The organism is Waltera acetigignens, from assembly GCF_025567015.1.
GTDB lineage: Bacteria > Bacillota > Clostridia > Lachnospirales > Lachnospiraceae > Acetatifactor > Acetatifactor acetigignens.
Window position 1 is genome coordinate 51,211 of record NZ_JAOQJO010000007.1, and the last position, 57,671, is coordinate 108,881.

The 57,671-nt window shown below is 48.2% G+C and carries 54 protein-coding genes and 3 pseudogenes (1 of these 57 running past the window's edge); 10 read left to right on the forward strand and 47 right to left on the reverse strand.

The window, feature by feature from the left end:
* The 6 genes from OCV96_RS08215 to pheA all read right to left on the reverse strand — a co-directional run.
* A partial coding sequence (locus OCV96_RS08215) for an HAD family hydrolase (RefSeq protein WP_262594177.1) occupies nucleotides 1–532 on the reverse strand: 532 nt, incomplete at its 3' end.
* 9 nt (nucleotides 533–541) lie between these two features.
* Nucleotides 542–1,168, reverse strand: a complete 627-nt coding sequence (locus tag OCV96_RS08220) for a Maf family protein (RefSeq protein ID WP_262594178.1) — start codon at nucleotides 1,166–1,168, stop codon at nucleotides 542–544.
* Nucleotides 1,161–3,287, reverse strand: coding sequence for an RNA degradosome polyphosphate kinase (locus OCV96_RS08225; protein ID WP_262594179.1), 2,127 nt, complete (start codon nucleotides 3,285–3,287; stop codon nucleotides 1,161–1,163). Before OCV96_RS08225 ends, OCV96_RS08220 begins: the two co-directional genes overlap by 8 nt.
* Before the next feature lie 18 nt (nucleotides 3,288–3,305).
* Nucleotides 3,306–4,856: a Ppx/GppA phosphatase family protein gene (locus OCV96_RS08230; protein WP_262594180.1), complete on the reverse strand. Its 1,551-nt coding sequence runs from the start codon at nucleotides 4,854–4,856 to the stop codon at nucleotides 3,306–3,308.
* Nucleotides 4,857–4,864: 8 nt separating this feature from the next.
* Nucleotides 4,865–6,151, reverse strand: coding sequence for an ATP-binding protein (locus tag OCV96_RS08235; protein WP_262594182.1), 1,287 nt, complete (start codon nucleotides 6,149–6,151; stop codon nucleotides 4,865–4,867).
* Between the two features lie 145 nt (nucleotides 6,152–6,296).
* Entirely contained in the window at nucleotides 6,297–7,421 is a 1,125-nt protein-coding gene (gene pheA / locus OCV96_RS08240; protein ID WP_117568924.1) for a prephenate dehydratase, read from the reverse strand.
* A gap of 215 nt (nucleotides 7,422–7,636) precedes the next feature.
* Here pheA and OCV96_RS08245 point away from each other — a divergent pair, with 215 nt between their 5' ends.
* A complete protein-coding gene (locus tag OCV96_RS08245; RefSeq protein WP_227733737.1) occupies nucleotides 7,637–8,662 on the forward strand; it encodes a DUF5050 domain-containing protein in 1,026 nt (341 codons plus the stop codon).
* Between the two features lie 228 nt (nucleotides 8,663–8,890).
* On the opposite strand, the gene OCV96_RS08250 is transcribed toward OCV96_RS08245, so the two are convergent.
* Nucleotides 8,891–9,241 (reverse strand): ArsR/SmtB family transcription factor, encoded by a 351-nt coding sequence (locus OCV96_RS08250; protein ID WP_022154707.1) that lies wholly within the window; start codon nucleotides 9,239–9,241, stop codon nucleotides 8,891–8,893.
* 91 nt (nucleotides 9,242–9,332) lie between these two features.
* Nucleotides 9,333–10,423 (reverse strand): annotated as a pseudogene (locus OCV96_RS19495) (FAD:protein FMN transferase).
* Nucleotides 10,424–10,468: 45 nt separating this feature from the next.
* Between OCV96_RS19495 and OCV96_RS08265 the strand changes: the two are divergent.
* Entirely contained in the window at nucleotides 10,469–10,897 is a 429-nt protein-coding gene (locus OCV96_RS08265) for a NusG domain II-containing protein (protein ID WP_262594195.1), read from the forward strand.
* Nucleotides 10,898–11,059: 162 nt separating this feature from the next.
* Entirely contained in the window at nucleotides 11,060–11,557 is a 498-nt protein-coding gene (locus tag OCV96_RS08270; RefSeq protein ID WP_227062458.1) for a Gx transporter family protein, read from the forward strand.
* Here OCV96_RS08270 and folK read toward each other — a convergent pair.
* The 5 genes from folK to OCV96_RS08295 form a co-directional block, all read right to left on the reverse strand.
* Nucleotides 11,535–12,392 carry a 2-amino-4-hydroxy-6-hydroxymethyldihydropteridine diphosphokinase gene (folK, locus tag OCV96_RS08275; protein ID WP_262594197.1) on the reverse strand — a complete coding sequence of 286 codons (858 nt, stop codon included), beginning with the start codon at nucleotides 12,390–12,392 and terminating at the stop codon, nucleotides 11,535–11,537. The two genes, OCV96_RS08270 and folK, sit on opposite strands and share 23 nt — an antisense overlap.
* 39 nt (nucleotides 12,393–12,431) lie before the next feature.
* Nucleotides 12,432–13,244, reverse strand: coding sequence for a dihydropteroate synthase (gene folP / locus OCV96_RS08280; protein ID WP_227733740.1), 813 nt, complete (start codon nucleotides 13,242–13,244; stop codon nucleotides 12,432–12,434).
* A gap of 93 nt (nucleotides 13,245–13,337) precedes the next feature.
* Nucleotides 13,338–13,820: an HD domain-containing protein gene (locus OCV96_RS08285; protein WP_262594198.1), complete on the reverse strand. Its 483-nt coding sequence runs from the start codon at nucleotides 13,818–13,820 to the stop codon at nucleotides 13,338–13,340.
* Between the two features lie 57 nt (nucleotides 13,821–13,877).
* Nucleotides 13,878–14,435, reverse strand: a complete 558-nt coding sequence (gene folE, locus OCV96_RS08290) for a GTP cyclohydrolase I FolE (protein ID WP_117465830.1) — start codon at nucleotides 14,433–14,435, stop codon at nucleotides 13,878–13,880.
* Between the two features lie 2 nt (nucleotides 14,436–14,437).
* Entirely contained in the window at nucleotides 14,438–15,754 is a 1,317-nt protein-coding gene (locus OCV96_RS08295; RefSeq protein ID WP_262594200.1) for a bifunctional folylpolyglutamate synthase/dihydrofolate synthase, read from the reverse strand.
* 47 nt (nucleotides 15,755–15,801) lie between these two features.
* Here OCV96_RS08295 and OCV96_RS08300 point away from each other — a divergent pair, with 47 nt between their 5' ends.
* Nucleotides 15,802–16,224 carry a putative ABC transporter permease gene (locus OCV96_RS08300; protein ID WP_243026420.1) on the forward strand — a complete coding sequence of 141 codons (423 nt, stop codon included), beginning with the start codon at nucleotides 15,802–15,804 and terminating at the stop codon, nucleotides 16,222–16,224.
* 14 nt (nucleotides 16,225–16,238) lie between these two features.
* On the opposite strand, the gene OCV96_RS08305 is transcribed toward OCV96_RS08300, so the two are convergent.
* Both OCV96_RS08305 and OCV96_RS08310 read right to left on the reverse strand, forming a co-directional pair.
* Nucleotides 16,239–17,612: an MATE family efflux transporter gene (locus OCV96_RS08305; RefSeq protein ID WP_262594201.1), complete on the reverse strand. Its 1,374-nt coding sequence runs from the start codon at nucleotides 17,610–17,612 to the stop codon at nucleotides 16,239–16,241.
* Nucleotides 17,613–17,740: 128 nt separating this feature from the next.
* The gene (locus OCV96_RS08310) at nucleotides 17,741–18,121 is read right to left on the reverse strand and encodes a PH domain-containing protein (protein WP_262594203.1); all 381 of its coding nucleotides are present in this window, start codon (nucleotides 18,119–18,121) and stop codon (nucleotides 17,741–17,743) included.
* A gap of 250 nt (nucleotides 18,122–18,371) precedes the next feature.
* Between OCV96_RS08310 and OCV96_RS08315 the strand changes: the two genes are divergently transcribed.
* The 3 genes from OCV96_RS08315 (at nucleotide 18,372) to OCV96_RS08325 (ending at nucleotide 20,546) form a co-directional block, all read left to right on the forward strand.
* Nucleotides 18,372–18,911, forward strand: coding sequence for a nitroreductase family protein (locus tag OCV96_RS08315; protein WP_022154718.1), 540 nt, complete (start codon nucleotides 18,372–18,374; stop codon nucleotides 18,909–18,911).
* Nucleotides 18,912–19,114: 203 nt separating this feature from the next.
* Nucleotides 19,115–20,026, forward strand: a complete 912-nt coding sequence (pyrB, locus tag OCV96_RS08320) for an aspartate carbamoyltransferase (protein ID WP_262594205.1) — start codon at nucleotides 19,115–19,117, stop codon at nucleotides 20,024–20,026.
* Between the two features lie 91 nt (nucleotides 20,027–20,117).
* Nucleotides 20,118–20,546 (forward strand): aspartate carbamoyltransferase regulatory subunit, encoded by a 429-nt coding sequence (locus OCV96_RS08325; RefSeq protein WP_118731399.1) that lies wholly within the window; start codon nucleotides 20,118–20,120, stop codon nucleotides 20,544–20,546.
* A 55-nt stretch (nucleotides 20,547–20,601) separates the two neighbouring features.
* On the opposite strand, the gene OCV96_RS08330 is transcribed toward OCV96_RS08325, so the two are convergent.
* The 11 genes from OCV96_RS08330 to kduI all read right to left on the reverse strand — a co-directional run bounded on the left by OCV96_RS08330 (nucleotide 20,602) and on the right by kduI (nucleotide 30,299).
* Complete coding sequence (locus OCV96_RS08330) at nucleotides 20,602–21,402, reverse strand: helix-turn-helix domain-containing protein (RefSeq protein ID WP_262594207.1); 801 nt, start codon at nucleotides 21,400–21,402, stop codon at nucleotides 20,602–20,604.
* A 155-nt stretch (nucleotides 21,403–21,557) separates the two neighbouring features.
* Nucleotides 21,558–21,686, reverse strand: a complete 129-nt coding sequence (locus OCV96_RS08335) for a hypothetical protein (RefSeq protein ID WP_262594208.1) — start codon at nucleotides 21,684–21,686, stop codon at nucleotides 21,558–21,560.
* A gap of 58 nt (nucleotides 21,687–21,744) precedes the next feature.
* Nucleotides 21,745–22,017 carry a hypothetical protein gene (locus OCV96_RS08340; RefSeq protein ID WP_262594210.1) on the reverse strand — a complete coding sequence of 91 codons (273 nt, stop codon included), beginning with the start codon at nucleotides 22,015–22,017 and terminating at the stop codon, nucleotides 21,745–21,747.
* Between the two features lie 48 nt (nucleotides 22,018–22,065).
* Nucleotides 22,066–22,977: a helix-turn-helix domain-containing protein gene (locus tag OCV96_RS08345; RefSeq protein ID WP_227733091.1), complete on the reverse strand. Its 912-nt coding sequence runs from the start codon at nucleotides 22,975–22,977 to the stop codon at nucleotides 22,066–22,068.
* 187 nt (nucleotides 22,978–23,164) lie between these two features.
* Nucleotides 23,165–24,052: a nucleotidyl transferase AbiEii/AbiGii toxin family protein gene (locus OCV96_RS08350; protein WP_262594212.1), complete on the reverse strand. Its 888-nt coding sequence runs from the start codon at nucleotides 24,050–24,052 to the stop codon at nucleotides 23,165–23,167.
* Nucleotides 24,053–24,140: 88 nt separating this feature from the next.
* Complete coding sequence (locus OCV96_RS08355) at nucleotides 24,141–24,908, reverse strand: type IV toxin-antitoxin system AbiEi family antitoxin domain-containing protein (protein WP_262594213.1); 768 nt, start codon at nucleotides 24,906–24,908, stop codon at nucleotides 24,141–24,143.
* 431 nt (nucleotides 24,909–25,339) lie between these two features.
* On the reverse strand, nucleotides 25,340–26,371 hold the full coding sequence (locus tag OCV96_RS08360) for a sugar kinase (protein ID WP_022154725.1): 1,032 nt from the start codon (nucleotides 26,369–26,371) through the stop codon (nucleotides 25,340–25,342).
* A 258-nt stretch (nucleotides 26,372–26,629) separates the two neighbouring features.
* Nucleotides 26,630–27,595, reverse strand: a complete 966-nt coding sequence (locus OCV96_RS08365; RefSeq protein WP_118504599.1) for a bifunctional 4-hydroxy-2-oxoglutarate aldolase/2-dehydro-3-deoxy-phosphogluconate aldolase — start codon at nucleotides 27,593–27,595, stop codon at nucleotides 26,630–26,632.
* A gap of 96 nt (nucleotides 27,596–27,691) precedes the next feature.
* Nucleotides 27,692–28,330: an RpiB/LacA/LacB family sugar-phosphate isomerase gene (locus tag OCV96_RS08370; RefSeq protein ID WP_022154727.1), complete on the reverse strand. Its 639-nt coding sequence runs from the start codon at nucleotides 28,328–28,330 to the stop codon at nucleotides 27,692–27,694.
* Between the two features lie 246 nt (nucleotides 28,331–28,576).
* Nucleotides 28,577–29,380 carry a gluconate 5-dehydrogenase gene (locus OCV96_RS08375; RefSeq protein WP_022154728.1) on the reverse strand — a complete coding sequence of 268 codons (804 nt, stop codon included), beginning with the start codon at nucleotides 29,378–29,380 and terminating at the stop codon, nucleotides 28,577–28,579.
* A gap of 58 nt (nucleotides 29,381–29,438) precedes the next feature.
* On the reverse strand, nucleotides 29,439–30,299 hold the full coding sequence (gene kduI / locus OCV96_RS08380; protein WP_117465822.1) for a 5-dehydro-4-deoxy-D-glucuronate isomerase: 861 nt from the start codon (nucleotides 30,297–30,299) through the stop codon (nucleotides 29,439–29,441).
* 276 nt (nucleotides 30,300–30,575) lie between these two features.
* Between kduI and OCV96_RS08385 the strand changes: the two genes are divergently transcribed.
* The gene (locus OCV96_RS08385) at nucleotides 30,576–31,469 is read left to right on the forward strand and encodes an AraC family transcriptional regulator (protein ID WP_022312048.1); all 894 of its coding nucleotides are present in this window, start codon (nucleotides 30,576–30,578) and stop codon (nucleotides 31,467–31,469) included.
* A gap of 34 nt (nucleotides 31,470–31,503) precedes the next feature.
* Here the strand turns inward: OCV96_RS08385 and OCV96_RS08390 are convergent, their stop codons facing one another.
* The 10 genes from OCV96_RS08390 to OCV96_RS08435 form a co-directional block, all read right to left on the reverse strand.
* Nucleotides 31,504–32,367, reverse strand: a complete 864-nt coding sequence (locus OCV96_RS08390; RefSeq protein ID WP_022312047.1) for a YitT family protein — start codon at nucleotides 32,365–32,367, stop codon at nucleotides 31,504–31,506.
* A 13-nt stretch (nucleotides 32,368–32,380) separates the two neighbouring features.
* Entirely contained in the window at nucleotides 32,381–35,032 is a 2,652-nt protein-coding gene (locus OCV96_RS08395; RefSeq protein ID WP_262594221.1) for a YfhO family protein, read from the reverse strand.
* 27 nt (nucleotides 35,033–35,059) lie between these two features.
* A complete protein-coding gene (locus tag OCV96_RS08400) occupies nucleotides 35,060–36,922 on the reverse strand; it encodes an LTA synthase family protein (RefSeq protein WP_262594224.1) in 1,863 nt (620 codons plus the stop codon).
* A 130-nt stretch (nucleotides 36,923–37,052) separates the two neighbouring features.
* On the reverse strand, nucleotides 37,053–37,469 hold the full coding sequence (atpC, locus tag OCV96_RS08405; RefSeq protein ID WP_022312044.1) for an ATP synthase F1 subunit epsilon: 417 nt from the start codon (nucleotides 37,467–37,469) through the stop codon (nucleotides 37,053–37,055).
* 17 nt (nucleotides 37,470–37,486) lie between these two features.
* A complete protein-coding gene (gene atpD / locus OCV96_RS08410) occupies nucleotides 37,487–38,899 on the reverse strand; it encodes a F0F1 ATP synthase subunit beta (RefSeq protein WP_022312043.1) in 1,413 nt (470 codons plus the stop codon).
* Nucleotides 38,896–39,825 (reverse strand): ATP synthase F1 subunit gamma, encoded by a 930-nt coding sequence (gene atpG / locus OCV96_RS08415; RefSeq protein WP_022312042.1) that lies wholly within the window; start codon nucleotides 39,823–39,825, stop codon nucleotides 38,896–38,898. The genes atpD and atpG overlap by 4 nt, the downstream gene beginning before the upstream one ends.
* Nucleotides 39,826–39,936: 111 nt before the next feature.
* A complete protein-coding gene (gene atpA, locus OCV96_RS08420) occupies nucleotides 39,937–41,952 on the reverse strand; it encodes a F0F1 ATP synthase subunit alpha (RefSeq protein ID WP_117465846.1) in 2,016 nt (671 codons plus the stop codon).
* Nucleotides 41,945–42,433: a F0F1 ATP synthase subunit B gene (locus tag OCV96_RS08425; protein ID WP_022312934.1), complete on the reverse strand. Its 489-nt coding sequence runs from the start codon at nucleotides 42,431–42,433 to the stop codon at nucleotides 41,945–41,947. The genes atpA and OCV96_RS08425 overlap by 8 nt, the downstream gene beginning before the upstream one ends.
* Before the next feature lie 186 nt (nucleotides 42,434–42,619).
* Nucleotides 42,620–42,835 carry an ATP synthase F0 subunit C gene (gene atpE / locus OCV96_RS08430; RefSeq protein WP_022154739.1) on the reverse strand — a complete coding sequence of 72 codons (216 nt, stop codon included), beginning with the start codon at nucleotides 42,833–42,835 and terminating at the stop codon, nucleotides 42,620–42,622.
* An 86-nt stretch (nucleotides 42,836–42,921) separates the two neighbouring features.
* Nucleotides 42,922–43,632 carry a F0F1 ATP synthase subunit A gene (locus OCV96_RS08435; RefSeq protein ID WP_227062404.1) on the reverse strand — a complete coding sequence of 237 codons (711 nt, stop codon included), beginning with the start codon at nucleotides 43,630–43,632 and terminating at the stop codon, nucleotides 42,922–42,924.
* Nucleotides 43,633–43,807: 175 nt separating this feature from the next.
* On the opposite strand from OCV96_RS08435, the gene OCV96_RS08440 reads away from it, so the two are divergent.
* Nucleotides 43,808–44,431, forward strand: coding sequence for a gamma-glutamyl-gamma-aminobutyrate hydrolase family protein (locus OCV96_RS08440; RefSeq protein WP_117465815.1), 624 nt, complete (start codon nucleotides 43,808–43,810; stop codon nucleotides 44,429–44,431).
* Nucleotides 44,432–44,645: 214 nt separating this feature from the next.
* On the opposite strand, the pseudogene OCV96_RS08445 reads toward OCV96_RS08440, so the two are convergent.
* Nucleotides 44,646–45,551 (reverse strand): annotated as a pseudogene (locus OCV96_RS08445) (DUF2974 domain-containing protein); the annotation flags it as partial.
* A gap of 86 nt (nucleotides 45,552–45,637) precedes the next feature.
* Nucleotides 45,638–45,863: pseudogene (locus OCV96_RS19610) on the reverse strand (hypothetical protein).
* Nucleotides 45,864–46,086: 223 nt separating this feature from the next.
* On the opposite strand from OCV96_RS19610, the gene OCV96_RS08455 reads away from it, so the two are divergent.
* A complete protein-coding gene (locus OCV96_RS08455) occupies nucleotides 46,087–46,608 on the forward strand; it encodes a TetR/AcrR family transcriptional regulator (RefSeq protein ID WP_022312929.1) in 522 nt (173 codons plus the stop codon).
* A gap of 74 nt (nucleotides 46,609–46,682) precedes the next feature.
* Here OCV96_RS08455 and OCV96_RS08460 read toward each other — a convergent pair whose 3' ends face one another.
* The 9 genes from OCV96_RS08460 to cbiD form a co-directional block, all read right to left on the reverse strand.
* Nucleotides 46,683–48,029: a citrate/2-methylcitrate synthase gene (locus OCV96_RS08460; protein ID WP_022312928.1), complete on the reverse strand. Its 1,347-nt coding sequence runs from the start codon at nucleotides 48,027–48,029 to the stop codon at nucleotides 46,683–46,685.
* Nucleotides 48,030–48,147: 118 nt separating this feature from the next.
* A complete protein-coding gene (locus OCV96_RS08465; protein ID WP_022312927.1) occupies nucleotides 48,148–49,536 on the reverse strand; it encodes a glycosyltransferase in 1,389 nt (462 codons plus the stop codon).
* Between the two features lie 19 nt (nucleotides 49,537–49,555).
* Nucleotides 49,556–50,686, reverse strand: a complete 1,131-nt coding sequence (locus OCV96_RS08470; protein ID WP_227062399.1) for a DUF362 domain-containing protein — start codon at nucleotides 50,684–50,686, stop codon at nucleotides 49,556–49,558.
* A 231-nt stretch (nucleotides 50,687–50,917) separates the two neighbouring features.
* On the reverse strand, nucleotides 50,918–52,369 hold the full coding sequence (locus OCV96_RS08475) for a cobyrinic acid a,c-diamide synthase CobB (RefSeq protein WP_262594226.1): 1,452 nt from the start codon (nucleotides 52,367–52,369) through the stop codon (nucleotides 50,918–50,920).
* The gene (gene cobK / locus OCV96_RS08480; RefSeq protein ID WP_262594227.1) at nucleotides 52,366–54,615 is read right to left on the reverse strand and encodes a precorrin-6A reductase; all 2,250 of its coding nucleotides are present in this window, start codon (nucleotides 54,613–54,615) and stop codon (nucleotides 52,366–52,368) included. Before cobK ends, OCV96_RS08475 begins: the two co-directional genes overlap by 4 nt.
* Nucleotides 54,612–55,364: a precorrin-3B C(17)-methyltransferase gene (gene cobJ / locus OCV96_RS08485; protein WP_262594228.1), complete on the reverse strand. Its 753-nt coding sequence runs from the start codon at nucleotides 55,362–55,364 to the stop codon at nucleotides 54,612–54,614. Before cobJ ends, cobK begins: the two co-directional genes overlap by 4 nt.
* A gap of 140 nt (nucleotides 55,365–55,504) precedes the next feature.
* On the reverse strand, nucleotides 55,505–56,659 hold the full coding sequence (locus OCV96_RS08490) for a cobalt-precorrin 5A hydrolase (protein ID WP_022312922.1): 1,155 nt from the start codon (nucleotides 56,657–56,659) through the stop codon (nucleotides 55,505–55,507).
* Nucleotides 56,649–57,452, reverse strand: coding sequence for a precorrin-4 C(11)-methyltransferase (cobM, locus tag OCV96_RS08495; RefSeq protein ID WP_118504637.1), 804 nt, complete (start codon nucleotides 57,450–57,452; stop codon nucleotides 56,649–56,651). The genes OCV96_RS08490 and cobM overlap by 11 nt, the downstream gene beginning before the upstream one ends.
* Nucleotides 57,410–57,671: the final stretch of a cobalt-precorrin-5B (C(1))-methyltransferase CbiD gene (gene cbiD / locus OCV96_RS08500; protein WP_262594230.1), read on the reverse strand. It continues 914 nt past the right edge of the window; 262 of the gene's 1,176 nt are visible here — the last part of the coding sequence; its start codon lies off the right edge, out of view — the gene reads right to left on this strand; its stop codon occupies nucleotides 57,410–57,412. The genes cobM and cbiD overlap by 43 nt, the downstream gene beginning before the upstream one ends.

Consider the following 57,671-nt stretch of genomic DNA (forward strand, 5'->3'; position numbering starts at 1 on the left):
TGCCGGTCTTCATGTCTGTAGCGGTATCTCCCATGTAGAGTACTTCGTCTGCGGTGAAACCGAACTTGTCTAAGATGCGGAAGACTCCGGCGGGATCAGGCTTGATGGGCACGCCGTCCACCTGTCCCTGCACTACATCAAAATAGCCCTTACCAAATAAACTCTCAATGACATCCACGGTGGCATGGTGGGGCTTATTGGATAATACGGCGATCTTCATTCCACGTTTCTTCAACTCTTCCAGCAGTTCCGTAATTCCCTCATAGGGCTTCACCTGATACATGCAGTTCGCCTGAAAGATCTCTTTGTATCTGGCATAGGCTGCCTCAAAATGGGTCAGTCCGGTATCTCCGCTCTTGATCAGTGCCCGCTTTACCAGATTGGCGGCACCGTCTCCCACAAAATATTTATAATCCTGTACCGAGAAAGGTCCATAGCCGAATTCCGCCATGGTCTTGTCTCCGCTGTATTTCATGCTCATAATAGAATCAGATAAGGTTCCGTCCAGGTCAAAAATTGCTGCTTTCTTCATTCTGTTCTCCTACACTAATCTCAATCCATGCAGTTCCTGATAGACTCTTCCCACGGGAAGGCCTACCACATTGTTGTAATCGCCCTCGATACCGCGGATATATCTGGCGCAAAATCCCTGAATGCCATAGGCTCCCGCCTTGTCCATCGGATCCCCGGTAGCCACATATTCCCGGATCTGTGCATCGGTCATAGGATAAAAATGCACTGTGGTCTTCTCATGGAAAGTCAGCATCTTCCTCTCACCGTTTTCCTCATAGAGGATCGTCACGCCTGTGTATACCTCATGTCCTCTGCCCTGCAGCATAGTAAGCATGGCTGCCGCAGCTTCCGTATCCGCAGGCTTACCCAGAATCTTACCGTCGCAGGCGACCACAGTATCGGCTCCCAGCACAAGGGTGTCTGTCATAGTAGTTTCTCCACTTTTCTGTTCCGGATCACAGACACCACTTTCCGCAAGTTTCTCCCACACCGCTTCCGCCTTCTGCGCTGACAGTTCTTCCACCACTTTCGCCGGCTCTGTGGAGTTGATCTTCTCCTCGGTCTCGCTGACCACAACATCGAAATCCAGTCCGATCTGTGTCAGAAGCTCCCGTCTCCTGGGGGAGGCGGATGCCAGTATAATCTTCTTATTCATGATGTGTCTCCGGGATAAAAGTTCTGCTTTCGATGGCAGACTCTCCCGCAGCCTCCTTTGCTTTTTGAATGGCCTCCAGGCAGAAAGCATCCTGAGAGTTAAACAGCTGCTTTCCTCTCTTGTCCTGCTTCTCATAGCTGCCATCCGGCTGTAAAATTGAAGCCTTCACATTATCCTTCAGTTGACTGTTCAGGATATGTAGCAATTCCTCCTTCAGCTCCGGGCGATCTACCGGGAAGAGGATCTCCACACGACGCTCCAGATTACGGGGCATCCAGTCGGCACTTCCACAATAGATCTCATAATGGTCATCATTTGCAAAATAAAAAATACGGCTATGCTCCAGGAAATTGCCGACGATGGAGCGGACACTGATATTCTCGCTGACACCGGGGATTCCCACCTTCAGGCAGCAGATACCTCTGACGATCAGTTCGATCTTCACGCCGGCCGCACTTGCTTCATACAGGGCACGGATAATATCCTTGTCGCAGAGGGAGTTCATCTTCGCAATGATATGAGCATTCTTTCCCTCCAGCGCATAATTTTTCTCACGCTCGATCAGGTGCAGGAACTTATCCTTCAGCCATAACGGTGCCAATGCCAGCTTGTTCCAGAACAGTGGCTCAGAATAACCGGACAGCATGTTGAATACTGCCGTGGCATCCTCGCCGATGCGCTCCGCGCAGGTCAGCATACCCACATCCGTGTACAGCTTCGCCGTAGCATCGTTATAGTTACCGGTACCCAGATGGACATATCTGCGGATGCCATCCTCTTCTCTGCGGACCACCAGTGTGATCTTGGAATGAGTCTTTAATCCCACCAGTCCATAGATAACATGACAGCCTGCCTTTTCCAGCATTCTCGCCCAGACGATATTATTTTCCTCATCGAAACGGGCTTTCAGTTCCACCAGTACTGTGACCTGCTTGCCGTTCTCGGCGGCCTGAGCCAATGCCGCAATAATGGGAGAATTGCCGCTGACACGATACAAGGTCTGTTTGATAGCCAGTACTTCCGGATCTCTCGCCGCCTGACGGATGAAATCCACCACTGGCGTAAAGCTCTGGAACGGATGATGTAAGAGGATATCTCCCTTACGGATCTCCTCGAAAATATTGCAGCCTGCGGGAAGCTCCGGTGACTGCTGGGGCTCATACTTGGGAGTCTTTAAATGGTCAAAGCCCTCCAGCCCGTAGATCTTCATCAATACAGTCAGATCCAACGGTCCGTCGATTTCATAAATATTCTCGGGCTCGATGTTCAATTCCTTCTTAATGATCTTCAGTAGCCGCTTATCCATGCCGCTTTCCACTTCCAGGCGGATGGCTTCGCCCCACTGACGCTTCTTTAACTGCTTTTCGATCTCCTTTAACAGGTCTGCCGCCTCATCCTCATCAATGCTCAGATCCGCATTTCGCATGATACGGAAAGGATGGGCACAGACAATATCATAATTCAGAAACAGCTTATCCATGTTCCGCTCAATGATCTCTTCTAACAGAATGATCTTGCAGGCCTTGCCCTTAGACGGGATCCGTACCACACGGCTCAGGACACTGGGCACCTGTACGGTGGCGAATTCCAGTTCCTCGTCACTGTTTTTCTTCCGCACCATAGCTCCGATGTTCAGAGATTTGTTGCGAATCAGAGGGAACGGTCTGGAAGAGTCCACGGCCATGGGGGTCAGCACAGGATACACATTTTCCTGAAAATACTGATCCACATACGTTGCCTCCTCCGCCGTCAGCTGCTCATGCTCTCTGATGATATGCAGACCGTTTTTCTCCAGAAGAGGGAGTAAGGAACGGTTATAGGTGGAATATTGCAGATCCACCAGTTCATGGATTGCTACATGCAGCGCCTTTAACTGCTCTGTGGGCGTCATGCCGGCAATATCCTTTTTGGTATAACCCGCATTTTCCATATCCTTTAAAGATGCCACGCGGATCATGAAAAATTCATCCAGGTTCGATGCTGTGATGCTTAAAAATTTCAACCGTTCGAACAATGGGATGCTCTTGTCTCTGGCCTCGTTCAACACTCTATAGTCGAACAGTACCCAGCTCAGTTCCCGGTTGGTATAATATTTCGGATCTTTAAAATCGATTTCCATTTTTCCCTGCTGCCTCCCTTAAAATTTCTTTTTCTGCCGGATCACCGGGGTAATGCTGTATACTTCCTTGAAAAATTCCGTGCTGGTCTGGAAGAATCCCTTTTCCAGCGTAATATCTTCCTGGGTGTCCACCTTCAGAATCAGTTCATTCTCCTGTAAAACGGCCTTGACACCTTTCATTTTCTGTTTGTGGCTGCAGTCAAGGCTGTTGGCCAGACGTAAGATGGCAGTCAGTTTGGCAACCGTTAAGTAGCTCGCCTTATCCAGTCCCATAGGGCGCTCCTGTGCCTGCCCATAATAGACGAAATCGCTGTGGTTAAACCTTACCACGTTGGCCACGATCTCCCGCTCCATATGGGACAATCCGATCATTTCCGTTGCCATGATGATGTCATAGGAAGCCTCGCCGACATTGAGCAGGCTGATATATTTTCCACAGTCGTGCAAAATAGCGGCCAGCCGCAGATACAGGCGTTCTCTCTGCCCCATGCCATGCACTTTTTTCATACTGTCAAAAATCGTGGTCGTGATATGTTCCAGGGTATCCGCTCTCTTACTGCTGCCATTGTAGCGCTTGCTGATATTCAGTGCGCAAGCGATAATATCCTCCGCAAAATCATGCTCGCCACGGAACATTTTGTTCTGCTCCGCATACTCATAGGCGATACCGTCGCAGAGTGTTACGCCCGGTGCCCAGACCAGTTCCGCGCCCATGAGTTCTGCAATTCGTCTGGTCAGAATGGCACTGATGTACACCAGAGGCACTTTCTCCTCCGCAATATCCATCCGCTTCGCCAGCTCCGTGGTGCCTTTGGTACGAAGGGCTTCCATCAGCTGGGAAAATGCCTTGCGATCCACTACGGCATTGACTTCTCCCCGCTCGTGAGCCTTGCGCACCGCCCAGGGAGACAGGTAATCGTCCACGATGATGATATTTTTGATCTCGCGGTCCTTGAGATACAGCTTCTTGTAATCATCCAGCTGTGCCGTAGCCAGTTCGTCCACCAGACGCTCCATCTGAGTGCTGCCCGCGTTCAGATGATTCAGCAGTTCCTGCAGCCGCAGTACCCCCAGCCGCAGGTTCTGCGTGGAGACCAGTGTATCCTTGTCGAACAGGGAAATCTGGATACTACCCCCGCCGATGTCCAGGATCGCCGTCTTTTCTTCAATGATTCTGCGGAAAGTCTCTCCCTTGGAGGCAATGGACTTGTAATCCAGGAAACGCTGTTCGGAGTTGCTTAAGGTCTCCACCCAGATGCCGGTACGCTGTTCAATCTGATCCTGTAGGATCAGGGTATTTTCCGTCTCCCGGATGGCACTGGTACCGTAGGCTTTGTAAGCTGTCACCTTGTAGGATTCCATGATCTGTGCAAATTCTTTCAAAGTATGACACAGGTCATCTATTTTCTCATTGCTAATCTTCCCGTGGGCATAGGTGTCCGAGCCCAGGTCGATCCGCTGGCGGATACAGTCGATCTCCCGCATGGTATTTTTCCCGGAGAGATCAAATATTTTCATGGTGAGTTCAAAGCTGCCCACATCAATGGCTGCGAAGGTTTTTACACTCATAAGGTTCCTCACTTTCCTAACAGGTAATCAATGAACTGCTGGGCACTTCTTCCGGACAGTCCGCCGTGGGACAGTTCCCATTTGTTGGCTTCCAGTAAAAGTTCCTCTTCCGGCATCTCCACATGATAGCGCTCCGCTAGAGTCTTCACGATATTCTGGAATTCCTTTTTGTTGGGAGCACCGAAATAAATGGTCACGCCGAAACGGTATACCAGCGACAGCTTCTCCTGTACGGTATCGCTGGTGTGCATATCCTCTCTGGTCTCCTCCTTGTCACTGTAGTTCTCGCGGATGAGATGGCGACGGTTGGAAGTAGCATAGATCAGGACGTTCTCCGGCTTTTTCTCCAGACCACCCTCGATGACAGCCTTTAAGTATTTGTATTCGATCTCGAACTCTTCGAAGCTCAGGTCATCCATATAAATGATAAATTTGTAATTGCGGTTCTTAATCTGGCTGATGACCGTGTTCAGATCCTGGAACTGATGCTTGTAGACCTCGATAATACGCAGACCCCTGTCATAATATTCATTGGCAATGGCTTTGATGCTGGAAGATTTACCGGTTCCCGCATCACCGAACAGCAGGCAGTTGTTGGCCTTTTTACCGTTTACAAAAGCCTCGGTATTGTCTACCAGTTTTTTCTTGGGAAGCTCGTAACCTACCAGATCATCCAGTTTCACATGGGCAATGTTCAAAATCGGAACGATATGTACACCCTCCTCGTCATGGGTAATGCGGAAGGACTTGTGCAGGCCGAATTTGCCGACACCGTATTCCTTATAGAACTGGGTCAGTGTAGCCTTCATCTCCTCGGCCGTTCCGTCTGCGCAGAACTTTTCCGCCAGTTCACAGATGCGGGCACAAATTCTCTTATTGTACACCTTGCTCTCCTGCATGCTGCTGGCATAATTTTCAATGATGGAAAATTCCGGCACATGAAGCTGCTCCATCATGGGTGCAAAATCAAAGTCATAGAATTCCTTGAAAATGCGGATGTCATGCAGTGCCGCATCGTTGATGGAACCGACGATCTCTCCGCGGATCTCGCAGCCACAGCTGTAGCTGTTCTCGTTATTCACCAGGAGATTGGCCAGATAGCAGTGCCACAGATTCCCGTGGAAACCGTAATTGCCTGCCAGATCGATCAAATCATGAATGCACTCGTAAAACAGTGCCGCCATATCTTCCATGTTGTAATATTCGTCATCGTAATGGGACATGAGGAACGCCATGTCATACAGCAGTTCTCCGTCCTCGAAATCACGGTATACGATCAGTTCTTTTTCTCTCATATGTCTAACCTTCTTGTTTTATATGTTTTAACTATTCAGAGCCAATGGGCGAAGTAACCACATGAGCAAATAACATGCAGGCATGTTATTTAAGTAAGCCTCGCAGAGGCGGTTTTGCGAATGGGTTTCTGAATAGTTGTTATGCTTAATAATTGCCCAGTATCTTCATGCTGCGGGCTTCTTCTCTGAGTCCCCGCAGTGCGTTTTTCACCGCGCTGTCCGCAAGATTGCCTTCGAAATCAATAAAGAAGCGGTACTCCCAGTTCCTCTCGGGGATCGGGCGGCTCTCGATCTTGGTCATGTTCAGATTGTTGTAGATAAAATGGGACAGAATGTGGTACAGGGATCCGCTCTCATGGGGGATTTCCAGACACAGGCTGATCTTGTTGGCATTTTTGCGGAAGATCTTCTGGTTCGTCACAATGATGAAACGGGTGGAGTTGCTGTCGGAATCGTTGATCCCTTTTTCCAGAATCTCCAGTCCGTAGGTCTGGCCCGCATATTCACTGGCGATGGCCGCCTGGGTCTGATCCTTGTCCTTTGCCACCTTCAGTGCTGCGAAAGCGTTGTTCTGCATGCTGATCTGCTGCCAGTCATGCTCGGAGAGGTATCTGGTGCTCTGCATCAGGGACTGGGGATGGGAATAGACTCTTTTGATCTCTTCCATCTTCGTGCCGGGCAGTGCCAGCAGGCAGTGTTCGATGGGGATCACCTGCTCTCCCACGATGTAGTTTTCGAATTCCACCAGCAGATCGTAGATTTCATTGACAATGCCCGCCGTGGAATTTTCAATGGGAAGTACGGCAAAATCCGCACTGCCTTCATCAATGGCACTCATGGCATCCCGGAAGGATTCCACATGGAATGCATTGACATTCTCGCCAAAAAATTTCCGCATGGCTGCCTGGGAATAGGAACCTTCCGCACCCTGATAGACCACTCTGGCACACTCGGTCTCCAGTTCATCCACACCGATGAAGGGGAGTCTGCCTTCACTGCCATGGGCTGCCAGCAGCTGGTACTGGAGCTTTCTGCTCATGGACATGATCTGTTCAAACAGTTCCTCCACGCCGTGGCTGTTGAAATCATTATGGGTCAGTGCCTTGACTCCGGCGATCTTCTCCTGCTCTCTCTGTTTGTCAAATACTTTTTTGCCGGTCTCTATTTTATATTCCGCCACCTGTCTGCTGACATCCATGCGCTTCTCATAGAGATCCACGATCTGCCGGTCAATGGTGTCGATCTGTTGTCTCAACTGTGATAAATCCATGCTGTTCTCCTTAACTTAACTGATATCCACGAATTGCTCCGCTGCAAAGCAGCTCCCGCAATTCTCAAACATTCGGAATCCGCTGACTCCAAATGTAACTATTCAGAATAGTTACATTCTATCTCACTTTTTCCTTGTTAGCAAGCAAGAACCAAGGTATAATATTAGATATTACAAAAACTTTACATTTCATTTTACATAAAGAAGGATTGCTTATGAAAGATAAAAAAGCCTTATTGATTCTGATTCCTTTTCTTCTGTTCGTGATCATCATCGGTGCATTTGCCATCGTGGGAGACCGGATCCCTGACAATCCCCCGGAGACCGTGGGGAACACCGCCGGAAATCTGAACAATTCCGGCTACTTCTGCGAGTATGATGGAAAAGTGTATTTTGCCAATGTCTATGACAGCGACACCCTGTACTCCATGGATCCTTCGGAGCAGAATATCAAAAAACTTGGAAATGCCTCCGTACAAAATATCCTGGCTGGCGGTAAATTCCTCTACTATTATCAGACCGGAGCTTCCGGGGATGCCGGGATCGGTGCTCTGCGAACTGTGCGTTCCTTCAACCGCTGTAAGCTAAACGGCAGCGACGTCACAGGACTTACCAGAGATCCCATTTCCACCGCCCAGCTGGTGGGAAGCAACCTCTATATTATGACCGTGGATGATAACGGGCCTTTATTTTACCGTATGAAGATCGACAAGTCTGACAAGACGGAACTTGCCAACTTCGAGATCAATCCCGCCAGCGCCGTAAACGGCACCATTTATTACAACGGTACGCAGGACAACCACTATCTCTATGCCATGAATACCGCAACGGACGGAGTTTCCACCGTATGGGACGGCAATCTGTGGTATCCCATCGTACAGGGAGATTATGTCTACTATATGGATGTGGAAAATGATTACCGCCTGTGTCGTTACTCCCTGTCCCGGAATGAGATCGAAGTCCTGACCAACGAACGGATCGACTGCTTCAATGTGGGTTACGGTTATGTGTACTATCAGGTGAACGGCGAAGAAGCCTGCCTGAAATGCATGCGGGATGACGGAAGCGACTCCTGGGTCATTGCCGAAGGCAATTATACTGCCATCAATATGACATCCCAGTATGTCTATTTCCAGATGTTCGGAGATGACTCTTCCTGGTATCACTCTCCATTAGGCAGTCAGAGCTACAGCGGATTTGACGCAGCCAGACAGGCCGCGCTGGATGCTATGAAAAAATAATGTAACGATTCAGAGCCATGAAATATGAGCGGATGTTCGTCGAATGCTTGCATTTGTAAGAGCATCCGCTCATATTTCTTTGGCGAAGCAGCTTGTATGAGCAAAAAGAAAGCATCGAAGATGCGATTTTGCGAATACTGCTCTGAATAGTTACAGAATACTAACATAGCAAGAGCCGCAGACATTCCGCCTGCGGCTCTTATTTTTCGTTCCCGTTGCAAATTGATTTTAACCTTCCTCGATATGGTTCAGGCCCTGATTCAGAATCGTGATGATATGGTCATCCGCCAGTGCATAAAAGATCGTCTTGCCGTCTCTGCGGTTCTTCACCAGATCCATCTGCTTCAATACCCGTAACTGATGGGAAATGGCAGACTGTGACATACCAAGCAGAGTGGCTATGTCATACACACACATTTCGGAGCACAGCAGCACCGACAAGATCTTCAGTCTTGTAGCATCTCCAAATACTTTAAAAAATTCTGCCAGATCCTGTAACTCCTCCTCCGGCGGCATCTTCTCATCAATCTGCCGGATGGTTTCCGGATCTGCGGAAAGATAACTGTTCTTCTCTTCCATTTTATTTCTCCATTATTTACTCTGTGATCCCTCTCTCAACAGAGGTTTTCTGCACTGACTGTTATCTACGGTTAACTATATTTACTATACACTATTTCTGCGAATTCGACAAATGAAAATATTGCCGCATGCCCTCTGTCATGGTGATCGTTCCCTCATGGTCGATGAACAATCCTTCCGCATCATACTTTTCCAGAAGTTGCTGGCCTTCCTCCTGTCCCAGTACAAAGCAGGCCGTAGACAGGGCATCACTTAAGAATCCGTCCTTCGTCACGATGGTGACCCCCGCCACATCACTGTGGGCCGGTGATCCGGTCCGTGGATCCAGTATGTGATGATATCTGACACCATCCACTTCCACATAGCGTTCATAATCTCCCGATGTGGATACACAGTGCCCTCCGTCCAGTGTCAGCACGCCCACACTTTCCGAAGGATCCAGCGGATCTGTCACTGCGATCTGCCCTCCGGCTTGCTTCCGTAAGTCAGGATGCTACCGCCCACGGAAATCACGGCACCACTTACCTCCGGATGCGCTTCCAGTATCTTAAGGATCTCATCCAGCGCCACACCTTTTCCCATAGCTCCCAGATCCAACTGCATTTCTGCGGGAATGCTCACCGAATCCCCGTCCGCCTGTTGTTCCAACTGAATTTTCTGCCAGCCTGTGGTGGCAAGAGCCTCCGCGATCTCTTCCTGCCTCGGCAGTTCATAATCCCCGGAATCTCCGGCAGCCGCCCAGGTATCAATGTCCCACAGACGGCTGAGCCGGCCGATACTGACATCAAAGGCCCCGGCACTCTCCTCTGAGATCTGCCGGCATCTTCCCAACCACTCAGCCATCGCTGGAGATACAGAGGTCTGCCCTTCTCCAGCGGTTGCATTGATCCGCGCCACTTCCGCACTTTCCAGCCTCCAGGAAAGTTCTTTTTGTTCCAGATCGTTTAGTTTTTGTAAAAGAACATCTGTTATTTTCTCATATATTTCACTATTTGTTGTGGTTGCGGAATTTCCGGTAACATAAACGGTCTGGGAGATCACGGTTCCCATGGCGGTATCTATGCTTTTTTCGCATTCCGTTTTCTGCCCGCATCCCGCCAGAAAAAACACCGGGAGCATTGCCAGTAACGTTGCCCGCCGCAACACCCGGGGCGTTTTCAAATACTTCTTCATTTTTTTCATTCCTTTTGCTATACTGTTCTCATCAGAAAGGAGTTCCTTATTCCTATGAATCTTTCCATGAATGATCGAAAAAAAGCAGTTCTCCTTACCACCGCTCTGCTTGTAATAGCTGTCCTTTGCGTAGTGCGGATCTATATAGTCTCGCACAGTTCCGTAGAAAACGGTCAGGCTCTCTATGCCGATCTCTATCAGAACGGCGAATTATTGCAGACCATCCGTCTGGATACGGTGACCGCCGAATATACCTTTGAGGTCTCCGGGAATGCCGGTGCCACGAATACCGTCTGTGTCCGTCCGGGCAGCATTGCCATCGTCTCTGCGTCCTGTCCGGATCAGATCTGCGTGCATCAGGGATTTATCAGCACCTCCCTGCTCCCCATCACCTGTCTGCCCAATCGGCTGGTGATCCGGGTCAGAGAAGAGGTTTCCGTTCCGGATGACACTGCACCGGTTCCGGACGGCGTGACCTATTGACAGAATACCATTTTTGCCTGCATGATTCTAACCACACGATGCCCTAATCCACAACTCGAAATCATCCGGTGCTAACCCCCTGATGCCAAACCTCCACGGTATTAAAGCCCACGGCCCTAAAACACCGCAGATCTTACGAATTACGAAAACACGGAGATTTTAATGAAACCACCTGTAACTACCCGAAAACTGACGACGCTTTCTCTGCTGGCGGCCATTGCACTGGCGCTGTATGCCGTGGAAAGTGCTCTGCCCCCCATTGTCCCGATCCCGGGCATCAAGCTGGGGCTTTCCAATATAATAACGCTTGTTGTTCTATGGAAATATTCCGCAAAAGACGCCTTTTTCGTGCTTCTGGTGCGGATCCTTTTAGCGACCATGTTCTTCGGGCAGGCCATGAGTCTCCTGTACAGCCTGTCTGGCGGTATACTCTGCCTGTTTGCCATGCTGCTTGTGAAGCGGCTGTTGCACGGGAATTACCTGTTCCTCGCAAGCATGACAGGTGCTGTTTTTCACAATCTGGGGCAGATTGGTGTTGCTTTTTTACTGACTTCCGTTCCCGCTGTGCTTGTCTATCTGCCGTTTTTGCTTCTCAGCGGTCTGGTGACCGGTCTGTTCATTGGTCTCTGTGCCCGCTTTACGCTTCGCTTCCTTCCGTGATATCCACGGGAAGCTCCGCCAGCATCTGTGCTACGGTCTTGTGAGTAATGGGATGACGGAAATTCGGTGCCAGCTCACTTAAGGGCTTCAGTACAAAATAACGATTCTCCATATCTATATGCGGGATCATCAGATCCTCGGAATCATACACCAGATCATCATAGAAGATAATATCCAGATCCAGTGTCCGGGGTCCCCAGTGAAGCTTACGTTCTCTTCCTTCCATCTGCTCAATACGGTGCAGCTCCTGTAATAATTCTTCCGGTGCAAGCAACGTTCGGATCCCAAACATTCCATTTACAAAATTATCCTGCTCTACGACGCCATAAGGCAGTGTCTCCAACAGCTCCGACACCTTTTCCACTCTGATGTCTTTGTTCTTCTGAAGCTGTCCCAAAGCCTGCGCGATATGCTCTCTGCTGTCTCCCATATTGGAACCCACGGCAATATAGGCTTCATGCCATTCCCTGTGAATCGCCACAGATACACTGCCAAAAGGTAATGGGATTGGAGCCTCGGGCTTGCGGATCTCCAGATCCAGTCCCTGTACCAGCGGAAAATACTGTAATACTTCGTAAGCAGTCCGCTCCGCCACCGTTTCGATCAGTTGAAAAGTATGCTGCTGCATGAACTCCGTGATAAACTGACAGACCTCTCCGTAATTGGTGGAGAGATTTAAGTCATCCGCCAGTCCTGCCGGACGGGTATTCGTATATAACGTGGCATTCACATAAAAATGCTGTCCTTTTTCATTTTCTTCCGGATATACGCCGTGATGCGCGTATACTTCCAATTCTTCGATACGGATCTGGTCCTCATAAGTGCCTTTTTTCATTTGCCGACTCCGCCTTTCCCAACGCTTCTTCGCAAAATATCAGTTACTGCTGTTTAAAATAGCTTCACACATTTTAATGGTGCGGACATTTTCTTTCACATCATGCACCCGGACAAACATACATCCCTTCTGGACGCCGAACATGGTAGTCACCAGCGTTCCCTCCACTCTCTCCGTCACCGGCAGATCCAGTGTCAGCCCGATGACCGACTTGCGGCTGCATCCCAACAGCAGGGGATAGCCGAACATATTCAGTTCTTCCAGACAGTTGATGATCTCCAGATTGTTCTCGTAGGTCTTGCCGAACCCCACGCCGGGATCCAGAATGATCTTCTCATCCGCAATGCCTGCCGCTTCCGCCAGATGGATCGTGTCTGCCAGATCTGCCGCCACATCCTGCATGAAATCCTGATAGTCCGCCTCTTTGCGGTTGTGCATCAGACAGCAGGGCAGGCCGCTCTTTGCAATGACTTCCGCCATGTGTCTGTCGTATTTCAATCCCCAGATATCGTTGATGAGATCCGCTCCCGCGCGGATCCCCGCCTCTGCCACACCGCTTTTGTAGGTGTCCAGGGAAATGGGAATGTCAAAATTTGCCTTCACCGCCTCGATCATGGGTACGACTCTGGCAATCTCCTCCTCGTCAGATAGCAGGGTATAACCCAGACGCGTGGACTCTCCGCCGATGTCCACAATATCCATCCCCTCAGCGATCATTTCTTCCACATGCTTCAATGCCCGGTCTCTGTCATTCCACTTTCCTCCGTCGGAAAAAGAATCCGGGGTCACATTCAGGATCCCCATTACATAAGTATGTCCTTTGGTCTGAAACTCTCTGTTGCCAATCTTCATTTGTTTTCTCCCTCATGTTTGTATTATTTTTTGTCCGGATATGTTCCCCTACCGGGTACAGCTTTGCGAATTTCTCGGTTCAGCCTGTTGCACTCAGTACCTGATCGTCAGGTTCTTCTTGCCGTCTTTCCAGTTGCAATCCTTCTCCGCATCGCAGGCGAAGCAGGCACGGCTTGCCTTGTCCGCCCGGTAAAGAACGCCGTTTAGGTTCTTCTCTTTCGCGGCCTCGGGATCTCTGTGCCGTGAGATTGCAGTTACAATAACATCCGTTTCTTTATCATCAAATCCACAGTCCTTAAGGATCTCCGGTGCGATCCGGGCACTGGCCTGCTCATGAGGCGTGCCGTTCTCGTACTGTTCATGCTTCCCGCAATCATGGAGCAATGCCGCCGCATAGATCCACTCCCGGTCCAGTTCCAGTCCTTCCTCCAGAGCTATGATCGTCCCGATCCGGGCCACATCCAGAAAATGTACCATACTATGACGGCAGAAGCGTCTGTCTGCTTCTGCCGCATTGTTCTTTCCTAAATGGTATAAAAATAAATCATGATTTAATATTTTATCAATTCTATCCATCAAAGTCTCACCATTCCGTCCCGGTCTCTTAACAGTTTTCTTCCGCATCCGCAATGTCTATCGGTTCACCAGCTGTAAGAATCTGTCCTGCAATTCCTTATTCTCCGCAAAGACTCCCCTTGTCACCATGGTAATGGTCTGGCTGCCGGGCTTTTTGATCCCGCGCATGGTCATGCACATATGCTCTGCTTCCAACATTACCATAACTCCCTGAGGTGCCAGATATTTCATGATATCATCGGCGATCTGCGCCGTCATCCGCTCCTGGATCTGTAATCTTCTGGCATATACCTCCACAGTCCTGGCAAGCTTACTCAGACCCACAACCTTGCCATCTGGGATATACGCAACATGAGCTTTGCCATAAAAAGGCATCAGATGATGCTCGCACATAGAATAGAAGGTAATATCCTTCTCCAGTACCATCTCGTTATTGTCTACGGAGAAGACCTTCGACAGATGCTCTCCCGCATCCTGATCCATACCGCCGCAGATCTCTTCATACATCCTGCCGATCCGCTCCGGTGTCTCCTTCAGTCCTTCTCTATCGGTATCTTCCCCGATTCCTTCCAGTAAAAGCTTTATTGCTTCCTGTACTTTCTTCTGATCTACCATTTTCACCGCCTCGCTTTCCGTTTATTCCCTGCTGTCTGTCTCTTCTCCATGATCTTCAGGATTCTTCCCAGATAAGAGAGAGAGCCGAAGCACAATATCACATCATCCCGTCCTGCCAGCAGGTGACTAAGCTCCACTGCCTCTTCCAGGCTGTCCACCGCCGTCACATTGGGGTGTACCTTTGCCACCTCCGTTGCCAGATCATAAGCATGCATGGCTCTGGGATTGTCCGGAGGTGTCACCGTGAGAATCTGATCCGCATACTTCTCCGTCAGCGCGATCACGCGGTCCACTTCCTTGTCCTTTAACATTCCCATTATATAGATAATTCTTTTGTTTGTAAAATAGAATTCTATGGAATCCGCAAGTTTTGCGGCTGCATCCTCGTTATGCGCGCCGTCCACTATAAATAACGGGTGTTCTTCCAGTATTTGCAGCCTTCCGTTCCAGACAGTCTCCTTCAGGCCTTTCCGAATGGCAGTCTCTTTGATCTCATAACCGCATTTTCCCAGAGCCTGCACCGCTTCTACCGCCAGCACAGCATTTGCTACCTGGAATTTCCCCGCAAGGGTGATCTCCAGCTTTTTATAATTTCCATAATCGAAGGTCTGCTTTTTCAGTCCGTATTTCACATGCTTTGCATTTGCCACATCTGCGATGGTCAGCATGCAGCCAAGCTCTGCCGCTGTCTGCTCCACAACCTTTTGTGCCGCTTCCTTTTGCCGCATGGAGACCACCTGACATCCCGGCTTACAGATTCCTGTCTTGTGTGCTGCGATCTCCTCCAGACTGTTCCCTAAAAATTTCATATGATCCATACCGATGGAAGCCAGTACCGCCACCTGCGTTGTGGTGATCAGATTCGTGGCATCCTCTCTGCCGCCCATGCCAGTCTCCAGCACGACGATATTGCACTGTTTCTCCCGGAAATACCAAAAAGCCAGCGCCGTCTCGATCTCAAAAGGCGTCGGATGATGAAAGCCGTCACTTACCATAGCATCACAATGCTTTTTAATGATCTCCAGTCCTTCGCACAGATCCTTATGCGTGATCTTCTGCTTTCCGATCTGGATTTTTTCACAATAATCAATAATAACAGGTGATATATATTTTCCCACACGGTATCCGGCAGCCTGTAAGATATTGGAAATATAGGCAAGTGTGGAACCTTTTCCGTTGGTTCCCGCAATATGTACGAATTTCAGGTCGTTCTGCGGATCTCCCAGCCTTCTGCACAGCTCTCTGATGCTGTCCAGCCCCGGAACAATGCCGTAGGTTCCCACTTTTTCCATATATTTCATTGCTTCCTGATAGTTCATAGCAGTCTCTCCCGTATCATACACTGAAAATTTCATATACTATGTCCATGAAAATGACAAAATCCATCGCAAACTCTTTTAAAACCTTCGGCAGGAGCTTTCTCCTGTGCGGGCTGTGCGGCTGGTGCATGGAGATCCTGTTCACAGCGCTGCACTCCCTTCGGCGCAGGGATCTGCGTCTTACCGGTAATACTTCCCTGTGGATGTTCCCTATCTACGGCTCCGCCTGCCTGCTTGCACCCTTCAAACGGCTTTTTGAGCACCTGAATATCAGTCGTCCCGGGCGCGGGCTGTTCTATATGGCTATGATCTTCACCGTGGAATATCTCAGTGGGCGCCTATTGTGGAAGCATGGTCTCTGCCCCTGGGATTACGGTAAAAGCCGTTTCCACATCCACCGGATCATCCGGCTGGACTATGCTCCCTGGTGGTTCCTGGCAGGACTGTTTTTTGAAAAGATCCTGCCCTGAGCCGTTTTACTGCATTACTGCATTGCTTCTGCCAGCATCCGTTCCTCATGACCCTTTTTGTCCCTCACCATCTTCTTCATAAGGAAATGATAAGCGATCCAGAGAAAAATACCTGCGGTCAGCCAGGCTGAGGCATTGGCAAAGCACACACCCACATAACTCATCAGATGCGCTGCCGCAAAGGCCATGATACTACGGCTCAACAATTCCACCACACCGCCCATCATGGGCATGAAGCCGAAGCCACAGCCCTGCAGCGCATTTCGGAAGATAAATATCATTCCCAGCGGAATGAAGAACATGCCGCAGATTGTAATATACGTTCTGGCATAGCCGCATACCATCTCAACCTGTTCGGAAATAAACAGCGGTACAATATAAGGAAGTGCTATATATACCAGTCCGTAGACAAGCACTGCATAGACACCGGACATGATATTGGCAGCTTTCACACCCTTCCGGATACGGTCCAGATCATTGATACCGCGGTTCTGCGCAGAGTAAGTTGCCATAGTCACACCCATTGCGGAAAAGGGCTGTGTCACCAGCTGCTCCACCTTGCAGGACACAGAATAAGATGCCACCACGGTAGAACCCAGCAGATTCAGTGCCGCCTGTACCAGAATAGTGCCGATAGCAGTAATGGAAAACTGCAGTGCCATGGGAATTCCCACGGTCAGCTGATTTTTCACACACTGACTTTCCAGTCTGCAATGCTCCGGACGGATATGCAGTGTAGGTACGCTCTTAATAATATAAATCAGACACAGTACACCGGATAATCCCTGGGAAATGATAGTAGCATAAGCTGCACCGCCCACTCCCATATGGCCATAAACGATCAGTACATAGTCCAGGACAATATTCGTCACCGAAGCGATCACCAGCAATACTAACGGCACTACACTGTTGCCGATGGCACGCAGGATACTGGACAACAGGTTATACAATACATTGCAGGCAATTCCCGCACAGATGATCATAATGTATTCCTTCGTCATATCGAAAATATCTTCCGGGGTATTCATCACCCGGAGCAGACTGTCCATGCCGGCCATACTGACCACAGTCATCACGATCGTCACGATCACCGACAGGATGGCAGCGCTTCCGATACTTTTGCGCATGCCCTCCCGGTCCCCGGCTCCGAAACGCTGTGCCGTCAGCACGGTAAATCCAGTGGTCAGTCCCTGCGTAAATCCCAGGATCAGGAAGCTTACCGACCCGGTGGCTCCTACTGCCGCCAACGCATCCACACCTACGAACCGGCCCACGATAATGGTATCCACCATGCTGTATAACTGCTGGAAAATATTACCTATGATAATGGGAATGATAAATTTTGTAATCAGCTTAGAAGGGCTGCCCTTCGTCATATCAAGTTCCATAAATCTCTTCTCCCGAAAAAACAGGACCCCGGAAGGCCCCATATCTTATACTACATTTACTATATGATGCCGGGGCAAAAGCCCTGGCTTTGATGCCTGTAAATTGTTTCGTATTTTTGCTCATACGATTACTGTAAGTCGTCAATATCCTCAACCTCTCCGGAACCGATATCCAGCATGTTCACGGTTCTGCGCTTCAATCTGGCTTCTTCCGACTCCTTCAAAATAAACTCCTTGATCGCTTTGGAGTTGCGGATATGCTCGATCAACAGTTTGGGATGCGTAGTGTCACCGGTATAACAGACAATGGTACCAAGTCCTGCCATTCTCTCCCAGATACTTGCCGTATGCTCCACATCCTGTACCTTGTACATATAGCAGTCATTCTCTACCTTGGTGAACACACCCGTATCCACAGTGATCATATCCTCTTTGATCACATACTTGGTAAAAGTAAAAGGTAATCCTAAAAATAACCAGCGCTTCTTTTCCACAAATTCTATAGACATAGTGCCCTCCTTATATTGCTTGATCCGGTGTCCCACAGCTGTCTATAACGTACAGCGGAACCGGCTTTTACACGATCTGCTTCATCGGTATAATTCTCTTTGCCTCATTATATGATATCCATTCCAGGAATGCAAAACCTTTCTGTCATAGCCATACAAATTTTCTATATTTTTTCACTTTTTCCTGCTTGATTCTCCCCTTCAGAAATGCTATTATATTACAAATGCAAAAATACAGGAGGATAAACACATGACCGCAAAAGAATGTATTACAGGCCGCAGAAGTATCCGTCAGTATACGGATCAGCCGGTATCTCATGAGCTTCTGGCTCAGATCGTAGAGACAGCTTCTTATGCTCCCAGCTGGAAGCATACGCAAATCGTTCGTTATATCGCTGTGGAAGGCGAAAAGAAAGCGAAACTGGCAGCATGTACTTCCTCCTTCCCGGGTAATGGCAAGATCATGGAGAACGCTCCCATGGTCGTTGCAGTGACCGTGATCAAGGGCAGAAGCGGTTTCGAGAGAGATGGCTCTTTCACTACCGCCAGAGGCGATGCATGGCAGATGTTCGATGCCGGTGTTGCCAGCGAAGCATTTTGCCTGGCTGCTTACGAGCAGGGCCTTGGCACCGTGATCATGGGTATTTTCGATCAGCAGGAAGCTGCTGATCTCCTTGAGATTCCTGAAAATCAGGACCTGATCGCACTGATCCCCATCGGTTATCCCGCAGAAGCACCCGTTGCTCCCAAACGGAAACCCGTAACGGATCTGTTATCTTATCAACAGTAATTTTAAAGTCGAAGAGTTTTTCCTCTTCGACTTTTTTCTGGTCAGGGTATGAGTTGTCCGCTTCCTGCGGTCCCTGTTTCTACCCGCATCATAAGAAAAGCGCTGTATTCTTATGATGTCGCATACACAAGTGAACGCGGATTCTCCTATTCCGTACGGTCACTGTGTCGAAAATAGCAGCGCAGAAACGAGGAAATGAAAAAATGAGACACTTGATGAATCCACTTGACTTCTCTGTTGAGGAACTGGACAAGCTGTTCGCTCTGGCTGACGACATTGAAAAGGATCCCGCCAAATACGCCCACAAATGCGACGGCAAGATCCTCGCTACCTGCTTCTACGAGCCCAGCACCCGCACACGTTTAAGCTTTGAATCCGCCATGACACGTTTAGGCGGCAGAGTCATCGGCTTCTCCGATGCGGCTTCCTCTTCTGCTTCTAAGGGAGAAAGTGTATCCGATACCATCCGCATCATCTCCTGCTATGCGGACATCTGCGCTATGCGCCATCCCAAGGAAGGCGCTCCCATGGTAGCCGCAGAGAAATCCCTGATCCCCGTGATCAATGCCGGTGACGGCGGCCATCAGCATCCCACCCAGACCCTGACTGACCTGCAGACCATCCGCAGCTTCCACGGCGATCTGAATAATTTTACCATCGGTCTGTGCGGTGACCTGAAATTCGGCCGTACCGTACACTCCCTGATCAACGCACTGGTGCGCTACGAAGGCATCAAATTCATCTTCATCTCTCCCGAAGAGCTGAAGATCCCTGACTATGTCACCGACATGCTCCGGGAGAAAGGCATTCCTTTCCAGGAAGTTATCCGTCTGGAAGATGTAATGCCGGAACTGGATCTCTTATATATGACCCGTGTGCAGAAGGAACGTTTCTTCAACGAAGAGGATTATGTCCGCCTGAAAGATTTCTATGTACTGACCCCGGAAAAAATGGAACTGGCGAAGCCCGACATGCTGGTGCTGCATCCCCTTCCCAGAGTCAATGAGATCTCCGTTGAGATCGATGACGATCCCAGAGCCGCCTATTTCAAACAGGCACAGTTCGGTGTCTATGTCCGTATGGCCCTGATCCTGACTTTGCTGGGTCTGGCATAATTTTCCGGCATCTGGCCGCAAAATTATCTTATGAATTCGTATATTAAAGTTAACATACGCAGCACTCTGTGCCTGCAGAATGGAGATTACTATGTTAAATGTAGGAAAAATCGAAGAGGGCTTCGTCCTCGATCATATCAAAGCCGGAAAAAGTCTCTCGATCTATGAGCACCTTCAGCTGGATAAGTTAGATTGCACCGTTGCTATCATCAAAAACGCCCGCAGCGGAAAAATGGGCAAAAAGGATATTCTGAAAGTAGAATGTGACATCAATATGCTGGATCTGGATGTACTGGCATTCATTGATCACAATATCACTGTTAACGTCATCAAAAACGGTGAGATCGTCGAGAAGAAGGAACTGGTACTTCCCAAACAGATCAAAAACGTCATCAAATGCCGCAACCCCAGATGCATCACTTCCATCGAGCAGGGACTGCCCCACGTATTTGTCCTCTCCGATGAGAAAAAAGAGATCTACCGCTGCAAATACTGCGAAGAGAAATACAGCGAAAGCTAAATCTTATACAACAAATGCCCTATCAGCAGCCGCTGGTGGGGCATATTTACAATACTTATTCCGCATCATCCTCTGTTTTCTTTTCACTATCTTCCTGCTTCTGCATATACATTATTTCTAACCTTACCTGAATTGGCAGTAATAGCAGAAAACCAATTAATCCATATAAAATTCCATTTAATGCAATTGAAATGGAAATACTTAATCCTGTAAAAAGAAGTGTTCCTTCCCCCATAGGTTGAATTGCCATAAAGCTGATACAGCTTTCGAGGAATCCCATTCCCAAAAATGTGATTTTCGCAAGCTTTATCGCTGATTTTGCCTGAAACAATTGTTTTATTGATACTGATTTCTTTTTTCCAAAAATAATCCGAAAGGAATCAAAAAAGGGTAGTCCCAAATTTGTCCCCAGCAAAAATAAAGCAGTAACTAAAAACATACTCAATAATGTAGGCATATCCACAAAAAGCATATTCATACTGATTCCCATATTGGTAATAACAGAATATAAAACAACGAATAAAAAAATTATCACAGTTATCCCAAAAGCCAATAATGAACTTCGGCTTTTCTTTTTGCTATTTTCTGTTTCCTGTAAAAGATTCATCATATTGACTTCAGCTTTTTCAGTGTAACCGTTTTCCAACAAATGTTCACCTGACAGGAACTCATTAATACTAATTTGCAGAATGTGGCATAACGGAACAATCAATGCCAGTTCCGGCATTCCTTTGCCACATTCCCATTTGGATATTGTTTTGTTACTGACACCAATCGCATCCGCCAATTGTTGTTGCGTCATTCCCTGCTCTTTTCTTAATGTAGAAATGAATGCCCCAATCTTTTCCTGATCCATTGCTGTTCCTCCCGTAAAACTATAAAATACGATTTTCATGACTGTATTTTACAATTTTATCGCTGTGAGGACAACTTTTCCTTCGTAGACCCCAGTCTATCTATCGTAGATTTTCATTGTATATAACTTCTTTCTGCGTATTTCAGCACTCTTATCTACACATTATCTGCGACATAAAATGTGGGAGTCGGCATATTTTCCCACTCTGTTAACGTAATATTTCCTTTTGTAATTTCCGCTGCTTCCAATAATCCCTGCATTGTTTCATCAAAAAAGTTACTCATAAGTTTTCCTCCGTAGTCTGTTGCGTTTTCTCTTTATTTTACTCAGTCTCATTATGTATCAAATCTCGTTCAATTCCTTTTCCATAATTGTTTTAATTGCTCTAATATCTGTAAAAGTCAACCTTACGCCGCGATTATACATAGCCAATACTTCATTCAAATTTTCTACTAGCAATTTATTAAGCTTTTTATGTATTGTCATCGGCTGATCCTGCACTGTATGAATATGATCAAAATATTTTTCAATAACAGGAAATGTATTCAGTATTAAAAAAACATTTTCCTTTCCTGCAAATTCAAGGTCAAAAAAGAGGTGAGAAAAATATTCCACACCCCTTTTTCAATATGCAAACAACATAAAACAAACGGTAAATCATAATTAATAACTTTGTTCTTTAATACAAACAATTGCTCCTGTCGCATTATTCTCTTCTACCCACTTCTTAATCATATCAGTGGAAAACCTGACATCCCCAAAAATCCGACTATCTGGTTTCAATATTATCTCTGTACCTGACGAATGTTCCATTTCACAAGAATTCACGTCATGTTGGGCAATTCCCCTTGCATAGTCCTGACTATAGCAGTTACTATCTCTATACACATTAATCCGCAAATTTTCGCATAATGAATTTATCACCTGCATGCCACCTTGGGCAAAATCACCCATCTGTGCATATTCTATACTCGATATAGGATGACCTGAAAGTATTTTATCCAGTACCTGCTGATTTGTCTTTTCATTTTGTGAAAGAGGAATTCCTCTTCCATTATCAGTTATCTTTACTCTTCCATCCTCATACAGTGTAATATTAATTTCCGTGCAAAATCCTGCATCGGCCTCTTCAAGCGACGTTTTAAGTACTTCATAAACAATCTGATGCATATTATCTATTAAGCTTTCCTTATCTGCTCCCATACGCATTCTCCTTCCTTCTATGTTTGGCACACAATATTCTGGCACCTTATACGAAGTAAGATATTTTTTCACCTTACTTGGCGTGGAACCAAACAATTGTGTAAATGAACGTGTAAATCCTTCGTGAGAATCAAATGCATACATAAGTGATACATCAAGAACTTTCCTACCCTCCAACAAAGAACCAAGCGCATATTGTAGCTTTCTGATTCTAATGTATCCGGTTATTGGCATACCCATAATTTCTGAAAATAATTTACTGAAATAGAATGGACTATAACCAGCCATTTCTGCCAATTCCAGCAAACTGATTTTTTCATAAATATGTTCATCTATATAAGCCAAAATCTCCTTTAAAATTTCTGTACTCATTCCCTTTCTCCTCACATACAGTATCATGGATGAAGCCCACCATACATTCTACAAGCAGGATGCTTCATATCCAACCTGTATATATAGCATACACGCTGGGAGTAGATATTTCTTGATTCCATATATGAAATAATATATTTTCTATCTCAAACTTTTCATAACCCTTTTTGCCCAAGCATCAGAATCATTACGCTCTCTTTTCATGAGCTTTATTCAAAGGCTTCTTATCTTCTTCTTTGTCCCTGCACTTCCATAATGCCATTGGATGCTTTGCTACATTTCTAAACTCATCACTATCCCCGAATACCCAGTCAGGATAATAATTTCCTTCTGAGAAAGCCTTCCAGAACAGCTTTTCCTCCTTTGTGGGCACCAGAACAGATGTAAGATAGTCTTTTACTTCCTTTTGTACAAATTCCAGGTCAAATCGTTCTCCTTTACGAAGCACTGAATTCAAATCACGCTTAATCTGCCGGAATGACACGTTCCCGATATTATCAAGCGCAAATTTTTCCGGTGGCTGCGCTGACCCGATTGCACTATAGAAGACGACACATTTACGAAGCATCGCTTCCTCACTTTCATCAAATAGCCCAAATTTTACCATGTTATGCATATCATATAAATCTCGTGGAGCTGTTCTTGTAAGTAATGCTACTGTTTTAGAAGCAAATATCTCCAATGGTGCTACGGAAAAAACGGTAAGCTTTTCCTCATTCCATGGCAGTCTTACTTCTCTCCGTGCCACAGGAAGCACATGACAGCGCAGCATGTAGTTAATCTCAATCTTAAGATTATCCTTTGTCCCTCCGCAATTTATATATTCATACACAAAGGAATCCAGTGCATGATAACTCTTTGATTTCGGACTCAGGACATATCCGTTTGCCATCATATACTTGCTGATTTTTTCTGTGATAATCCCCCTGTCTACAAGCATTTTTTCCCTTTCAATACTTCTGCAATAATCCAAATCAATATCCACCGAAAGTCTTGGCAAATCAAAAATAGTAAGATTAATGGCAGTTCCGCCTTTTAAAGCAATTCCTTCTGACAAAAGCTCATCCGATTCCATGAATCTCAACACATCCGCCAGACGGCATACCTTTTCCAACGTGTCCCTCGGAAAACCCAGTTCTTTTGCCATTCTGCCCAGAGTTAATCTATCCCATTGCATCATAAGCATTCACCCCCTTATCTATCAGTCCTTTCAACGAAACCGGTGCATAAAGCTTCCATCTTTTATGAAATACATTATCCTGCGATTCCTTCATCAGGTAGCGCTTTGCATCAGAGGAACCATTCTCACACGTTTCAAAAAACTGGGCTGAAAATTGGAATTCTTCCTGCATTTCTTCAAAAAAATATCCGCATTTCTGATACAGAAAACCATTGTTGTTTCTTGCCAGACATTCCAACACTTTCTGTTCATTCAGTCCCGGCACCAGCATCATGCACCGTATTACTTCCTCAATTCCTGCTATCTTTTCAAAATCACGTATACTGTCTACAACAGTCTGTTCCATGGATGTCACTCGTATTTTTCCCTGCTGTACTACTTCCATATCTGGTTTACGCTCTATGTGGCGGTACAACACTCCGTCATACTCAAAATCGTGAAATCGTTTATCCGTTGCAACATAACACTCATAAAACACCTGACTTCCATACCCAAATACCTCAAATGCACTGTGATGGGTGATACAAGCATCTGGGAACAGATTGGAACCTATCTGATAACGGGATAACACAGGCTGTTTCGTTTCCATGCTGATTACCACATAAAAATCTCTTTTCACTTTTTCTATCAGCCCTTTTTTCTGGTACTCATAAATTACCTGATTCGCTGCGGTTGCTGTTCCTACAATTTCTATCAGCTGTTCTCTCGAAAAAGAACCCTTTGCAAGTAGCTTTTCATAATGCTTCATCATGTATCATCTCCTAATGTTTTAAATTCAACGCAATGTATTATTTATTCTTAATACTCTATACTTTTTTAATAATCCATTTTAATTTTATTACATAGTATTAGAAATATCAAATACATTGTGCACTTTTTGAAATTACATTTTCCTCATCATCTCAAAACACAGCAGACAAAAGACAAACATTACTTAAAATGTTACTTCTTTCAACGTTTTTGCAGACCATATATACACGTAACTTTGATTATTTGGTATTTCTGCACGAATCTCTGCAAAATCGATAGACGACACCAGCCTACGCTGACAATAGATTTTTATAAGAAATGTTTATGGAAGAAGTATATCCTATATCTTCTGTTTTGGCAAGAAAAAACTCACCTGTATGTTACCACACAGGTGAGTTCGATTTATTTTTACACTATTCTGTTCACAAAAGCTTATCTCTGTACACGTCCGGAAGCATCGCCGCCAGCCAGGGTCTCAACTTCTTTTCTGGATACCAGGTTGAAGTCGCCGGGGATGGTGTGCTTCAGAGCGGATGCAGCTACGCCGTACTCAAGAGCATCCTTGAAGTTCTTGCCATCCAGCATACCGCAGATCACACCGCCTGCGAAGGAGTCACCGCCGCCTACACGGTCAACGATGGGATGGATGCTGTACTCTTTGGAGTGATAGAACTCCTTGGTATCTCTGGAGTAGATGCAAGCAGACCAGCCGTTATCGGAAGCGGAATGGCTTACACGCAGAGAGGATACGCAGTACTCGAAGTTGAACTTGTCAACCATCTGCTCGAAGATGGACTTGTAACCAGCCAGCTCCAGCTCACCGCTGGTAACATCGGTATCGCCGGGCTTGAAGCCAAGTACCAGCTCAGCATCTTCTTCGTTACCGATACATACATCAACGTACTTCATCAGGTTGGTCATAACCTTCTGAGCCTTCTCGGAGCTCCACAGCTTCTTACGGAAGTTCAGGTCTACGGATACCTTTACGCCGTGCTTCTTAGCAGCGATCAGAGCCTTCTCGGTCAGCTCTGCAGCAGCATCGGATACAGCGGGGGTAATACCTGTGAAGTGGAACCAGTCAGCACCTTCGAAGATCTCATCAAAGTTGAAATCAGCCTCGGTTGCGGTAGAGATAGAAGAATGTGCTCTATCGTATACAACCTTGGAAGGTCTCATGGAAGAACCGCTCTCCAGGTAGTAGATACCCAGTCTCTCACCGCATCTTGCGATGTGCTTGGTCTCTACGTTGTACTTTCTCAGAGCTGCTACTGCGCACTCACCGATCTCGTTGTCAGGAACTGCGGTAACGAACTCAGCATCATGACCGTAGTTAGCCAGAGATACTGCTACGTTAGCTTCACCGCCGCCGTAGTTTACATCGAACTCGTCTGCCTGGATAAATTTCTCGTTGTTGGGGGTGGACAGTCTCAGCATGATCTCACCCATGGTAATTACTTTTGCCATTTTGGTATATTCCTTTCTCAATCTATAACATTATTGATTATTACTTTGCGCTATACTATCGATCGTTTAGAATAGGCTTCTTTCAATACACAGGTTGCAGTGACTGCGTGTTTTAGTTGCAGACTCTAAACGACCGTCGGTACTTAGATGCCGTACTTTGGCATCTTATGTACCGCTACGGGAGAGCCGAAGCGGAAGCGCGTCTGCAACTGAAATATGCAGTTGCTGCAACCGTACGGCTTAAAATTTGCTTATGATTTATTTCTGTACCAGATGAATAGCGAAGCCGCCGATCTCCTCTTTCAGGTAGATAGCCTTCAGGTTGCCCTTGGCATCTCTCTTAGCGGACTCCTCGTTGAACTCAACGCCCAGAACGGTGCTCAGGTAGTTGACAGCTCTCTCGATGTAGTTGGTCTTAACAGCGATGTGACCGTTCTTGCCCAGGTAAGGAGTCTTCATAACTTCCAGAGCAGAGCCTGCGAATACGGAGCTGTTGCCAACCTTAGCAGGCATACCGAAGATAAATGCGAAACGGTTTGCAGCCTTAACAGCCTCTTCCTCGTTCTCTGCATTAACACCAACATGAGCCAGTTCGAAGCCCAGCATAGTCTGTACAGCTTCTCTGGTCAGCTGCTCGATCTTGTCCCACTCACCGGCGTTGATCAGGTCGCCGGGAACCATCCAGGAACCACCGCATGCGATGATCTTGGGGAAGTCAAGGTAAGAAGTCAGGTTCTTAGCGTTTACACCGCCGGTAGGCATGAACTTCATATTTACATAAGGAGCTGCCATAGCCTTGATCTTAGCCAGACCGCCGGACTGCTCAGCGGGGAAGAACTTAACTACATCCAGGCCAAGCTCGATAGCCTGCTCGATGTCGCTGGGGCTGGAAGTACCGGGAGTGATAGGAATGTTCTTCTCTACACAATACTTAACGGTTCTGGGATTTAAGCCGGGGCTTACGATGAACTTAGCGCCTGCTGCTACTGCTGCGTCAACCTGCTCTGCGTTCAGAACGGTACCTGCCCCAACACACATGCTGGGGAAGTTGTCGGTCATGATCTTGATAGCTTCCGCTGCTGCGCTGGTACGGAAGGTAACCTCTGCACAGGGAAGTCCGCCTGCGCAAAGTGCCTTTGCCAGAGGAAGTGCATCTGCTGCGTTGTCAATTTTTACAACCGGTACGATACCGATTTTGCTGATTTGCTCTAATACTGCGTTCATAAATAACACCTTTCTGTCTTATAGACTAATAGTTATGTGAAAAATCTTCGCAGGAGATCCTGTCGAAAATATTTCTGCAAAATTAAACCAATACTTTTATGCCAGTACTTCCTTCACTGCCTCAGCGATCTTGTCGCACTTGCAGTTTGCAAAGAAATACTCCTTAAACTTGGCACCGGATAAAGCACCCTTTACCAGTTCACGATCCAGATTCTTCAGGATGGTAACCATATCGGTATGAGTTACTTCTTTTACCTGATCCAGGATCTTCTTGTTGCGCTGCTCGGGAACAACTCTCTCAGGGGGATATCCACCGCCGCCGGGAGCACAGAACAGCTTTTCAAAAGTATACTGTAAGTTCAGTTCACCGCCCCAGCCGAAGTTCTCAGCAAAAGGAAGTGCTACACAGTTACCGTCGTTTACCTGAGAGAACAGGTAAGCATCCAGAGGGGACTCAATGTGTCCACACAGAACCTTGGGGAAGGAATTGCATGCAAGCATGGCACCTTCGCCGGTTCCGCATCCGGTGATAACGAAATCCGCTGCCCCGGAGTTCAAAAGAACTGCTGCCAGAATACCGTTCTGTACGTAGGTCAGGGAATTGGGATCCTCTGCGCCGCACATACCGTAGTTGAATACTTCATGACCCATGGGCTCTACTACTTTTTTAAGAGTAGCGCAGATCATTTCATTCTTGGCAGCCTGACTGTTTTCATTAATCAAAGCTATCTTCATGAGATACTCCTTTTCCAAACGCCACAACAGTCAGCCGCCGAAATTCTTCTGCGACTGACCTGATGTGAAGTGTTTATTCTATTTTTGATATCCTGCGTAAATGCACAAGCTCCATAGCTACTCACTCGCAAATTCGTGCTTCGCACTCTGCATCCGGCTCGTAAACTCACCGGATATTTACTCGTGAGCTGTGCAAGGAAAACAAATGTCTGCTACGCAGCCGCTTACTTTTCCCCTGCGCTGGTTCTACTGGGGCTGCTTGCCGATGTAAGCAAGGATACCACCATCTACATACAGGATGTGTCCGTTGACTGCATTGGATGCCTCAGAAGCAAGGAATACAGCGGGGCCGGTCAGCTCTTCGGGCTTTAACCATCTGTTAGCAGGGGTCTTAGCGCAGATGAACTGGTCGAAAGGATGTCTGCTGCCATCGGGCTGGATCTCACGAAGAGGTGCAGTCTGAGGAGTCTCGATATAACCGGGTCCAAGGCCGTTACACTGAATGTTGTACTGGCCGTACTCGGAGCAGATGTTCTTGGTCAGCATCTTTAAGCCGCCCTTAGCTGCTGCATATGCAGATACAGTCTCACGACCCAGCTCGGACATCATGGAACAGATGTTGATGATCTTACCATGACCCTTCTTGATCATTGCAGGGATCACTGCTTTCGATACGATGAAAGGTGCATTCAGGTCTACGTCGATTACCTGACGGAACTGATCTGCGGTCATCTCGGTCATGGGGATTCTCTTGATGATGCCTGCGTTGTTAACCAGGATATCGATGGTGCCTACTTCCTTCTCGATCTGAGCTACCATAGCATTAACTGCTTCTTCGTTGGTAACGTCGCATACATAGCCGTGAGCCTTGATACCTTTCTCAGCGTATGCTGCGATTCCCTTGTCTACCAGCTCCTGCTTGATATCGTTGAAGCAGATGGTAGCACCGCACTCAGCGTATGCGGAAGCGATAGCGAAACCAATACCGTAAGATGCGCCGGTAACCAGTGCAACCTTACCTTCCAGTGAGAAATTAGTGAATTCAGACATTGTTTTTTCTCCTTTTCTTTATAAAAACTGTTATTTTAGTTACATGTTCCAAAGGATCTTATTTCAGATCTCTGTTGTCGACACCGTCCATATCGTCGAAGTCCTGATTCTCTCCGACCATACCCCAGATAAAGGTATATGCTCTGGAACCGCATCCGGAATGGATGGACCAGCTGGGGGAGATCACTGCTTCTTCGTTACGCATTACGATGTGGCGGGTCTCATCGGGCTCACCCATATAGTGCATAACAAAGGCATCCTCAGGCATATCGAAATACAGATATACTTCCATACGTCTGTCATGTGTATGACAAGGCATGGTGTTCCATACACTGCCGGGCTCTAACTTCGTCATACCCATCTCCAGCTGACAGCTCTCTACCTGTCCGGGAAGGATATACTTGCAGATTACTCTGTGGTTGGCATCCTCCAGAGTACCCAGTTCTACTTTATTCTCATCCTTTACAATGACCACGCCCTCTTCGGGAGTACCTTCCGGCTTGATCAGCACGGTCGGATAAGTCTTATGTGCGGGAGCGGAATTCAGATAAAATTTAGCGGGCTGTTTCTCATCTTCACTTGCGAAAATGATCTCCTTGGAGCCCATTCCTATGTACATAGCTTCCTTGTAACCTACCTTGTACACTTTGCCATCAACGGTAATCATACCTGCTCCGCCGATATTGATCACACCCAGTTCTCTTCTCTGACAGAAATACTCTGCACGGAGTTCATCTCCGGCGGTCAGAGTGATAGGGCTTACAGGAACTGCTGCTCCTGTAATGATTCTGTCGATGTGGCTGTACACCAGCTTGATCTCGCCGGGTACGAACAGATTCTGGATCAGAAACTCTTCTCTCAGACGCTCTGTGGTGTAATGCTTCACATCTCTTGGTGATACTGCTGTTCTAAGTTCCACCTTACGCCTCTCTTTCCTCAACGGGCGGCCTGCGTGCCGCTATTGAATGTTACCTTTTTATGAAAGCACTTACATTATAACATATCATTGTAACCATTTCCAACACATTTTTACTATTTTTTATAAAAATTTTGGAAGGCTGTAACTGCTTTTCTCTTTTGTATGAGTTAAGTATACTAGAAAAGATTCTCAAAGTCTTTTCATATTTTAATCTAAACATTGCAAATTTTGAACTTTTGGTGTTTAATAAAAGAAAAAGCGAAAAGGATGAAAGAAATGGAAGAACTTACCTCCTGTAAAACAGCCATAGATAACTGTAAAACCTCCGGGACTTTTGCCATTGCCCACTTATATAAAGAAGAAAAAGCCATGGACATGCACATCCATGACTGCTACGAGATCTACTATTCCATCTGCGGCGGCAAACAGTTTCTGATCGACAACTGCTTCTACACCATCGCCCCAGGCGATCTCTTTATCATCAACCAGTACGAAAGTCACAAGCTGACCCAGATCGACAACTCCGTCCACGAACGTATCGTTCTGTCGGTGGCGCCGGATTTCATGAAGCTGATCTCCACCAAAGAGACGGATCTGAGCTTTTGCTTCACCCACCGCAGTGCCCCCTTTTCCCATAAGCTTTCGCTCAACAAGGAACAGCAGAAACGTTTCCTCTATTATATCAACAAAATCACTTCCGCGGAGGGCTTTGCCCATGACATCACGGAATACGCCGCTTTCATGGAGCTGATGGTCATGCTCAACACGCTGTTCATCCGCAGTGCAGAGCAGACGGCGGCCGGGGAAACCGTAACAGTTCCCGCCGAATACAAGGACAGTAGCTACCGCTACAACCATCAGGTGGACGATATTCTGGCTTACATCAACCAGAACATCTCCCAGCCTATTACAGTGGAACAGCTGGCCGGACAGTTCTACTTAAGCGAATCCTATATCTGTCGGATTTTCAAATCCGCCACAGGCACCACCATTAATAAATACATCACCGCCCGCCGCATCAGTATCGCCAAGGCGGTTCTGAACGAAAACGGCAATGTTATGGAAGCCTTCGAACGCAGCGGTTTCACGGACTACAGCAATTTCTTCAAAGCCTTCACCAAAGCCGTGGGTGTTTCCCCGAAAAAATACGCAAGCCTGAGTGTCAGCTAAACTGCTGACGCTCAGGCTCTTCTTTTTACATTTCTTAATCATTCGGTCTCTGGTAGAACCGGCCCGCCAGATTCTCCGTACGGATCATGTTGACAAAGGCCTGCGGGTCCGTCTCCCGCACCGTATTCACAACTTTGCTCACCTCGTCTCGTCCCACCACGGAATACAGCACGTCACATTCCTGTTTGGAATAACAGCCCTCACCCTTGATCAGGGTGGCATCGTGATGGGTGATCTCCGCAATAGCTTCGTAGACATCCTCCGGCCGTTTCGTCACGATGATCAGTGTCTGCTTCTGGTAGCGCTTGTACAGCACATGGAGTACCTGCGTGGAGGTATACTGAAAAATAATGGAATACAGCGCCTTGTCCCAGCCAAACAGTGCTCCGGCGATTCCAAGGATCACCACATTTCCCGCAAAAATATAATTCCAGGAATCAATGCTGTACTTTTCCGACAGGAAGATCGCGATAAAATCCGTACCGCCGCTGGTGGCATTGGCGAACAGACACAGGCTGATGGCCAGTGCATTGATCAGTCCACCGAAGATAGCAATCAGCAGAATATCCTCCGTTACCGGCCAGGCGGGCACCATATCCGTCAAAATACCGCTCACCACGATCATCAGACAGGAATAACCGGTGAACTTTTTTCCGATGAATTTGAAGCTGATGACCACCGGAACCGCATTTAAGATAAAGTTGATCACCGAAAAAGGAGGCTCCCAGTGCCACAACAGCACGCTGATCTCCTGGATCAGTCGGGTCAGACCGTTGAATCCACCGGGGATCAATCCCCCGGCCCGGACAAAGCTTTTCAAATTGACTGCCATGATAAAGGATCCCGCCAGGATCAGGCAGGTACGCCGCAAGGTATCACAAATACTCTTCTTCGTCATAATTCGCTCCTTCTTACATCCTTCCTGCCTCTTCCTTCACAGAACCTTCCTCTGTGTGCGTTTTTTCCGCATTCCCGTCTTCCATCGTTTCGTCTGCTGCCTTTTGCAAAGGCTCATTCTCCGCACAGTCTTTCCTTTTCCTGTCACACCTCTGACACAACACGCATCCCAACAGGATCAGTACACTTCCCGCACTCACTAAAATACCGATATTCCGTCCTTCCGGTACATAGTGCATCTGTATCGTATGTTCTCCCGCTTCCAGATCAAATGCCATGAGCGCATTGCCAAACTGCTCAGGCTCTGCATTTTCTCCGTCGATCTGCACCGTCCAGCCCTCCTCATAAGGCACGGACAGGATCAGTCTGCCGGCTTCTTTCAGACTTAAGGTTCCGGAAATATGGGTGCTGTCCATCGCTACATTTTCAAGATGTTCTTTTGACAATATCTCCACTGCCTGTGCCAGCACTTCTTCATTCATTACATAAGCTTCCGCCGATACCTTCGGGGTATCGTCCGTGTCATCCCCATTGGTCAAGGTAACTCTCTCGCCTTTTTGCAGATAGCCCAGATACAGGATAGCTCCGTCCTTCAGATCCCCGTAATCCTGGGTCTCCAGCGTTCCCCCAAGCACCTGAACCTTTTTCGTCCCTGTGGCATTGATCCTCGCGTAATAGTAGCCTGCCCGGTCCGCCGTAATACATACATTATCTCCGCTAGTCTCACTGGTCGCCCGGTCCAGTAAGGGCTCTGCGATTCCCAGATCCTCGGTCAGCTGATTCTGCACTCTCACACCGGTGCCGATCTCGTCCGTAACATTCCAACCCATCGGTGCCACATAGCCAAAAGGCAGCGTATATTTACAATGATATAAATAAACATCTCCGCTGTTATTCACGATCTCATACAGACCGTTTTCGTATTTATCCGATTCGCCGAACATATAATCCACATTCAGGAGTGCCGACACGAAAGCTGTCGCTCCGTCAAATCCGTAATAAACCTTGCTGTGACGCATACCCAGCATTTTATACAGGTCCATGACGTTGGAATTCATGGTGGAGGAAAATACGGAAGCCGTAGGGTATCCCGTAAGAGTACCGTCATTTTTCGTCTTGCGGGTAAACTTCTCGATACGGAAGAAGTCATCCCCCTCCTGTTCCTGCGCAAGGGCGTACAACGCCTTATAATCCTCCTGGTCTCCCAGATAAGCGCTTCGTCCGGTAGTGCCCAGACTCGTATTAAATGTATTGATGCTCAGCTCCGCCACTACGCACGCCAGCACCAGAATCCCCAGCACCTGCCTCGTCAGTTCGTCTTTTCTCGTCCGGTACAGATACAGAAGCACACCATAGATCGTAACGAACACCAGCGTCAGCACTTCAATACCCGTGTCGAAATCCTCGCTCTCCACGAATTTCTCACAGGCAAGTAAAAATATCACCGCCGCCAGATACCCATAGATGATCTGCCTGGGAGAAGTGCCCTCCACATTTCGGAAAGCATCATAGCACATGACAAGGATCAGAAAAATATATAGAAAAGACTGTCTCGCCGGCAGGGAATCCGGATAATTCAGACCGTGCCATAAAAAGTCCAGGACATTGGTTCCGAAGCTGAGCAGCAAAAATCCCGCCAGTGCCAGATTGCAGAACCGTTTTCTCACCGATATTTTTTCATTCAGTGCATACATAGGCACCAGTAAAAATACTGCCACACCACAGTAAATGTTCGGCCAGTGTTCCAGTCCCCTCTCCGTGGTCACGCACAGGCAATGTCTCGCCAGCATATCAAACACGGAAAAATAGGACTCCAGCGTACCGGGGAAATCCGAATTGCCAAAATCCGTCCGTAGAATAGCACAGACCTCCGGAATCAGCAGTACTGCAGCCAGCCCTCCGGCCAGCAGGGAGGCAAATGCAAATCTTCCGATCCTGCCGAATACGATCCGTGCTTTCCTGCTCTGCCCTTCCGTCATGGTATAGTATTCCGTGATCAAAAACATTCCAAAATACAGCACCAGAAAGATACAGATCATAATGGAGATGTAATAATTGGTCAGAATACAGAGTCCCAGAGTCACGGTATACATGACCCATTTGCCTTCTCTGACCAGCCGCTCTGCTCCTAACAGGATCAAGGGTAGCAGGATCAGGCAGTCCAGCCACATCACATTCCAGTTGTAGGCCGCCAGATAGCCGGACAGAGCATACGCAGTGGAAAACAAAAGAGCCGCCGGATCCTCCTTGCCGAACACTTTCCGCAGATAGACGCTGAAGGTAAGCCCCATAAGGCCGATCCGCAGGATCACCAGATAACTCATGAATTCCATGATCAGGCCTTCCGGCAGCAAAAATACCAGCCAGTTAAAAGGACTTGCCAGATAATAGACATACAGCGCCAGGAAATTCGATCCGATCCCTACATTGTAGGAATAGAACAGTCCCTCTCCCGCTTTGATCTTGTGTACAAATTCACTTAAAAAAGGCATATACTGATGGTACATGTCGGAGAACAGAAAACTCCGGTCACCAAAAGGATATATGCCCCGTATGATAAAAAGAACCAGCATAATAAATGCAGGCACAAAGAACGCAAGCACAGAGATCCCTCTCTGCATCCTGCGCTCCGCACTACTTGTTGCTGTCGTTTTATTGCCGTTCATATTATTTTTCTCCCACGATCTCTTTTCTTACCTTCCGTAATCAAACAGCAGATAATACTCCAGCCTCCGGTAATCGTTCAATGCTTCCCCACATTCCTTCACCGTCGTAAGAGTGCCGTCCGCCTCTCTCACACCTGCTGCGCTGATCACCGGGTATTCCCTCCGAAGCCCGGTCAGACTGCTCTGCAGGGCAGGCAGCGGCAGATCACAGTTCTCCAGCACATCCATGGCCAGATAATTGGCACTGGTCTCTCCGTCCATCTGCTCCTCAATGTCAAAGTTGCTCCAGATCACATAAGGTACTTTATATTTTAACAGATTTTCCTCATCTGTTAAAGTCTCCGGATTCACTTTATTATTTCTTAAGATCGGATTGCTCACATAGGTCGTAGGCTGATGATCCCCGAAGAATACAATCATGGTATCCTCTTCCGCCTGAGAGAAGTAATCGATCAGACCCTGCAGGGCGGAATCCGTCTGTTTTACCAGGGACAGATACATGGACAATGCTTTGGAGTCAATACCATCCACGGTAATATCCGGGGTAAAGTTATGGAATTCCTCTTCGTAACCGCTGTGATTCTGCATAGTTACGTTAAAGACAAACATAGGCTCTCCCGCTTCCTTGTTCTCATACAGTTCAATGATCTTGGCAAAGCTGCTCTCATCGGAAATATAGTTACGGATCCGTTTCGGATTCCTGAAATCGTCCTGTGACAGGAACTCATCAAATCCAAGCAGCGGATAGACTCTGTCTCTGTCCCAGCCGCTGGCATAATAAGGATGGATCGCCACAGTATGATAATCCAGTTCCTTCAGGTAGGAAGCCAGAGAAGGCATCTCCTTCTGCACATACTGCTGGTACGCCACGCTGCCCTGCGGTAAAAATCCTATGGTGCTGCCGGTAAGGAATTCAAACTCCGTATTGGCAGTATTCCCGCCCAGCACGGAAACATTCAGGTAACCGGTTCTGGTATTCTCTGCCCCCTGTTGTAAGCTGTGAATAAAGGGCATATAGTCTTCGTTGGTGGTAAACTCTCCCCGGACTGCCAGATCCGAAAATGCCTCATCCATGATCACAATGATATTCGGACGCTTCACGCTCTCCGGGTCTTCCACAGCTGCTGCAAGCCCAGCGGAATCCTTCCCGGCCTGCTCATAATTGCTGCCGGTGCCATCTGCAGAATAATCTGCGGGCTTCTCCACATCCAGATATTCCATTTCCATCAGAAATGCCACGATATTGCCGTCTCTTTTATTCATGACGGTGGGGGTAAACAGCTTGTCGTATAATCCAAAGCTCTGCACAAAGCTCTCACTCTGTATCATGCCGGTATAACCATAGATCAAGGCAATGCTTAACAGGATCAGTGCCGCTCTCTTTGCCACTCTTCCCGGTGCCTTCATATGAAAACGGCTCTCGATCAACAACAAAATCAGGAATCCCACAATGACCAGTATCGTACTGGTGGACAATTCATAGTTGAAATTGCCCGCCACACTGGCTGCTGTACTGATGGAATAAATATCCCAGGGCATGATGGGTGCGGAACGGAAATTCAGCACATAATAATTCGCCAGTCCCGCCACCATGAAAAAGGCCGTCTGCAACATCAGAGCCGCCCGGACATATTTCACGATTCCGAATAACAGAAGTGCGGTCAGTACATAGAACGCCATGTTCAACAGCTGGGTTTTGAAATGCATTGTCGTAAAAGGATTATGGGTATACATTTCAAACAGATAAAATGTCACCAGCGGACATACTGCCAGCGCGATACAGGAAGGAAGCTTCTCCCTGGTAATTCCTATTTTTCGAACGGAATGACGCAAAAAGCCTGTAATGGCAGCTGCGACACTTCGTATTGATTTTTTCTGTAAATAATCCATCGCTTAACTCTCCTTACGATTCTGAAGAGATTTTATCGCAATGACAGAAAAATAACAATTTCCGAATTGCACACATTTACTAACATTACAGGCTTAATTTTGTTACTTTTTACTTATATTTTACGTATTACTACTTGACTTCGTATTTTCCGGCTTCCTTCAGGCGCAGCATTGCTCTCGCCATGGATGCCTGGGATACATGATACTCCTGGATGCTCTGCTTCTGACGCAGCTGTTCCTTCGCACGCTCCAGGGCAGCCTCCGCACGGACCCTGTCGATATCCTCCGGCCGTTCTGCCGTATCCACCAGCATGATCACACGGTTATGAGAAATATAGACAAACCCCACACCTACTACAACCTTGGTCCAGTCGTCATCCTCTTTTTCCTTAAACCGTACCTCGCCTTCCTTCGTGGCAATGACCATATCCTCATGATGGGACATGATGGCCTGCTCGCCGTCCAGAGCCGGTACGATAATGATGCCGCATTTTCCGTCGAAAAATACTTTATCACTGGCAATGACCTTCAAGCTGAAGGTGTTCATACGCACACCGCCTTTCCTTACTGTGCCATGAGCTTCTTGGCCTTCTCCACTGCCTCGTCAATGGTTCCTACATTGAAGAATGCAGCCTCGGGATACTCATCCATCTCTCCGTCGATGATCGCACGGAATCCACGGATGGTCTCCTTCACAGGCACATACTTACCGGGTACACCGGTGAAGTTCTCTGCCACATGGAAGGGCTGGGACAGGAAACGCTGAATCTTACGGGCACGATATACGGTGACCTTATCCTCATCGGACAGCTCTTCCATACCCAGAATGGCGATGATGTCCTGCAGTTCCTTGTACTTCTGCAGCATTGCCTGTACCTGGCGGGCGGTCTCGTAATGCTCCTTACCTACCACATCCTCTTCCAAAATACGGGAGGTGGATTCCAAAGGATCCACAGCTGGGTAAATACCCTGCTCCACGATCTTACGGGACAGAACGGTGGTGGCATCCAGATGAGCGAATGTAGTTGCGGGTGCAGGGTCTGTCAGGTCATCCGCAGGCACATAGACAGCCTGTACGGAAGTAACACTACCCTTATTCGTAGAAGCAATTCGCTCCTGCAATTCACCGACTTCGGTAGCCAGAGTGGGCTGATATCCTACTGCGGAAGGCATACGGCCTAACAATGCGGATACCTCACTACCTGCCTGTACGAAACGGAAAATGTTATCAATGAACAGCAGCACGTTCTGGTGCTCTTCATCACGGAAGTACTCTGCCATGGTCAGTCCGGTCTCGGCTACACGCATACGTGCTCCGGGGGGCTCGTTCATCTGACCGAAAACTAGCGCAGTCTTCTCCAGAACTCCAGACTCCTTCATCTCACTCCACAGATCGTTACCCTCACGGGAACGCTCTCCGACACCAGTGAAAATAGAATATCCACCGTGCTCGGTAGCAATATTACGAATCAGCTCCTGAATCAGCACGGTCTTACCTACACCGGCACCGCCGAACAGACCGATCTTACCACCTTTTGCATAGGGAGCCAGCAGATCGATAACCTTGATACCGGTCTCCAGCATCTCTACTACAGGACTCTGCTCTTCGAAGGAAGGTGGATCTCTGTGGATGACCCAATGCTCCTCTCCTTCCAGGGATTCTCCACCGTCGATGGTCTCTCCCAATACGTTGAACAATCTACCCAGTGTCTTATTACCTACCGGCACCTGAATTCCTTTTCCGGTAGCAATGACATCCATATCCTTGCAAAGTCCTTCACTGGCACCCAGCATGATGCAGCGAACGGTATTGTTGCCAATATGCTGTGCCACTTCCATGACCAGACGCTTGCCTTCACTGTATACTTCCAGGGCATCCTTGATAAAGGGAAGATCATTGTTCTCGAACTCTACGTCTACAACAGGTCCCATGACCTGGACGATCTTACCATGATTTTTTTCCTTTACGTTACTCAATTGTTCAGGACCTCCTTTCTTGCCTTTTTCTTCTTTTTCTGAGCCTTGGCACCGGCAATGACCTCAGTGATCTCCTGTGTGATCATAGCCTGACGTACCCGGTTGTACTGAATGGACAGATCATGGATCATGGCGGAAGCATTCTTATTTGCTGCCTCCATGGCCATCATCCTGGCGTTCTGTTCACTGCAGAACGATTCTACCAGTGCACCGTATACATATCCCATGACAAAATCCGGAACAATGTTATCAAGCACTGCTTTCGGGGACGGGGTCATGACAAGCGGATCCTGATACATACTCAGATCCTGTCCGTCTTTGGTAATAAACCGTTCTTTTACGATAGGTAGCAGACGCAGCATCTGCGGTTCCGTCGTCACGCTGTTTACCATATTGGTATAAATAATATATACCTCATCCAGCTGCTCTTCTTCGAACTGCTCCAGGATCGTCTCTGTGATGATCCTGGCACGATGCAGGGTCGGGTTCTGTGCTGTATAATGGAACTGCTCAGCCACCTTGATTCCTCTGTGTCCGAAATACTGACGTCCCAGCTCACCCACGACAAACAGCTTGTAGCTTCCTGTCTGTCCGGCTTTCTGCATCTGTTCTTCTGCCATTTTCAGTACATTATGGTTATAGGCTCCGGCCAGTCCCTTATCCGCGGTGACTACTATCAGTCCCGTAGTCTTCTCCCCAGCCGGTTTGTCCTTCCGTTCATCGAAATATTTATTATCGATCTCCGGTAAATGACGGACAATTCTGCTGACCATCGTCTGCAGAGTATAGAAGTAAGGCTCTGTCTCTTCCAGATTCTTCTTAGCTTTCCGAAGCTTTGTGGAAGAGATCATATACATGGCATTGGTGATCTTCATGGTATCCTGAATGCTTTTCATACGACTTTGTATTTCTCTCGTATTTGCCATGTTAACCTCCTGTTATTTGTAACTATTCAGAGCCAATGGGCGAAGTAACCACATAAGCAAAAGTTAAGCCCTGAAAGAGCGGTTTTGCGAATGGGTTTTTGAATAGTTACATTATTTCTGTAAAAATTCCTTTTTAAATTCTGTTGCAGCATCACAGATCTGCTTGTTCAGCTCGTCATCCAGAGCCTTGGTGGTCTCTAACTGACGAACGATGTCGCTGTGCTGTTCCTTCATGTAGTCTAAGTACTTCATCTGGAAATCCTTTACCTGATTTACAGGCACATCCAGCATCACTCTGCCGTTGGCTGCACACAGGGTCATAACCTGCTCTGCCATGCTCAAAGGTCTGCACAGAGGCTGCTTCAACAGTTCCATCAGTACATGTCCGTGCTGTAACTGTTCCTTTGTGGCGTTATCCAGATCAGATGCGAACTGGGTGAACACTTCCATCTCACGGAACTGTGCCAGGTCGATACGGATACTTCCGGCTGCTTTCTTCATTGCCTTGGTCTGTGCAGCACCGCCGACACGGGATACGGACAGACCGACATTGACTGCAGGTCTCATGCCGGAGAAAAACAGATCACTCTCCAGGAAGATCTGACCATCGGTAATGGAGATAACGTTGGTCGGAATGTATGCGGATACATCGCCTGCCTGGGTCTCAATGATCGGCAGTGCGGTGATGGAGCCGCCGCCCTTATCTGCACTCAGTCTTGCGGAACGCTCCAGCAGTCTGGAATGCAGATAGAATACATCTCCGGGATATGCCTCACGTCCGGGAGAACGTTCCAGCAGCAGGGACAGTGCACGATAAGCTACCGCATGCTTGGACAGATCATCGTATACGATGAGGACATCCTTGCCCTGATACATAAAGTACTCAGCCAGTGCGGTACCGGAATAAGGTGCGATGTACTGTAGAGGTGCAGGATCGCTGGCGGTTGCGGATACGATAATGGTGTAATCCATGGCATCGTTCTTTTTCAGGGTTCCTACCAGTTTTGCAATGGTGGATGCCTTCTGGCCGATAGCCACATAGATACATACCACATCCTTGCCCTTCTGGTTCAAAATTGCATCGATGGCAATGGAAGTCTTACCGGTCTGACGGTCACCGATGATCAGCTCACGCTGTCCACGACCGATGGGGAACATGGAATCGATAGCCAGAATACCAGTCTCCATAGGCACGCCTACGGACTGTCTGTCCACGATGGAAGGTGCCGGCTGCTCGATGGGACGATAGCCTTCTTCCTTAATAGGACCTGCACCGTCAATGGGTGCTCCCAGAGCATCCACGATTCTGCCTTTGAATCCGTCACCTACAGGAATACCGGCTCTCTTACCGGTACGAACGACTCTGGTGCCTTCGCGGATCTCGGTATCATGACCGAACAGGATACATCCGATCTCATCTCTGCGGACATCCTGTACCATACCTTTGACACCGGAATCAAAGATAACGATCTCGCCGTACTCTGCATGGTCGATACCATTGACGTTGGCGATACCGTCACCTACCCAGCTGACAGAACCGATCTCATTTTCCTGTGCCTGTAAGTTGAAATCCTCGATCTCACCTTTCAGAATGGAAATAATGCCCTGCTCACTGGCGGTCTTTCCTACCTGGGAAAGCTTGTCTGCGAACTGCTTCATACGTCCATTGGTACTCCAGTCATAGACCTCGTTACCGGCACGGATGATGAAACCGCCGCCAAGAGAAGGATCTTCTTTGGTCTCAAAGACCATATCCTCTCTGTTGTATTTCTTCTGGATAAAATTACGGATATTCTGCAGTTGCTCATCGGTGGGCGCTGTCACATAGGACAGGGTTACAACGAACTCTTCCTTTTTCTCGGGAGAGACTTCTCTGTATGCGGTGCAGATATCATCCCACAGATAGACGTCTCCGTTGTCACACAGGACTTTCAGAAAATCTCTGATCTGTAAGGGGAATACTTTTTCTATTACATTGTGCTTGGCAGACAGCGACACAGCAGGGGATTCGAAATCCAGCTTCACCTGCGGTACGGCTTTGAAGATATCGCCTGTCTGACCTACAATGTCTCCGGGGATATTCAGTTCACGCAATCTTTTTGCGTATTCTAAAGCTGTACTAATCAATCTTTTCACCTGTCTTTGCTATAAATTGGTTGTAAAGTTCTCTGTCTGAATCTGCGTTCTGCTTGGCAGCTACCAGTTTTGCAGTAGCTTCCACTACCAGGCCGGCGATCTGTTCCTGTGCCTGCTCGATGCGCTTCTGCTCTTCCAGTGTGGCATTCTTACTGGCATTGTCCATGATCTTTTTCGCTTCTGTCTGGGCATCTGCCACGATGCGGTCATATTCGTTGCTGGCCTTGCCTCTTGCCTCGTTCAGAATGCTTTCTTTTTCTGCCTGAACACCGCTTAAGGATGCCTCGTACTGGCCTTTCAGTTCATTGGCACTGTCCTGTGCAGCTTTTGCATCTGCATATTGCTTATCGATCTCTGCCTGTCTTGCATCCAGGATCTTGTGGATGGGCTTGATCAGGAAGATCTTCACAATGGCAAAGATGATCAACAGATTCAGGATGGTCCATACAATATTAATATCTAATCTCAGCATGTGCTTTCATCCTTTCTTACGTTTCGCTTTCTAATTTCCTTATAACTATCCGAAACTTCCATTCGCAAAACGCTCTTTCAGAGCTTTCTTTTTGCTCATGAAGTTTTAGTCATCGTAAATCGTCACAAAACAGCTTACAAATGCAGGCATTTGACGCTTGTCTGTGACGTTTCCGGCTTCGGATAGTTATGCCATGAACAGAATGATCAGGATACCGATAACGAATCCGTAAATAGCGGTTGCCTCTGCCAGCGCACCACCTAACAGTAAGATCTTGGTGATCTTGCTCTCTGCTTCCGGCTGTCTTGCGACTGCCTCTGCTGCTTTACTTGTTGCGATACCGATACCGATACCTGCTCCGATACATGCCAGTGCTGCAATACCTGCTCCAATAGCTATCATAATTCTTTTCCTCCGTTTTTGTGTGAATTAGTGTTTCATAACTATTCATAATCGCATTCGCAAAATAGCTCTGAATAGTTATCCAGTTACTCAATGGCTTCCTTAATGTACATGGATGTCAGGAATACAAATACATATGCCTGAATCAATCCATCAAAAATATCAAAGTAAAAGCTGAAGGGTACCGGCAATGCTACCGGAACCAGAAGCTTCAACAGCTCCATGATAACGAATGCTCCCAAAACGTTACCAAACAATCGCATACACAGGGACAGGGGCTTGATGAACACCTCCAGGATATTGATAGGTGTTACGATCGCGATGGGTTCGGTAAAGCTCTTGATCCATCCGCCCACACCTTTTTTGCGAATACCTGCGGCTTCCACCAGAACGATACTCATCAGGGCCAGTGCCGCCGTTACGTTCAGATCCTTGGTAGGGGGCTTCATACCGAACAATCCAATGATATTGGATATGCCCAGATACAACAGTACGCTAACCAGATACGGTACATACCGTTTGCCTTCTTCTCCGATCATTCCCGTAACAATGCCTTCCAGCTTTGTCACGATCGTCTCTGTCACCAGCTGTCGTCTGCTGACATTGTGTACTTTGAGGTTGCTTGTAAGGATAATCGACAAGATCAGAATGACTGCCATGACCACCCAGGTGATAACGACCGATTCCGCAATGTCCAGCTGTACTCCACCGATCAGGGGTAGACCTGCCGGAAGCTTAATAGAAAAAGCCGTGTCACAATTCAGTTCCTTGAGCAGTTCTGATGCCAATTCCTCCATAATACCACTTCCTTTCCGTGAACATCCTTGAAAGAGCTTTCACTCCCTCACGGTCGTTGCTATTTTACTCCTATTTATTGAAAAGCGTAAGATACATTTTTGCTAATTTGTTCCATGCAAAAATGAAAAGTTATGGCATATATTAACTATAAAAAATGAGGTATCAGAAAATCATATGACAAAATTAGTCATTTTGGGACGCAAATCCCAGACGGGCAATTATGAGACGTTTTTTTCGAAACTTCCCGCCAGAACCGTAACCACACTGGTCCCCGGGGAAGTCACCTCCTGTGATGCCCTGATTCTGCCGGGCGGCGGAGATATCACTCCGGCTTTCTTCGGAGAAAAAAACAAAGGTTCCCGTACTGTTGACACCGAACTGGACATCCTGCAATTTCAGGCCCTTGACACAGCCATTGCCGCCAGGATCCCCGTGATCGGGATCTGCAAGGGCATGCAGGTCATCAATGTTGCCTTCGGTGGCACTATTTTGCAGGATATGTCGGGAGATTCCCTGCACAGTATCCCTTCCGGTGATGCATTCCATACGTCCATTATGACGGAAGATTCCCGTCTTTTCAAGTATTTTCCTGTCGAAATGCACGTCAACAGCGCCCACCATCAGAGGATCGACCGCTTAGGTCAGCATCTGAAGATCATTCAGCGCTGCCCCGATGACGGCTGCCCCGAAGCCTTGGAGCATGACGAGCTGCCGATCCTTGGGCTGCAGTGGCATCCGGAGCGTCTTCCGGAACAGGCCGGTGAGCCTCTGCTTTCTCTTCTTTCTTCTTATTTCTGAATCTGCGCCCGGGCTTTTTCGCCGGGGCCAGCTCCTCTCTGACCTTGACTTTGGCGATTTCGAACAGGGAGCGGATGATTCCCCGCAGCATCTCCGCGGTCTGGTCGTCCACTTCCTTCAGTGCAGTAACCACCGCATTCATACTCTTTTTCCAGTCAGCGGTAAACGTGATCAGATCATCCGCCTGGGATGCGGAGATGACCTGATAGAGTGTTTCCACGAAGGTGCGGACCTGTTCTTCATTTAAGGACAGTATCCATTCGTTCAGTGCTTCATTTATGATCTTCTGGCTCTCATAAATGTCACCCACATCCACGAAATGGTCCTCCTCCACCAACCAGGAAAAAGGATCGTGCTGCAAAAGCCCATGGCTGTTGCTCTCCACCACGCGGTAATGAATATCCCGCTCGAAAATCATACCGATCATGGAAGAATGTGGCAACAGCTTCACCACCTTGCCTTCGATGGCATTATAGTGACACTCCTTCAGCACTTCCGGCCGGAATCCAGGCCCATCCAGACTGTAGATCTTCTGGATCCGTTTCTGCACAAAAGGGGCGCATTTCATGCCACTGTAGACTGCCAGATTGCCGCCCTTGGAATGCCCTCCGATATAAAAGGGCTGGTGTAGCCATCCGGTGACCATATTTACATATTTTACACTGTACTCCTGCCCCGGCACCGGTGACAGAAATGCCATGTTGAAATCTTCCTTCCAGCCTATGATAGTCTCATCCGTCCCCCGGAATGCCAGAAACAGGGTTCCGTCATCCAGAATAAAAGTGATGGCGGAGAACTGGGTCTCCCATTCCTTTTCCACCAGATTGATATAGCAGTTCAGCTTCATATCCCGGAAACGTCTGCCGCTTAACATTCCTTCGAACAGCGCCCGGTTCTCCTTCTCAAAACGGACATCCCCGAACAGTTTGTCCACGTCCGGACGCTCTGCAATCTCCCGCAGGGTCACGGAAGGGCCATTGTGCCGCACATCGCTGACCATCCCGTCGAATTTCAGATAAGAGAGCTGGCACAATGCCAGACTGTCCACATCATTCAGAGGTTTTTCCCGAAAAGAAATGTCTCCGTATTTTTGCAAATATTCTATTACCGTTCCTGCCATATGCCGCTCCTTTCCGCGAGGAACTTTCCTTGCGTATTTCGCCGGATTGTGTTACGTTCTATATAATGATGCCAGGGTCAAAAGGTCTAAGCCCACATGAGCTTGCTCATAGGTGGGTGAAAGACCTTAGGACCCGCCCCGATATGAGCATAAAAGTGGGATGATAATCCCACGATATGCGAATATTGGGTAGGGTGCTATGTGCCAGTGGCACATGTCTAGCACGGACCGAAGCGGAGCGGAGACGTGGGAGTGCGTAGCACGGAACAATCCGTAGGCATCAAAGTCGGGGGCTTTTGACCCCGACATCATATAATTATATGGTAACTATTCAGAGCCATGCAAATCATGTCAACATGTACGTCGAATGCTTGCATTCGTAAGAACATTTGATATGATTTATATGGCGAAGTAACCACAATGAGCAGAGAACAGGCCGGCCTGTTCTCCAAGGAAGCCTCATAGAGGCGACTTTGCGAATGGAGGTCTGAATCGTTACATTATTAGGTAGAAATCATAAAGAAGGTGATCCGTCATGTCCACAAAGAATTCCAACTTTTTTTCCAGAGATTGTATGGTGCAGGCTCTGATCCAGCTGCTGAAGACCAAATCCCTATCCAATATTACAATTACCGAGCTGACCGAGCGTGCCGGTGTCTCCCGCATGACCTATTATCGCAATTACCATTCTCTGGATGAGATCTTCAGCAGTTATCTGAAGGATCTGGTAGAATCCTACCGTCAGGATGTTGCGACATGGCCGGACAAGGGCAATTACAATGACTCCCGCAATATGCTGCATTGTTATGAATATTTCAATCATTACAAAGAATTCATTGCCTGTCTGGTGCAGACCGGTCTGGGGCACCTGCTGTTACAGGCACTGGACAGCTACATTCTGGATACCTATTATACCGAAGACAAGGGGCAGGATTTTTATTACACGCTCCGAGCCTTCTCCGGTTCCCTCTACAATATTTATGTCACCTGGATTCTGGAAGATTCCAAAGAATCCGCTGAAGAGATCGTATCCATTATCTGCAAGATCTATTCGTAGGTTCCCCGATCTGTTCTCCATAGTAATTCAGCAAAGGACTGCGCAAAATACGCAGTCCTTTATTATTTGATAATTTATCTCTGATTCAAAGGAACATATTCCAGTTCCTGCATTACGCTCTTGTAAGCGGGACGAATGATCTTATCCATATTGATCAGCTCTTCGATACGATGTGCACTCCATCCTACGATTCTGGCAATGGCGAAGATCGGGGTATACAGTTCCAGAGGAATCTCCAACATGCTGTATACGAAACCGCTGTAGAAATCAACGTTGGCGCTGACACCCTTGTAGATCCGGGATTTCTGGGAAATGACCTCCGGTGCGATCCGCTCGATCATGGAATACAGGGCGAAATCCTTGTCTCTGCCCTTGGCTACCGCCAGTTTTTCCACGAAGCTCTTGAATACCTGGGCTCTGGGGTCAGACAGGGAGTAGACTGCATGCCCCATACCATAGATCAGTCCCTTGCCGTCGAAGGCTTCTTTGCTCAGAATCTTGTTCAGATATGCCCTTACCGCATCCTCATCTGTCCAGTCGGACACATGTGCTTCGATATCCCGCATCATCTCTACGACTTTGATATTGGCACCACCATGTTTGGGTCCCTTCAGGGAGGAAAGTGCTGCCGCAATGACAGAATAAGTATCGGATCCGGAAGAAGTCACGACTCTGGTGGTAAAGGTGGAGTTGTTACCACCGCCATGCTCCATATGCAGCACCAGTGCGGTGTCCAGTACCCTCGCCTCCAGTTCGGTGTATTGTTTGTCCGGGCGAAGCATCATCAGCAGATTCTCTGCGGTGGAAAGTTTCTTCTGGGGACGGTGTATGTACATACTCTCATCGTTGGAATAGTGATTATATGCATGGTAGCCGTAGACTGCCAGCATGGGGAACACAGCAATCAGTCCCAGGCACTGTCTTAATACATTTTCAATGGAAGTGTCGCTGCAGTTTTTATCATAGGAAGCCAGTGTCAGAACGCTCCTGGTCAGTGAATTCATAATATCACTGCTGGGGGCTTTCATAATGACGTCTCTGGTGAAGTTGGTCGGCAGAGTTCTGCTGGACGCAAGAATATCGTTAAAATGTTTCAGTTCCTCACGGTTCGGCAGCTTACCGAACAGAAGTAAATAAGCCACTTCCTCGAATCCGAAATGATCACCCCGGAAGCCGTTGACCAGCTCAATGCAGTCATAGCCGCGATACCACAGCTTACCTTCACAGGGAACTTTTTTGCCGTCTTCCATTTTGAAGGATTCGATCCGTGAAATATTGGTAAGACCTGCGACTACGCCGTTACCGTTCTTATCACGCAGTCCCCTCTGTACGCCGTATTCGTCGAACATCTGGGGTTCCAATCTATCTGCCGCTCTGCACAATCCGGCATGTTCCAACATATACTCTTCGTTTTTCTTCATCCAAATACCTTCCTTTCCCTCACATTTTTATATACTTATTTATCATAACTTTTTGGAAGGGGCGATGTCAATTAACAAAATATAAAATATTGAGTGATATTTATAGGGCGAAGGAATATTATCCCAGAATCCTCTTTGTATTTTCTTTTATTTTCTCCGACAGATCTGCGTATTTTATCAGTTCTTCCTCGGTAAATCCCACAAATCTCGCCTCATCATAATCCCGCTGTGCCAGTGCCAGTTCCTTCATGACCGCTTCCGCAGTGGGAAGGATTGTCACTGTGACCTTGGTTTTACGGTCTTTGCGCCTTGTCTCCGGCTTTTCCGCTTTTCCCTGTACTTCTCCGGCTGCCTTGCTTTTTCTGGAAGGCTTGGGTTCCTTCACTTCCTCTATTTTCAAGAATCCCTTCATGGTCAGGCGTTGCAAGCCGCTGGTCAGGTTCGTGCGGGAAATTCCGGCGAAATCCGCCAGTTCCCGTCTGCTGTCCCACTCGTGCTTTTCACACAGGCACAGAAGCAGCCGCACATCCGCTACCTTCAGATCTCCTTTTAATGCCACCGGCTCCAGATAATGTTCCAGAAGCTTCCGCTTACGGTAAGCATCCCCCGCCGGTCCCTCGGCCTGCAGGATCTCGGTGTTGACAAAGACTCTCTCGTCTCCCAGCTTCTTGGATCCGGGCAGGATGGAAGGCGGCACGTTTCCGTCTCCTGCCGCATCAATGAAGAAACGATATACCTGCAAACGGTTCTTCTCGTAGTCCTCTTCTTCCAGCACATGCTTGTAGAAGTTATTGTAATACTCAAAGACATTCAACTTCATCTTTACCGTCTTGGAGATGCTGATTCCCTGACTGGCAAGGGAACCTTTACGCTTCACATAATAATAGATTGGGGCATGCAGGGCATAGAATACTTTCGCGTAACGGATATATTCCAGATTGAACAGAAAATCCTCACACCAGTTGATATTCGTATCCATTCGCAGACTGTGCTCCTCCACCAGATCCCTGCGGTACAGTTTGTTCCACAACACACCATAGTAAAAGTCTGCCGGATTCTCCATCATATGTGCCGCGAACTCCTCCTGGGTGAGCACACCCTCCTCTTCAATGTCTCCCTTGGGGGACAGACGCTCTCCCACCACGCGGTAAAAGTCTGAAATGACCATATCGCAGCCATACTCTTCCGCCGCCCGTACGAACAGTCTTGTGGCATCCGGCGTGATCCAGTCGTCGCTGTCTAAGAATTGCAGATATTTTCCCCGTGCACGATCCAATGCCAGATTTCTGCTGTCGGAGACTCCGGTATTTTCCTTCTGGATCACAATGACTCTTGTGTCCTTATTGCCGTATTCCTCGCAGATGTCACCGGAGGAATCCGTACTGCCGTCGTTTACCAGAAACACTTCAAAGTCCGTGTATTCCTGATTCAAAATGCTGTCGACACAGCGTCGTAAATATTGCTCCGCATTGTATACCGGAACAATGATGCTTACCATGGGACGCATAAGCTCATCCTTTCTGAAATTACTTCATAACAATAAGTTCGTACGCCCTGCTGCCGATACCGATCTTCTCCGCATGCTCCAGACAGGTCTTGTACTCCGCATTTGGAGTGGTATTTTCAAAATGATCATGGTGATCGCAAAAGCCCTCTTTTGCCATGGCATCCGTCAGCTGGCTGTTCGGCAGCGGTGTCTGCTTCAGGCAGGCATCCACACAGGCCTGATCCAGCGCCAGAGGATCGAAGGAGGCGAACATACCGATATTGGGCAGGATGGGTACATCATTCTCCCGGTGGCAGTCACAGTTCGGAGACACATCCACCACCAGAGAAATATGGAAATTGGGTCTGCCGTCCACGACCGCCTTCGCATACTCTGCCATACGGCAGTTGAAATCCTTTGTTGCCGCATCACAACCGCTATGGATTGCGTCGAAGTTACAGGCACCGATACAGCGTCCACAGCCCAGGCATTTGTTATGATCAATATGCATCTTATGGGTAGTCTCGTCGTATACCAGTCCCTCATTGGCACATTCTCTCATGCATCGTTTGCAGCCACGGCACAAATTCTCATTGATCTCCGGTTTTCCCTGAGCGTGCTGTTCCATTTTACCGGCTCTGGATCCGCAGCCCATACCGATATTTTTGATAGCACCGCCGAAGCCCGCCGTTTCATGCCCCTTGAAATGATTCAGGGAAATAAACACATCCGCATCCATAATGGCCCGGCCGATCTTAGCATTTTTCACATATTCGCCGCCCTCTACCGGCACCTCGATGTCATCCGTTCCCTTCAGGCCATCACCAATGATCACAGGACACCCAACCGTCAACGGTGTGAAACCATTCTCCCAGGCACAGTACATATGCTCGATGGCATTCTTACGGCTGCCGGGATACAGGGTATTACAGTCCGTCAGGAAAGGAATTCCGCCCAGCTCCTTTACCACATCCGCTACCGCTTTCGCATAATTGGGACGTAAGAATCCCAGATTACCCAGCTCACCGAAGTGCATCTTTATGGCAACAAACTTGTGATCCATATCCATATCCTGAATCCCCGCCGCCTTCATCAGGCGCTTTAACTTACTGGGAAGTCCCTCTCCCAGACGGGTTCTGAAATCTGTAAAATATACCTTTGATTTTTCCATAACTTTATCCTCCGTACCTAAAAAGATATTACGATTATAACACATCTTTTTTGTTTTTGAGAATTTTTCTGCAAAAAAGGACGAACCCAACTCTCGCCAGCCGGTTTCGTCCTTTCAACGTATTTCATCCGAAATACTTCCCCATTTCTTTGTACACCGTACATCAATGTACGATGCAAGTGTTTTTTTATTTTTCTTGCACAATTTTTGCAGATACCGCCAAATATCCTGCTATTTAAAACGATTTTTGTACTGCGCAGCCTTTTCCACAAATTGCTCTGCGAACTCGGGGCAGGAAGGATAATAAAGGTGGGGGAAACCATACCAGTGGTTCTCACCGACATGGATGCAGGGATAGTTTCTTACGATGGTTGGTTTAGTTGCGGTACAGTCTACGCCGTTATCTTCACTGTCATAGTAATGAAATTCATGTGCCCGGATGCGGCTGCCCCGGGGCAGAAAATATTCACTGTTCTCTTCCAGTTCGATATATCCGAAGCGCACCAGGCTTCCGGTATCGAAGCATTTTTCAGGCAGCACTCCTGCCATAAGGCAGGAATGTCCTTCTCTGTCTGTCAGGGACGTATGCAGGTATAAAAAGCCTCCGCACTCCGCTACGGTGGGGAGGCCACCTATGACTGCTGCCCGGATGGCCTTGCGCATGGCATTGTTCTCACTCAGCTGTCCGGCATATAATTCCGGATAGCCGCCGCCCAACAACATCCCATGGATATTTTCCGGCAACGCCTTGTCATGTAATGGAGAAAAATACACCAGTTCCGCTCCGGTCTGTTCCAGCAGGCGCAGATTCTCTTCATAATAAAAGCAAAAGGCTTCATCCCGGGCTACAGCGATCCTCGGGCACTTTACCCTATCGTTTTCCACAGAATCCGGATCTTGCTCTTCTGCCGTTTCTTCACTGCGTTCCTTCTTTTTGGTTTGGGAGGTTCTCTCTATTCTCTCAGCTCCCAGCGGTTCCGCCTCTTCTGCAATCTGCAACAGCTTCGAAATGTCTACGCTCTCCCTTAGTTTTGCCGCCGTGACCCGGATCTTTCCCTGCAGATCTTCCAGTTCTCCCGGCAGGCACAGGCCAAGATGTCTGCTGGCGATCTGTAAGTCCTTATTTTCCGGGAAATATCCCAGCACCGCAATACCAAGTTCCTCTTCCACCAGTGGCTTCAGAATCTCATAGTAAACTGCTGACATACGGTTGAAGATCACTCCCCGGATCAGATGTTCTTTATCATAAGCCAGAAATCCGGTGATCAGAGGAAGCACCGATTTTCCCATGCCTTTTGCATCCACCACCAGTATGATGGGGGTCTGCGTCACCTTTGCCAGATGATAGGATGAGCCTTCCTCTCTTATTCCGCCCAGCCCGTCATAGAGTCCCATAACACCTTCCATGACCACAAGCTCGTCTTCCCTGCGATCTCTCAGAAACAGTCTTCTCGTGCCGTCCTCTCCGGTGAAAAAAGTGTCCAGATTTCTGGCAGGAATCCCCAGCACCTGTCTGTGGAACATGGGATCGATATAATCCGGGCCGCATTTACAGGAAGAGATATCCTCTCCGTTTTCCTTAAAAATCTGCAATAATCCACACGTGATCATAGTCTTGCCGCTGCCGCTTTTCGGGGCGGCGATCATGATGCGTCGTATCTTTTTTTCCTGTGCTCCGATCATCTCTGCACTTCTCCATTTTCCCTGTTTCCGTTTTCTTCTTCGGTCAGCAACGCTTTCTTCACTTTGTCCATAGAGCCTGTTTCTCCCTCCCTGAACGTAAATGAGCAGATCCACACCGGATTCTCCGCCTGCGGCAGATGATAGCTTCCCAGCTTCTTCACCCGGTTTACCTGCATCTGCAGGATTTCCTCGTCCTCCACAGGAAACGCTTCCAATACTTCCTGAAGCTCCGCAATCGTCTCCATGCTGATGGCATTGATCACAATGCGCATATGAGGATTTTTCCGATACAAGGTCTGTAAAATATCCATTAATCTGCCTCCACTGCCGCCGATAAAAGCATGGGTGGGCACAGGCAGTTCTTCCAGTCCCTCCGGTGCCAGTGCTTCGATGATCTCCATATTGTCCATATGGAAATGCTCTCGGTTCTTCCGAAGCAGTTCCACCGCCTCCGGTTTTCTCTCAACGGCATAGACATGCACCGTTTCCGACAATCCGGCGATTTCCACCGCCACGGATCCGGTGCCGCTGCCGATATCATAGACTACGGCTCCAACTGTCAGGTGCAGCTTGCAAATACTGACTTCCCGGACTTCTTCCTTGGTCATAGGAGTTCTGCGAAGTTTTCCCTCCGTCCCGGAAGCATCCCGTAGGAAACAGGTGTCCGCTCTGCCGTGGGTCAGGGGTTCCGGCTGTGGATGAGGATTGCGGATCAGGCAGGTATACAGACCCTCTTCGATGACCTCCACACACTGCTCCGGCATCAGGATCCGTATATTTTCTTCCGGATAGGACAATTGATATCCCACGATCACTTCACAATCTGTCAGTCCCGTCTCCGTAAGCATCCGTCCGATCTTACGGATATCCTCACTTCCCGAGGTCAACAGGAAAGTCTTCTCATGACTCACCACAGTTGTCGGAAGATGGTTCAGTTTCTTGCCGTGCATGCTTAAAATGGCGGCATCCTCATAGCTTTCTCCCACCCGGGCCGCCAGAGAAACCACCGATGAAATTCCCGGCAGGATCCTCACACTGCCTCTCAGTTGTCCTGCTGCAATCGCTTCCTGTAATTCCACATACAATTTTCTGCATCCGCTGTAGAATCCGGTATCTCCGGAAAACAGAACCGCTACCCGAAGTGTCTCCTGCTGTGCCAGTTCCTCGCTTTCCTGTAATTTTTCCAGATAGGGCAGGATCTGAGCAGCCATATAGTAGGGCTTTTTTTCTATTCTGGCAGAATAGTCTGCAATCATGCGCTCCGCCCCCAGCAGGATATCCGCAGTTTCGATTGTCTGCTGCACTTCTTTTGTCATGCAGTCTCTGCTGCCCATACCGATCCCGGCAAGGCAGATTTCCAGACTTCCCTGCTGCGAAATCTTACAATCACAGAGTTGTCCCAGTTTTCCACAGATTCCTGCAAACGAATACGAGTCTGTCCCCGGAATCTTCCCGGCAGCATCCGATGTCTTCTGCGCAGACTCAATCACATACACCGGGATTCCCAGCATTTTCGCTGCTTCCAGCTTCTCCTGGCAGCCTCCGGCCCGGCCGCTGTTTTTCGTGACCATATGGCGGATGTCGTACTGCCTTAAGATGGCAGCGTTCATCTCTGTGGAAAAAGGCCCCTGCAATGCCAGGATCTGCCGGCCTTTGATTCCCTGCTCCATGCACAGTTCCAGACTCTCTCTTCCCGGAAGGATCCGCACATGCAGGCGGTCTTTCAATCTGCCGGAAGCGCAATACACCGCCAGTTCCTTGCTTCCCGTGGTCAGCAGAATATTGCCCTCTGTATTCTCCAAAGCTTTCGCACAATCTGCATTGTTTTCAAAATATTGGGCATTTGTAACAATGCCATCTGCTTCTGTAATCCCGTCGATTTTCCGTTCCAGACGCAGGTAAATGGGAAAATGTGCATCTTTTTCCAAAGATTTCAGTGTATCCACAGCTCCCCGCAGATTCTCCGTAACGACCCTGGCGTAAGGGTGGGTGGCATCCACTACAATCTCATAGCCTTCGTCATGCAGAAACTTCTGCATCTGCTCCCGGTCCATTCTGCCGCAGTGAAGGTTTACAATGGGCTGCCCGGCTGTCTGCATCGCTTTTGTGCTTTCCGTCTGTTCCCGCATTACGATTTCACCGTATTCCGTTGCCACGCATACCGTATGTGCGATTCCGGCATCCGCCAGAATCTCCGACAATCTCCGTCCTTCTGTGGTTCCCGCAAATATTACAAGCTTTTTCACTCTGCCTTTTCTCCCTTTTCTGCCTGGTAGCCTCTTCTGGTGATCAGCTTGTCCCCCAGGATCTCCGTCTCCGAATTGCCAATAAATACAGTGGTGAACATATTGACTTCCCGGTCCCTTAATTCCCGCAGCGTACAGGTCACCGCCCGGGTACCTTCTCTTCCAATATTTTCCACATAGCCACAGGGACGCTTCCCTTCTATGGTTTCCAGTAAAATATCACAGGCTCTCTGCAGATAATCTTTTCGTCTATGGCTGGAAGGATTGTAGATGGCCATGGCAAAATCTCCCACTGCTGCCGCCCGCAGTCTCTTTTCAATCTTCTCCCATGGAGTCATCAGATCGCTCAGGCTGATAACGCAGAAATCATGATTTAAAGGTGCTCCCAGTACCGCCGCACCGCTGCTGGCCGCCGTGATGCCGGGAATCACAAGCAGTTCCGTCTCCGGGTGCTTTGCCCCCAGCTCGTACATCAGGGATGCCAGACCGTAGATGCCTGCATCGCCGCTGCAGATCAGTGCCACCTGATTTCCTGCTTCCGCCTCCCGGAAGCATAGCTTACAGCGCTCCGTCTCCTGCCGCATGGAAGTGGTCAGCAGCTTTTTCCCTGCAAAACGTTCTCCCAATAATTTGACATATACGGTATAACCCACAATCACATCTGCCTGCTCCAGCGCAGCGATGGCTTCTCCGGTCATCATTTCTTCCCTGCCGGGACCCATTCCTATGATATAGATTCTGTTACTCATCTGATTTTCCTCTTTCCATCATTTGCAAGCCCTCCGGATCCTCTCATGCTTCCATCACTTGTAGGTATTGTCCCAGGGATGCCTGGCTACATGAAAAAATCTTTGTTTTTTCTGACTGTCCTTCCGATTGGTCTTTACGATTACATCGATACTTTCCATGCTTTCTCGGCAATTGCCACGGTCATGCCATCCTGTGCCTGCTTAGCTCTGCAGATTCTTCCATCTGCCCCCGCCGCCTTCATGGCGGCACGTTCACACACATTGTCCACACCCACCTGAGACTTTACAAAATCGGAGCCATGAAATGTTCCGTACACCGTCTGTAATTTCTGTGCCGGATAGGTCTGAAACGGGATTCTGTACTTTTCGCTGAATTCCAGCAGACACCGTTCCTCTTTCTTTACATCAATGGAAGCCAGTGCTGCGACCTGTTCTATGGCAATGTCCTGTTCTTCCAGTATTTTTCTTAAAAAGGCTTCCAGCTTCACACTGTCCGTTCCTTTTTTACAACCCGCACCCAGAATATATTTCTTCGGCTTCAACAACAGTTCTGCTGCCTCTTTTCGAAATATTTCTTCCGTGTTGTCCGCTATTAGGACATCCACCTTTTCCACCGGAGGATATGCACACAGCCTGATCTCTGACGGAATAGTCTCGTCCACTGCCAGATGCCCTGTCTGTACGGACATGGTAATTTTCTCGCCTGCCAGTATTTTTGCCGACACCCGGGCAATCCCCTCCCGGTTGTGAATCCACAGATCATTTCTTTTGGCAAACAAATCCACCGCAAAGCTGCCATGCAGGTCTGTGGCTGTCGTGATCACAGGGACGGCTCCCAGTTCTCCGGCCAGACGGACCGCCAGTTCATTGGCTCCGCCCACATGCCCGGACAACAGCGGGATCACATACTGCCCCTGTTCATCCATGACCAGTACCGGGCTGTCATGCAGCTTGTCCGTGATCCAGGGGGCAATAGCCCGAACCGCAATACCGCAGGCACCGACGAACACCAGCGCATGATGGGCTGCCATCTGCTCACCGGCCCAGGCTGACACACTCTCCTGTACCGCTATTGTATTCCCGGTATTATCTGTCGGTACGTTACTGTCTTTGTTCGGAATCACCCCGAATGTCTGCGTTGTAACGTCCCCACTGTTTTCCGCTGTCTGCACTGTCTTTTTTCGGGAGCATTTGCTATATAGAATAATCGTCTCGTCTCCACCGCACATGCTCTTCAGAATCCGTTCCGCCATCTTCTGTCCTGTTTTCGTAAAGCTGATCACACTAATCTTCACGCTGCTCCTCCCGGTTTTCCTCTGTCTGCCGGACACTGCTTTTTGCCTGACGGAATTCTGTGGAAAAATCCGCCGCATACAGCCTCGACTTCTGATAATTTCCATGGGTGATAACATCCCCCACCAGTACCAGCGCTGTCTTAATGATGCCGTGTTCTTCCGCTACCTGTGCCAGTGTCTCCACCGTACAGATATAAGCCTCTTCCTCCGGCCAGGTTGCCTTGTAGATCAGGGCTGCGGGGGTGTTCTCCGCATAACCGCCCGCCATCAGTCTGCGGCTCAGTTCCCTCAGCATCCCCGTGCTTAAATAGATCGCCATGGAAGCCTGATGGGCTGCCAGACTTTCGATGCTCTCCTTCTGCGGCACTCCGGTCCGTCCTTCCATACGGGTGATGATCAGGGTCTGGGAGACACCGGGCAGGGTATATTCCAGATTTAACGATGCCGCTGCGCCGAAGCAGGCACTGACTCCCGGACAGCTCTCATAAGGGATATGTAATGCATCCAGTGCATCCATCTGCTCCCGCACCGCACCATAGATGCTTGGTTCTCCGGTGTGCAGACGCACCAGCATCTTCCCCTGTTCCTGTGCCTCCTGCATAATCTGCAGCACTTCCTCCAGGGTCAGTTTTGCGCTGTTATGGATTTCACAGTCTGTTTTGGCATATTGTAACAGCTCCGGGTTCACCAGTGATCCCGCATAGATGATGACATCCGCCTGTTGCAGCATGTGCATGCCCCGCACTGTGATCAGATCTGCTGCCCCGCTTCCTGCGCCAACAAAGTAAACCATTCCTCCGCCTCCTTACTTTTCGCCAATGCTCCGAAATCATTGGCATACATGATACATTCGATCGCAAGCTTTCCCTGCGCCCGCTTCTCCAGATAAAATAAAATACGCTCCATGGCATAATCCATGACTTCCTGTCTCCTGCCGCACTCGTCCAGAATCCGCACCGCTTCCTCCGTGGTAACACAGGACAGGATCTTTGCCGCATCCTCTGATGTCACG

Excerpts from the sequence above, each read along its gene's own strand:
- OCV96_RS08220 (WP_262594178.1), bottom strand. The coding sequence starts at position 1,168 with ATGAATAAGAAGATTATACTGGCATCCGCCTCCCCCAGGAGACGGGAG.
- OCV96_RS08225 (WP_262594179.1), bottom strand. The coding sequence starts at position 3,287 with ATGGAAATCGATTTTAAAGATCCGAAATATTATACCAACCGGGAACTG.
- OCV96_RS08230 (WP_262594180.1), bottom strand. The coding sequence starts at position 4,856 with ATGAGTGTAAAAACCTTCGCAGCCATTGATGTGGGCAGCTTTGAACTC.
- OCV96_RS08235 (WP_262594182.1), bottom strand. The coding sequence starts at position 6,151 with ATGAGAGAAAAAGAACTGATCGTATACCGTGATTTCGAGGACGGAGAA.
- pheA (WP_117568924.1), bottom strand. The coding sequence starts at position 7,421 with ATGGATTTATCACAGTTGAGACAACAGATCGACACCATTGACCGGCAG.
- OCV96_RS08245 (WP_227733737.1), top strand. The coding sequence starts at position 7,637 with ATGAAAGATAAAAAAGCCTTATTGATTCTGATTCCTTTTCTTCTGTTC.
- OCV96_RS08250 (WP_022154707.1), bottom strand. The coding sequence starts at position 9,241 with ATGGAAGAGAAGAACAGTTATCTTTCCGCAGATCCGGAAACCATCCGG.
- OCV96_RS08265 (WP_262594195.1), top strand. The coding sequence starts at position 10,469 with ATGAATCTTTCCATGAATGATCGAAAAAAAGCAGTTCTCCTTACCACC.
- OCV96_RS08270 (WP_227062458.1), top strand. The coding sequence starts at position 11,060 with ATGAAACCACCTGTAACTACCCGAAAACTGACGACGCTTTCTCTGCTG.
- folK (WP_262594197.1), bottom strand. The coding sequence starts at position 12,392 with ATGAAAAAAGGCACTTATGAGGACCAGATCCGTATCGAAGAATTGGAA.
- folP (WP_227733740.1), bottom strand. The coding sequence starts at position 13,244 with ATGAAGATTGGCAACAGAGAGTTTCAGACCAAAGGACATACTTATGTA.
- OCV96_RS08285 (WP_262594198.1), bottom strand. The coding sequence starts at position 13,820 with ATGGATAGAATTGATAAAATATTAAATCATGATTTATTTTTATACCAT.
- folE (WP_117465830.1), bottom strand. The coding sequence starts at position 14,435 with ATGGTAGATCAGAAGAAAGTACAGGAAGCAATAAAGCTTTTACTGGAA.
- OCV96_RS08295 (WP_262594200.1), bottom strand. The coding sequence starts at position 15,754 with ATGAACTATCAGGAAGCAATGAAATATATGGAAAAAGTGGGAACCTAC.
- OCV96_RS08300 (WP_243026420.1), top strand. The coding sequence starts at position 15,802 with ATGAAAATGACAAAATCCATCGCAAACTCTTTTAAAACCTTCGGCAGG.
- OCV96_RS08305 (WP_262594201.1), bottom strand. The coding sequence starts at position 17,612 with ATGGAACTTGATATGACGAAGGGCAGCCCTTCTAAGCTGATTACAAAA.
- OCV96_RS08310 (WP_262594203.1), bottom strand. The coding sequence starts at position 18,121 with ATGTCTATAGAATTTGTGGAAAAGAAGCGCTGGTTATTTTTAGGATTA.
- OCV96_RS08315 (WP_022154718.1), top strand. The coding sequence starts at position 18,372 with ATGACCGCAAAAGAATGTATTACAGGCCGCAGAAGTATCCGTCAGTAT.
- pyrB (WP_262594205.1), top strand. The coding sequence starts at position 19,115 with ATGAGACACTTGATGAATCCACTTGACTTCTCTGTTGAGGAACTGGAC.
- OCV96_RS08325 (WP_118731399.1), top strand. The coding sequence starts at position 20,118 with ATGTTAAATGTAGGAAAAATCGAAGAGGGCTTCGTCCTCGATCATATC.
- OCV96_RS08330 (WP_262594207.1), bottom strand. The coding sequence starts at position 21,402 with ATGGATCAGGAAAAGATTGGGGCATTCATTTCTACATTAAGAAAAGAG.
- OCV96_RS08335 (WP_262594208.1), bottom strand. The coding sequence starts at position 21,686 with ATGAGTAACTTTTTTGATGAAACAATGCAGGGATTATTGGAAGCAGCG.
- OCV96_RS08345 (WP_227733091.1), bottom strand. The coding sequence starts at position 22,977 with ATGAGTACAGAAATTTTAAAGGAGATTTTGGCTTATATAGATGAACAT.
- OCV96_RS08350 (WP_262594212.1), bottom strand. The coding sequence starts at position 24,052 with ATGGAATCGGATGAGCTTTTGTCAGAAGGAATTGCTTTAAAAGGCGGA.
- OCV96_RS08355 (WP_262594213.1), bottom strand. The coding sequence starts at position 24,908 with ATGATGAAGCATTATGAAAAGCTACTTGCAAAGGGTTCTTTTTCGAGA.
- OCV96_RS08360 (WP_022154725.1), bottom strand. The coding sequence starts at position 26,371 with ATGGCAAAAGTAATTACCATGGGTGAGATCATGCTGAGACTGTCCACC.
- OCV96_RS08365 (WP_118504599.1), bottom strand. The coding sequence starts at position 27,595 with ATGAACGCAGTATTAGAGCAAATCAGCAAAATCGGTATCGTACCGGTT.
- OCV96_RS08370 (WP_022154727.1), bottom strand. The coding sequence starts at position 28,330 with ATGAAGATAGCTTTGATTAATGAAAACAGTCAGGCTGCCAAGAATGAA.
- OCV96_RS08375 (WP_022154728.1), bottom strand. The coding sequence starts at position 29,380 with ATGTCTGAATTCACTAATTTCTCACTGGAAGGTAAGGTTGCACTGGTT.
- OCV96_RS08385 (WP_022312048.1), top strand. The coding sequence starts at position 30,576 with ATGGAAGAACTTACCTCCTGTAAAACAGCCATAGATAACTGTAAAACC.
- OCV96_RS08390 (WP_022312047.1), bottom strand. The coding sequence starts at position 32,367 with ATGACGAAGAAGAGTATTTGTGATACCTTGCGGCGTACCTGCCTGATC.
- OCV96_RS08395 (WP_262594221.1), bottom strand. The coding sequence starts at position 35,032 with ATGAACGGCAATAAAACGACAGCAACAAGTAGTGCGGAGCGCAGGATG.
- OCV96_RS08400 (WP_262594224.1), bottom strand. The coding sequence starts at position 36,922 with ATGGATTATTTACAGAAAAAATCAATACGAAGTGTCGCAGCTGCCATT.
- atpC (WP_022312044.1), bottom strand. The coding sequence starts at position 37,469 with ATGAACACCTTCAGCTTGAAGGTCATTGCCAGTGATAAAGTATTTTTC.
- atpG (WP_022312042.1), bottom strand. The coding sequence starts at position 39,825 with ATGGCAAATACGAGAGAAATACAAAGTCGTATGAAAAGCATTCAGGAT.
- OCV96_RS08425 (WP_022312934.1), bottom strand. The coding sequence starts at position 42,433 with ATGCTGAGATTAGATATTAATATTGTATGGACCATCCTGAATCTGTTG.
- atpE (WP_022154739.1), bottom strand. The coding sequence starts at position 42,835 with ATGATAGCTATTGGAGCAGGTATTGCAGCACTGGCATGTATCGGAGCA.
- OCV96_RS08435 (WP_227062404.1), bottom strand. The coding sequence starts at position 43,632 with ATGGAGGAATTGGCATCAGAACTGCTCAAGGAACTGAATTGTGACACG.
- OCV96_RS08440 (WP_117465815.1), top strand. The coding sequence starts at position 43,808 with ATGACAAAATTAGTCATTTTGGGACGCAAATCCCAGACGGGCAATTAT.
- OCV96_RS08455 (WP_022312929.1), top strand. The coding sequence starts at position 46,087 with ATGTCCACAAAGAATTCCAACTTTTTTTCCAGAGATTGTATGGTGCAG.
- OCV96_RS08460 (WP_022312928.1), bottom strand. The coding sequence starts at position 48,029 with ATGAAGAAAAACGAAGAGTATATGTTGGAACATGCCGGATTGTGCAGA.
- OCV96_RS08465 (WP_022312927.1), bottom strand. The coding sequence starts at position 49,536 with ATGCGTCCCATGGTAAGCATCATTGTTCCGGTATACAATGCGGAGCAA.
- OCV96_RS08470 (WP_227062399.1), bottom strand. The coding sequence starts at position 50,686 with ATGGAAAAATCAAAGGTATATTTTACAGATTTCAGAACCCGTCTGGGA.
- OCV96_RS08475 (WP_262594226.1), bottom strand. The coding sequence starts at position 52,369 with ATGATCGGAGCACAGGAAAAAAAGATACGACGCATCATGATCGCCGCC.
- cobJ (WP_262594228.1), bottom strand. The coding sequence starts at position 55,364 with ATGAGTAACAGAATCTATATCATAGGAATGGGTCCCGGCAGGGAAGAA.
- cobM (WP_118504637.1), bottom strand. The coding sequence starts at position 57,452 with ATGGTTTACTTTGTTGGCGCAGGAAGCGGGGCAGCAGATCTGATCACA.